Source organism: Mesorhizobium sp. GW821-FHT07A06 (assembly GCF_059419085.1).
The window spans coordinates 109542-163706 of the sequence record NZ_JBWKRC010000006.1 but is presented as its reverse complement, the minus strand read 5'-3'; the positions used below and the strand labels follow the sequence as shown (position 1 = coordinate 163706).

At 63.4% G+C, this 54165-nt stretch carries 58 protein-coding genes (2 of these 58 running past the window's edge); 31 read left to right on the top strand and 27 right to left on the bottom strand.

What is annotated here, in order from left to right:
* Window positions 1-1038, top strand: partial view of a DHA2 family efflux MFS transporter permease subunit gene (locus AC07SZ_RS20740; protein ID WP_494915658.1) — the 3' portion only. It extends 525 nt beyond the left edge of the window; 1038 of the gene's 1563 nt are visible here — the last part of the coding sequence; the start codon falls outside the window, past its left edge; the stop codon is at window positions 1036-1038.
* Between the two features lie 42 nt (window positions 1039-1080).
* Here AC07SZ_RS20740 and AC07SZ_RS20735 read toward each other — a convergent pair whose 3' ends face one another.
* Both AC07SZ_RS20735 and AC07SZ_RS20730 read right to left on the bottom strand, forming a co-directional pair.
* Window positions 1081-2322 carry an RNA polymerase sigma factor gene (locus tag AC07SZ_RS20735; RefSeq protein ID WP_172372387.1) on the bottom strand — a complete coding sequence of 414 codons (1242 nt, stop codon included), beginning with the start codon at window positions 2320-2322 and terminating at the stop codon, window positions 1081-1083.
* On the bottom strand, window positions 2319-2723 hold the full coding sequence (locus AC07SZ_RS20730; RefSeq protein WP_056578799.1) for a YciI family protein: 405 nt from the start codon (window positions 2721-2723) through the stop codon (window positions 2319-2321). Before AC07SZ_RS20730 ends, AC07SZ_RS20735 begins: the two co-directional genes overlap by 4 nt.
* A 236-nt stretch (window positions 2724-2959) precedes the next feature.
* Between AC07SZ_RS20730 and AC07SZ_RS20725 the strand changes: the two genes are divergently transcribed.
* Window positions 2960-3838 carry a DMT family transporter gene (locus AC07SZ_RS20725; protein ID WP_056578797.1) on the top strand — a complete coding sequence of 293 codons (879 nt, stop codon included), beginning with the start codon at window positions 2960-2962 and terminating at the stop codon, window positions 3836-3838.
* Between the two features lie 26 nt (window positions 3839-3864).
* Here the strand turns inward: AC07SZ_RS20725 and AC07SZ_RS20720 are convergent, their stop codons facing one another.
* From AC07SZ_RS20720 to AC07SZ_RS20700, 5 genes are all read right to left on the bottom strand, one after another.
* A complete protein-coding gene (locus AC07SZ_RS20720) occupies window positions 3865-5175 on the bottom strand; it encodes a hemolysin family protein (RefSeq protein WP_494915657.1) in 1311 nt (436 codons plus the stop codon).
* 159 nt (window positions 5176-5334) lie between these two features.
* Window positions 5335-6042 (bottom strand): LssY C-terminal domain-containing protein, encoded by a 708-nt coding sequence (locus AC07SZ_RS20715; RefSeq protein ID WP_172372391.1) that lies wholly within the window; start codon window positions 6040-6042, stop codon window positions 5335-5337.
* A 303-nt stretch (window positions 6043-6345) separates the two neighbouring features.
* Window positions 6346-7152: an extensin-like domain-containing protein gene (locus tag AC07SZ_RS20710; RefSeq protein WP_172372397.1), complete on the bottom strand. Its 807-nt coding sequence runs from the start codon at window positions 7150-7152 to the stop codon at window positions 6346-6348.
* 109 nt (window positions 7153-7261) lie between these two features.
* Window positions 7262-8218: an extensin-like domain-containing protein gene (locus AC07SZ_RS20705; protein ID WP_494915656.1), complete on the bottom strand. Its 957-nt coding sequence runs from the start codon at window positions 8216-8218 to the stop codon at window positions 7262-7264.
* A 393-nt stretch (window positions 8219-8611) separates the two neighbouring features.
* A complete protein-coding gene (locus AC07SZ_RS20700; RefSeq protein ID WP_056578781.1) occupies window positions 8612-9037 on the bottom strand; it encodes a DUF3775 domain-containing protein in 426 nt (141 codons plus the stop codon).
* A gap of 143 nt (window positions 9038-9180) precedes the next feature.
* On the opposite strand from AC07SZ_RS20700, the gene AC07SZ_RS20695 reads away from it, so the two are divergent.
* Window positions 9181-9720: a tetratricopeptide repeat protein gene (locus tag AC07SZ_RS20695; protein ID WP_056578777.1), complete on the top strand. Its 540-nt coding sequence runs from the start codon at window positions 9181-9183 to the stop codon at window positions 9718-9720.
* A gap of 273 nt (window positions 9721-9993) precedes the next feature.
* On the top strand, window positions 9994-10467 hold the full coding sequence (gene greA / locus AC07SZ_RS20690; RefSeq protein WP_008877613.1) for a transcription elongation factor GreA: 474 nt from the start codon (window positions 9994-9996) through the stop codon (window positions 10465-10467).
* Between the two features lie 244 nt (window positions 10468-10711).
* On the opposite strand, the gene waaC is transcribed toward greA, so the two are convergent.
* The 3 genes from waaC to rfaD are packed head-to-tail and all read right to left on the bottom strand — an operon-like array spanning window position 10712 to window position 13616.
* A complete protein-coding gene (waaC, locus tag AC07SZ_RS20685) occupies window positions 10712-11689 on the bottom strand; it encodes a lipopolysaccharide heptosyltransferase I (RefSeq protein ID WP_494915655.1) in 978 nt (325 codons plus the stop codon).
* Window positions 11686-12693 (bottom strand): lipopolysaccharide heptosyltransferase II, encoded by a 1008-nt coding sequence (waaF, locus tag AC07SZ_RS20680; RefSeq protein ID WP_494915653.1) that lies wholly within the window; start codon window positions 12691-12693, stop codon window positions 11686-11688. The genes waaC and waaF overlap by 4 nt, the downstream gene beginning before the upstream one ends.
* The gene (gene rfaD / locus AC07SZ_RS20675; protein ID WP_494915652.1) at window positions 12666-13616 is read right to left on the bottom strand and encodes an ADP-glyceromanno-heptose 6-epimerase; all 951 of its coding nucleotides are present in this window, start codon (window positions 13614-13616) and stop codon (window positions 12666-12668) included. The genes waaF and rfaD overlap by 28 nt, the downstream gene beginning before the upstream one ends.
* Window positions 13617-13735: 119 nt before the next feature.
* On the opposite strand from rfaD, the gene AC07SZ_RS20670 reads away from it, so the two are divergent.
* The 5 genes from AC07SZ_RS20670 (at window position 13736) to gmhB (ending at window position 17876) form a co-directional block, all read left to right on the top strand.
* The gene (locus AC07SZ_RS20670; RefSeq protein WP_056578769.1) at window positions 13736-13972 is read left to right on the top strand and encodes a type II toxin-antitoxin system Phd/YefM family antitoxin; all 237 of its coding nucleotides are present in this window, start codon (window positions 13736-13738) and stop codon (window positions 13970-13972) included.
* A 448-nt stretch (window positions 13973-14420) separates the two neighbouring features.
* Window positions 14421-15053: a LysE family translocator gene (locus AC07SZ_RS20665; RefSeq protein WP_056578764.1), complete on the top strand. Its 633-nt coding sequence runs from the start codon at window positions 14421-14423 to the stop codon at window positions 15051-15053.
* 109 nt (window positions 15054-15162) lie between these two features.
* On the top strand, window positions 15163-16656 hold the full coding sequence (gene rfaE1 / locus AC07SZ_RS20660; protein ID WP_056578762.1) for a D-glycero-beta-D-manno-heptose-7-phosphate kinase: 1494 nt from the start codon (window positions 15163-15165) through the stop codon (window positions 16654-16656).
* A 7-nt stretch (window positions 16657-16663) separates the two neighbouring features.
* Window positions 16664-17236 carry a D-sedoheptulose-7-phosphate isomerase gene (locus AC07SZ_RS20655; RefSeq protein ID WP_056578759.1) on the top strand — a complete coding sequence of 191 codons (573 nt, stop codon included), beginning with the start codon at window positions 16664-16666 and terminating at the stop codon, window positions 17234-17236.
* Complete coding sequence (gene gmhB, locus AC07SZ_RS20650; protein WP_056578757.1) at window positions 17229-17876, top strand: D-glycero-beta-D-manno-heptose 1,7-bisphosphate 7-phosphatase; 648 nt, start codon at window positions 17229-17231, stop codon at window positions 17874-17876. Before AC07SZ_RS20655 ends, gmhB begins: the two co-directional genes overlap by 8 nt.
* A gap of 15 nt (window positions 17877-17891) precedes the next feature.
* Here gmhB and AC07SZ_RS20645 read toward each other — a convergent pair whose 3' ends face one another.
* On the bottom strand, window positions 17892-18686 hold the full coding sequence (locus AC07SZ_RS20645; RefSeq protein ID WP_056578754.1) for a glycosyltransferase family 2 protein: 795 nt from the start codon (window positions 18684-18686) through the stop codon (window positions 17892-17894).
* 246 nt (window positions 18687-18932) lie between these two features.
* Window positions 18933-19412 (bottom strand): Lrp/AsnC family transcriptional regulator, encoded by a 480-nt coding sequence (locus AC07SZ_RS20640; RefSeq protein WP_019860544.1) that lies wholly within the window; start codon window positions 19410-19412, stop codon window positions 18933-18935.
* Window positions 19413-19666: 254 nt separating this feature from the next.
* Here AC07SZ_RS20640 and trxB point away from each other — a divergent pair, with 254 nt between their 5' ends.
* Together trxB and AC07SZ_RS20630 are read left to right on the top strand one after the other, a co-directional pair.
* Window positions 19667-20641, top strand: a complete 975-nt coding sequence (gene trxB / locus AC07SZ_RS20635) for a thioredoxin-disulfide reductase (protein WP_056578751.1) — start codon at window positions 19667-19669, stop codon at window positions 20639-20641.
* A gap of 91 nt (window positions 20642-20732) precedes the next feature.
* The gene (locus tag AC07SZ_RS20630) at window positions 20733-21629 is read left to right on the top strand and encodes a LysR family transcriptional regulator (RefSeq protein WP_027044146.1); all 897 of its coding nucleotides are present in this window, start codon (window positions 20733-20735) and stop codon (window positions 21627-21629) included.
* 57 nt (window positions 21630-21686) lie between these two features.
* On the opposite strand, the gene AC07SZ_RS20625 is transcribed toward AC07SZ_RS20630, so the two are convergent.
* The gene (locus AC07SZ_RS20625; RefSeq protein ID WP_494915649.1) at window positions 21687-22082 is read right to left on the bottom strand and encodes a methyltransferase family protein; all 396 of its coding nucleotides are present in this window, start codon (window positions 22080-22082) and stop codon (window positions 21687-21689) included.
* Here AC07SZ_RS20625 and AC07SZ_RS20620 point away from each other — a divergent pair.
* Window positions 22069-22311 (top strand): hypothetical protein, encoded by a 243-nt coding sequence (locus AC07SZ_RS20620; RefSeq protein ID WP_494915648.1) that lies wholly within the window; start codon window positions 22069-22071, stop codon window positions 22309-22311. The genes AC07SZ_RS20625 and AC07SZ_RS20620 overlap by 14 nt on opposite strands.
* Window positions 22312-22962: 651 nt before the next feature.
* Here AC07SZ_RS20620 and AC07SZ_RS20615 read toward each other — a convergent pair.
* Both AC07SZ_RS20615 and AC07SZ_RS20610 read right to left on the bottom strand, forming a co-directional pair.
* Entirely contained in the window at window positions 22963-25014 is a 2052-nt protein-coding gene (locus AC07SZ_RS20615) for an elongation factor G (protein ID WP_056578746.1), read from the bottom strand.
* A 199-nt stretch (window positions 25015-25213) separates the two neighbouring features.
* A complete protein-coding gene (locus AC07SZ_RS20610; protein ID WP_056578743.1) occupies window positions 25214-26746 on the bottom strand; it encodes a putative bifunctional diguanylate cyclase/phosphodiesterase in 1533 nt (510 codons plus the stop codon).
* Between the two features lie 234 nt (window positions 26747-26980).
* Here AC07SZ_RS20610 and AC07SZ_RS20605 point away from each other — a divergent pair, with 234 nt between their 5' ends.
* On the top strand, window positions 26981-27376 hold the full coding sequence (locus tag AC07SZ_RS20605; RefSeq protein ID WP_172372409.1) for a (R)-mandelonitrile lyase: 396 nt from the start codon (window positions 26981-26983) through the stop codon (window positions 27374-27376).
* A gap of 68 nt (window positions 27377-27444) precedes the next feature.
* Here AC07SZ_RS20605 and AC07SZ_RS20600 read toward each other — a convergent pair whose 3' ends face one another.
* A complete protein-coding gene (locus tag AC07SZ_RS20600; protein WP_056578737.1) occupies window positions 27445-28647 on the bottom strand; it encodes a pyridoxal phosphate-dependent aminotransferase in 1203 nt (400 codons plus the stop codon).
* A 216-nt stretch (window positions 28648-28863) separates the two neighbouring features.
* Between AC07SZ_RS20600 and AC07SZ_RS20595 the strand changes: the two genes are divergently transcribed.
* The 3 genes from AC07SZ_RS20595 to AC07SZ_RS20585 all read left to right on the top strand — a co-directional run bounded on the left by AC07SZ_RS20595 (window position 28864) and on the right by AC07SZ_RS20585 (window position 31398).
* Window positions 28864-29760, top strand: coding sequence for an EAL domain-containing protein (locus AC07SZ_RS20595; protein ID WP_056578734.1), 897 nt, complete (start codon window positions 28864-28866; stop codon window positions 29758-29760).
* On the top strand, window positions 29757-30605 hold the full coding sequence (locus AC07SZ_RS20590) for an EAL domain-containing protein (RefSeq protein ID WP_494915646.1): 849 nt from the start codon (window positions 29757-29759) through the stop codon (window positions 30603-30605). The genes AC07SZ_RS20595 and AC07SZ_RS20590 overlap by 4 nt, the downstream gene beginning before the upstream one ends.
* A gap of 184 nt (window positions 30606-30789) precedes the next feature.
* Window positions 30790-31398 carry a glutathione S-transferase family protein gene (locus tag AC07SZ_RS20585; RefSeq protein WP_494915645.1) on the top strand — a complete coding sequence of 203 codons (609 nt, stop codon included), beginning with the start codon at window positions 30790-30792 and terminating at the stop codon, window positions 31396-31398.
* A 114-nt stretch (window positions 31399-31512) separates the two neighbouring features.
* Here the strand turns inward: AC07SZ_RS20585 and AC07SZ_RS20580 are convergent, their stop codons facing one another.
* From AC07SZ_RS20580 to AC07SZ_RS20570, 3 genes are all read right to left on the bottom strand, one after another.
* On the bottom strand, window positions 31513-31722 hold the full coding sequence (locus AC07SZ_RS20580) for a ParE family toxin-like protein (RefSeq protein ID WP_056578725.1): 210 nt from the start codon (window positions 31720-31722) through the stop codon (window positions 31513-31515).
* Between the two features lie 41 nt (window positions 31723-31763).
* Entirely contained in the window at window positions 31764-31964 is a 201-nt protein-coding gene (locus tag AC07SZ_RS20575; RefSeq protein WP_494915644.1) for a hypothetical protein, read from the bottom strand.
* 273 nt (window positions 31965-32237) lie between these two features.
* Window positions 32238-32450 (bottom strand): cold-shock protein, encoded by a 213-nt coding sequence (locus AC07SZ_RS20570; protein WP_010910991.1) that lies wholly within the window; start codon window positions 32448-32450, stop codon window positions 32238-32240.
* 274 nt (window positions 32451-32724) lie between these two features.
* Here AC07SZ_RS20570 and AC07SZ_RS20565 point away from each other — a divergent pair, with 274 nt between their 5' ends.
* Entirely contained in the window at window positions 32725-33051 is a 327-nt protein-coding gene (locus AC07SZ_RS20565) for a hypothetical protein (RefSeq protein ID WP_056578719.1), read from the top strand.
* Between the two features lie 110 nt (window positions 33052-33161).
* Here the strand turns inward: AC07SZ_RS20565 and AC07SZ_RS20560 are convergent, their stop codons facing one another.
* Entirely contained in the window at window positions 33162-33731 is a 570-nt protein-coding gene (locus AC07SZ_RS20560) for a methylated-DNA--[protein]-cysteine S-methyltransferase (protein WP_140774672.1), read from the bottom strand.
* Between the two features lie 181 nt (window positions 33732-33912).
* Between AC07SZ_RS20560 and AC07SZ_RS20555 the strand changes: the two genes are divergently transcribed.
* Window positions 33913-34890 (top strand): transglycosylase SLT domain-containing protein, encoded by a 978-nt coding sequence (locus tag AC07SZ_RS20555; protein WP_081295146.1) that lies wholly within the window; start codon window positions 33913-33915, stop codon window positions 34888-34890.
* 5 nt (window positions 34891-34895) lie between these two features.
* A complete protein-coding gene (locus AC07SZ_RS20550; protein WP_172372428.1) occupies window positions 34896-35384 on the top strand; it encodes a GNAT family N-acetyltransferase in 489 nt (162 codons plus the stop codon).
* 353 nt (window positions 35385-35737) lie between these two features.
* Here AC07SZ_RS20550 and AC07SZ_RS20545 read toward each other — a convergent pair whose 3' ends face one another.
* On the bottom strand, window positions 35738-36079 hold the full coding sequence (locus AC07SZ_RS20545) for a hypothetical protein (protein WP_494915643.1): 342 nt from the start codon (window positions 36077-36079) through the stop codon (window positions 35738-35740).
* 163 nt (window positions 36080-36242) lie between these two features.
* On the opposite strand from AC07SZ_RS20545, the gene AC07SZ_RS20540 reads away from it, so the two are divergent.
* From AC07SZ_RS20540 to AC07SZ_RS20500, 9 genes are all read left to right on the top strand, one after another.
* A complete protein-coding gene (locus tag AC07SZ_RS20540; protein ID WP_081295147.1) occupies window positions 36243-36665 on the top strand; it encodes a lysozyme inhibitor LprI family protein in 423 nt (140 codons plus the stop codon).
* A gap of 138 nt (window positions 36666-36803) precedes the next feature.
* Entirely contained in the window at window positions 36804-37547 is a 744-nt protein-coding gene (locus AC07SZ_RS20535) for a DUF899 family protein (protein WP_494915642.1), read from the top strand.
* A gap of 219 nt (window positions 37548-37766) precedes the next feature.
* On the top strand, window positions 37767-38732 hold the full coding sequence (locus AC07SZ_RS20530) for a YihY/virulence factor BrkB family protein (protein WP_494915641.1): 966 nt from the start codon (window positions 37767-37769) through the stop codon (window positions 38730-38732).
* A 158-nt stretch (window positions 38733-38890) separates the two neighbouring features.
* A complete protein-coding gene (locus AC07SZ_RS20525) occupies window positions 38891-39313 on the top strand; it encodes a pyridoxamine 5'-phosphate oxidase family protein (RefSeq protein WP_494915640.1) in 423 nt (140 codons plus the stop codon).
* 173 nt (window positions 39314-39486) lie between these two features.
* The gene (locus AC07SZ_RS20520) at window positions 39487-39951 is read left to right on the top strand and encodes a cupin domain-containing protein (RefSeq protein WP_494915639.1); all 465 of its coding nucleotides are present in this window, start codon (window positions 39487-39489) and stop codon (window positions 39949-39951) included.
* 274 nt (window positions 39952-40225) lie between these two features.
* Window positions 40226-40618 carry a RidA family protein gene (locus AC07SZ_RS20515; RefSeq protein ID WP_056578692.1) on the top strand — a complete coding sequence of 131 codons (393 nt, stop codon included), beginning with the start codon at window positions 40226-40228 and terminating at the stop codon, window positions 40616-40618.
* Window positions 40619-40690: 72 nt separating this feature from the next.
* The gene (locus AC07SZ_RS20510; protein ID WP_494915637.1) at window positions 40691-41083 is read left to right on the top strand and encodes a RidA family protein; all 393 of its coding nucleotides are present in this window, start codon (window positions 40691-40693) and stop codon (window positions 41081-41083) included.
* A gap of 163 nt (window positions 41084-41246) precedes the next feature.
* Window positions 41247-42035: a hypothetical protein gene (locus AC07SZ_RS20505; protein WP_494915636.1), complete on the top strand. Its 789-nt coding sequence runs from the start codon at window positions 41247-41249 to the stop codon at window positions 42033-42035.
* Window positions 42036-42137: 102 nt separating this feature from the next.
* Complete coding sequence (locus tag AC07SZ_RS20500) at window positions 42138-43541, top strand: RNA-directed DNA polymerase (RefSeq protein ID WP_494915635.1); 1404 nt, start codon at window positions 42138-42140, stop codon at window positions 43539-43541.
* A 59-nt stretch (window positions 43542-43600) separates the two neighbouring features.
* Here AC07SZ_RS20500 and carB read toward each other — a convergent pair whose 3' ends face one another.
* The 3 genes from carB to AC07SZ_RS20485 all read right to left on the bottom strand — a co-directional run bounded on the left by carB (window position 43601) and on the right by AC07SZ_RS20485 (window position 49320).
* Window positions 43601-47092, bottom strand: a complete 3492-nt coding sequence (gene carB, locus AC07SZ_RS20495; protein ID WP_494915633.1) for a carbamoyl-phosphate synthase large subunit — start codon at window positions 47090-47092, stop codon at window positions 43601-43603.
* A gap of 214 nt (window positions 47093-47306) precedes the next feature.
* A complete protein-coding gene (locus AC07SZ_RS20490) occupies window positions 47307-48350 on the bottom strand; it encodes an SH3 domain-containing protein (protein WP_494915632.1) in 1044 nt (347 codons plus the stop codon).
* A gap of 214 nt (window positions 48351-48564) precedes the next feature.
* Complete coding sequence (locus AC07SZ_RS20485) at window positions 48565-49320, bottom strand: metallophosphoesterase family protein (RefSeq protein ID WP_494915631.1); 756 nt, start codon at window positions 49318-49320, stop codon at window positions 48565-48567.
* Window positions 49321-49534: 214 nt separating this feature from the next.
* On the opposite strand from AC07SZ_RS20485, the gene AC07SZ_RS20480 reads away from it, so the two are divergent.
* Complete coding sequence (locus tag AC07SZ_RS20480; protein ID WP_494915630.1) at window positions 49535-50005, top strand: nucleoside deaminase; 471 nt, start codon at window positions 49535-49537, stop codon at window positions 50003-50005.
* A gap of 324 nt (window positions 50006-50329) precedes the next feature.
* On the opposite strand, the gene AC07SZ_RS20475 is transcribed toward AC07SZ_RS20480, so the two are convergent.
* Window positions 50330-50686: an ArsR/SmtB family transcription factor gene (locus AC07SZ_RS20475; protein WP_056578673.1), complete on the bottom strand. Its 357-nt coding sequence runs from the start codon at window positions 50684-50686 to the stop codon at window positions 50330-50332.
* A 196-nt stretch (window positions 50687-50882) separates the two neighbouring features.
* On the opposite strand from AC07SZ_RS20475, the gene AC07SZ_RS20470 reads away from it, so the two are divergent.
* Window positions 50883-52061, top strand: a complete 1179-nt coding sequence (locus AC07SZ_RS20470; RefSeq protein ID WP_056578670.1) for an MFS transporter — start codon at window positions 50883-50885, stop codon at window positions 52059-52061.
* A 26-nt stretch (window positions 52062-52087) separates the two neighbouring features.
* Here AC07SZ_RS20470 and AC07SZ_RS20465 read toward each other — a convergent pair whose 3' ends face one another.
* Window positions 52088-52543, bottom strand: a complete 456-nt coding sequence (locus AC07SZ_RS20465; RefSeq protein WP_494915628.1) for a MarR family winged helix-turn-helix transcriptional regulator — start codon at window positions 52541-52543, stop codon at window positions 52088-52090.
* A 216-nt stretch (window positions 52544-52759) separates the two neighbouring features.
* On the opposite strand from AC07SZ_RS20465, the gene AC07SZ_RS20460 reads away from it, so the two are divergent.
* Window positions 52760-53554, top strand: a complete 795-nt coding sequence (locus AC07SZ_RS20460) for an SDR family NAD(P)-dependent oxidoreductase (protein ID WP_056578664.1) — start codon at window positions 52760-52762, stop codon at window positions 53552-53554.
* 219 nt (window positions 53555-53773) lie between these two features.
* Here AC07SZ_RS20460 and AC07SZ_RS20455 read toward each other — a convergent pair whose 3' ends face one another.
* On the bottom strand, window positions 53774-54165 hold the 3' portion of the coding sequence (locus AC07SZ_RS20455) for a LysE family translocator (protein WP_172372452.1). It continues 208 nt past the right edge of the window; 392 of the gene's 600 nt are visible here — the last part of the coding sequence; its start codon lies off the right edge, out of view — the gene reads right to left on this strand; its stop codon occupies window positions 53774-53776.

Sequence of the window (54165 nt, the reverse complement as noted above, 5' to 3'; positions counted from 1 at the left end):
GTGATTCCCGGCACCATCATCACAGTGCTCGTCGCGTGGCTGGTCAAGATCGACAAGGCCGACCCGTCGCTGCTGAAGGGCGCCGACTATATCGGCATGGTTCTGATGGCCGTCAGTCTCGGCACGGCGGAATACGTTCTGGAGGAGGGCACGCGCTGGAACTGGTTCGACGATGCGACGATCCGCAACGGCGCCATCGTCGCCAGCGCAACCATGGTTCTTTTTGTCATCCGCAGCCTGACCTACTCCCAGCCGGTGGTCGACTTCCGTGCCTTCGGCAACCGCAATTTCGCCATTGGCTGCTTCCTGTCCTTCGTCACCGGCATCGGCATCTTCGCCACGATCTACCTGACACCGCTGTTCCTCGGCTATGTCCGCGGCTACGACGCGTTCCAGACCGGGGTGGCGGTGTTTTCCACCGGCGTCGCTTCGATGATCGGCGTTCCGGTCTACATCTTTCTCGCCAAGCGCTTCGACACGCGCTGGCTGATGATGTTCGGCCTGGCCTCCTTCGGCGCGTCGATGTGGAGCTTCAGCGCCATCACCAGCCAGTGGGGTGCGGCCGAACTGCTGATCCCGCAACTGTTCCGCGGCTTCCCACAGGTCTTCGCGGTGGCGCCGAGCGTCAATCTCGGCCTCGGCAGCCTGCCGCCCGAACGGCTGAAATATGCCAGCGGCCTGTTCAACACGATGCGCAATCTCGGCGGCGCCGTCGGTATCGCCATTTGCGGCGCGATCCTGAACGACCGCACCAACTTCCACTTCCTGACGATCGCCTCGCATCTGACGCCACAGAACGAGGCCGCGATGCGGCTCGTCGACAATGTCGCGCAGCGCTACGGACAGTTGCCAGGCGCCGTCGCCGACGGTCACACCGCCTCGCTGAAGCAACTCTGGGCGCTGGCCTACCGCGAGGCCTCGACCATGGCTTACGCGGATGCGTTCCTGGTGATCATGGTCGCCTTCGTCATCGCGACAGCGCTGGTTCCGTTCCTGCGCAATGTCGCGCCGAAGGCGCCGCCGCCGGACGCCCATTGAGATCAAACTCGCCACCGCGCCGGCAGAGTGCGGGCATTTGGGCTAGTCGCCCGCGCGGGTAAGCAGCAGCGCGCGTTCCCTGTCGTTGCCGGTCAATTCCGCGGCCTGGCGGAACGCGGCGCGGGCTTCCGCCTGATATCCCAGTTTCTCCAGGAGATCGCCGCGCACCGTCGGCAGGAGATGCGAGTCCTTCAATCGCGGCTCGTCCTTCAGCGCCTCGACGATAGCGAGCCCCTGCGCGGGTCCGAACGCCATGCCGACGGCCACCGCGCGGTTGATTTCGACGATGGGCGAAGGGGCCGCCAAGGCCAGGGCCTGATAATAGGCTGATATTGCAATCCAGTCGGTGTCGGCGGCCGTTGCCGCGCGGCTATGGCAGGCGGCGATCATCGCCTGCAGGAGATAAGGGCCGGGCGTGGTCGTCAGGGTCATGGCGCGGTTCAGGCCGTCGAGGCCGCGTTGGATGAGCGACCAGTTCCATCGGGTGCGGTCCTGGTCGAGCAGCAGGATCGGCTCGCCCGCCTTGCCGGTGCGGGCGGGGAAGCGCGAGGCATTGAGGTCCATCAGCGACACCAGCCCCTGCACCTCAGGCTCATCAGGCATCAGTGCCGCCAGCGAACGGCCGAGTCGCTGGGCTTCGCCGCAGAGATCGGCGCGCAGCCAGGCCGGCCCGGCGGTCGCCACATAGCCCTCGTTGAAGGTGAGATAGACCACCTCCAGCACGGCGGCGAGGCGTTCGCGACGCTCATCGCCGCGCGGCGTCTCGAACGGGATGGCGGCATCACGAAGCGTCCGCTTGGCGCGCACGATGCGCTGGGCGATTGTGGCTTCGGGCACCAGGAAAGCGCGGGCGATCTCCGGCGTCGACAACCCGCCCAGCAGCCGCAAGGCGAGTGAGGCGCGCTGCTCGGCCGGCAACAGGGGATGGCAAGCGGTGAAGATCAGCCGCAAAAGGTCATCATCGATATCCTCGTCGAGCGCTGCCTCGATGTCGGGCATCTCGCGCTCCAGTTGAGCGAGGTTGATGGCGAGTTCACGATGTTTGCCGTCGATCATGGTGGTGCGGCGCAGCCGGTCGAGCGCCCGATTCCCAGCGACTTTGGTCAACCAGGCGGCCGGGTTGCGTGGAATGCCGTCCCGGGGCCAGCGCTCCAACGCCAGCAGAAAGGCATCCCCCGCGATCTCCTCGGCCAGTCCGATATCCCTGAGATAGCGGGCAAGCCTGGCGGTGAGCTTCGGCTGCTCGATCCGCCAGACCGCTTCAATGGTGCTGTTGGGCGTCAACTCTTCAGCTCGCCAAAACCTTCAGCTACCTTCTGGACGTCCTCGGGGAAATCGCTCATCTCGAAGACGCGTCGAACCTCGATCAGGTCATTCGCGCCGGCGGGGCAGCGGCGGGCCCATTCTATGGCCTCTTCACGCGAGCGCACGTCGATCACCCAATAGCCGCCCAGCACTTCCTTGACCTCCGCGAAGGGGCCATCGGTGACAACAGGCTTTCCGCCCTTGAAGCTGACCCGCGCTCCCTCGGACGGCGGATGCAGTCCGTCGAGCGCTAGCAGCACGCCGGCCTTCTTGAGCTCCTCGTTGTATCGCATCATCCCTTCCACCGCCTCGGCGCCAGGCCTGACATCGGGCGCCGCCTCCGCGTAGCCGCCGGGGATCATCAGCATCATGAACCGCATGGTCTTTCTCCTTCGTGGGGTTGGTTCGATGATACGACGAACGGGGGATGGCGAAATCGACAGGAATGGCAAAAAAGTTCAAATCCCCGGTCGCGCCAAGGACCGACAGCGTTGGACCGCCACATGGGCGAGGCTGCCATCTGGCCCTGCCAGTTTGCCCTGATATGTCAGCTTGCATCCATCACCTTGAGTAAACCCGCGTGAAATCACCCAACCTGGCCGGCACCGCTTCCCCCATGATCCCGGTGCTCGTCTGCGCGCTTGGCATCTTTCTCCTGTCCGGCATGGACGCGGCGATGAAGGTGCTGGTCATCGCGGTCGGGGTCTACAACACAGTGCTGTGGCGTAGCATGCTGGCGACCTTGGTCGCCGGCGCGGCCTGGCTGGCGGGGCCGCGCTCGCTTCCAACTCCCTCGGTGCTGAGGCTGCATGCGCTGCGTGCGGTGGTCGTCAGCTTTGTCCTGCTGTGCTTCTTCTGGGGGCTCGCGAGGCTGCCGCTGGCGGAGGCGATCGGGCTCAGTTTCGTGGCGCCGCTGTTCGCGCTGCTGCTGGCCGCACTGCTTCTGGGCGAAAGGATACAGCGCAAGGCGATCTGGGCCTCGCTTGCCGGCATTGCCGGTGTCGTGATCATCGTGGCCGGCCAGTTCGGGCAGAAAACCTATGCCGGGGATGCGCTGCTCGGCACCGCTGCGGTGCTCGCGTCGACGGTGTTCTATGCCTACAATCTGATCCTCGCCCGGCAACAGGCGCAGTTGGCCAAGCCGGTCGAGATCATGCTGTTCCAGAACCTTGGCGTTGCGGTCACCCTTGGTCTTGCAGCACCCTGGCTCGCCATTGCGCTGCCCGGCAATCTCTGGCTTCCGCTCGCCGGGGTGACGGCACTGTCGCTCGCCGGCCAGTTCCTGATGAGCTGGGCCTATGCGCGTGCCGAGGCGCAATATCTGATCCCGACCGAATATTCAGCCTTCATCTGGGCGATCGCGCTTGGGTGGTTCTTCTTCGACGAGGCGGTGACCTGGACCACGCTGGCCGGAGCCGGCCTCATCGTGGCAAGCTGCCTGATCGCCGCGCGCTCGAACCCCAGGCTGGCCGAGCCGATCGAAGCCGCGGTTTGATCAAGCCGAATGCATACTCGTGATCGTCACCGCACCGCCTCGCGGTGGGTGCCGGGCAGGCGGGTGGCGATGAGCTTGTCGATGCGGCGGCCGTCGAGGTCGACCACCTCGAAGCGCCAGCCTTGGGCGTCGACGCATTCGCCGGTCGCCGGCAGATGATGCATGTGCGACAGCACATAACCGGCGACGGTCTCGTAGTCGCGGTTTTCGGGAAGGTCGAAGCCCAGAAGCTCGGCCATCTCGTCGGCCTGCATATAGCCGGCGAGCAGCCATGAGCCGTCCTCGCGCTTGACGGCGTTTTCCTCGTCGCCGGCATCGAGGTCGGCACGGAACACGCCGGTGATGGCTTCGAGAATATCGGCGGGCGTGACGATGCCTTCGAAATGGCCGTACTCGTCATGCACCAGCGCCATCGGCACATCGGATTCCTTGAGTTTATGCAGCACGTCCAGCGCGTCGGCCTGGTCGTAGACGATGGGGGCGGCGCGCACATGCTTGCGCGGGTCGAGCGTACGGCCGGCAAGGATCGCGGCCAGCACGTCGCGCGTCTGGACGACGCCGACCATCACATCGACGCCGCCATCGCCCGCCGGCAGGCGCGAATGCTGGGTTTCCATCAGCAGCTTGCGGATCGTCGTGTCGTCGGACTGCAGATTGATCCAGTCGACCTCGGTGCGCGGCGTCATGACCGCGCGCACCGCACGGTCGCCAAGCCGCATGACACCGGCGATCATGCGCCGTTCGTCGGATTCGATGGTGCCGTGATGCTCGGCTTCGGCGACCAGCATCTTGATCTCCTCGTCGGTGACCTTTTCCTCGCTTTCGCCGCGCTGGCCAAGCAGCCACAATATGGCGCGGCCGGAAATGTCAAGCAGGAAGACCAGCGGTGCCGAGATGGTGGCAAGGATGGTCATGGCCGGTGCCGCGCGGGCGGCAACCCGCTCCGGGTCGCGCAGCGCGATCTGCTTGGGCACCAGTTCGCCGACGATCAGCGAGAAATAGGTGATGATGGCAACGACGATGCCGACGCCGAGCGGATCGGCGACGCTTTCGCGCATGCCCGCCGAGGCCAGGAAGACGGACAAACGGTCGCCGAGCGTGGCGCCGGAGAAGGCGCCGGAAAGCACGCCGACCAGCGTGATGCCGATCTGCACCGAGGACAGGAACTTGCCGGGGTTAGAGCCAAGGTCCAGCGCCCGCCCGGCGCCGTTGACGCCGCGGTCGATCATCGCCTTGAGCCGTGCCGGGCGCGATGAAACGATGGCGAGCTCGGACATCGACAAAAGGCCGTTCACACAGATGAGGACGACCACGATAGCAATTTCAACGTATAGCATGAGGGCTCAATAGCATTGCGGCGCGGCCTTCGAAAATAGTCCGCCAGCATTTTTGGAAAATGACAGTGCTGGCTGATAAGGCGACACGACCATGCGGCGCGCAGACGCTGGCTCTTTCGACTGTTTGCGATCGCGGCCGTGTCGCAAGGCCCATTCCATTCACTTCAGGTCCTTCAGCACGCCGATGATTGCCTTGCCGTCGGTGAAATAGGGGTCGCCGCCGCCGTTGCGGCCGGTCCTGGTGGCGCCGATGCCCGCCATATCGCTGGTCGATGCCAGCAGGCCTGCCGCGTTCAGGTCGCCGATCAGGAAGTCGCGCTCGGCATCGATGTCGGGACTGATGTGATGGGTGATCGCGCCAGTGTCGTGGCTGAGACCGACGCCGCGATCGAAGCTGGCGGCTCCCAACCAGAGCGGACGGCCGTCGTCGCCGACCGTTTCCGTCTGCCAGAAACGGACGTGGTGGCGTCGGTCCGCACTGTCGCCGGCCGGCTTTTCGAAAGCGAGGTCCTGGGCGCGGCCTTCGAACAGCAGGCGGCTCATCGGCGCATCGGGATAGGGACGCGAAAACAGGACGCTTTCGCCGATATCGATGGCGGTTCTCAGGGTGACGGCATCGGCGGTGTCCCAACCGGCGACGGCGAGGGCATGAACCACCTCCTTCTCGGTGCCGACAAGGCCGACATTGATCGGGTCGCCGGGAATGCCTTGCTGCGTGTGCGTCACCATCTCGAAGCGCTGGTCGCGAAAGCCGCGCTCCCGGAACGTCCAGAACTCCGGCGCAGCGAAATAGGCAAGCGCGAGCCAGGCGGCCAAAAAGGCCGCCACCCAGATTGCTATGCGTCGCCGAATACTCCGCTGGCTCATCTACTCATTGTCTCGTGTTGCGGCCACCATGCGTTCGTCATCCTAGGCCGGAGCAAGGAGCGAAGCGACGCGGCGCAGACCCTAGGATCCATGCCGCGGCATCGGCCAAAGAATACAGCAGTTCAGAATGGGCGGAACTGCCGGAGAGATGGCACGCGTTCTTCCGACAGCATCTCACCGTCGCACCCGCCCACAGGTCACGGCATGGATCCTAGGGTCTCCGCGACGTCGCTTCGCGACTGCTTCGCCCTAGGATGACGAAGTGAGGGTTCCGGCCAAACTCCGTCGTCTTTGATTGCTGTGCTAGCGGCAGGCGCGATAGCCGTTCTTGCGGTTCTTGATGTCGAAGTGGAAATGGTTGCGGTGATCGTAATTGTAGCCGGGGCCGAGCACCGTGGTGAAATACTGGCAGCCGTCGGCGCGTACATTGTTGAGGAAGCCGCGGGTGCGGAAGGCGAAGAGGCCGGGCTTGCGCACGTCGATGTCGTCGCCATTGTTGAGCTCGATGCTCATGACGTCGAGCGCGTTGCCCTTGCCGTGCTCGGACAGCACGCCTTCGCCGGCGATGTTGCGGCAGGAATAGCTGGAGCCCTGGTGGATGGTCCTGACGCCGGAGAAATAACGCCAGCGGGCGGAGGGAACGAGTTCGTTCTTCGTCCAGGCGGCGAAGGTAGCGGCCATGTCGCAGGTCAGCGTCGCGGCGGGTTTCATCTGGATGCTGCCGATAGCCGTGACTTTTACGGGATAGTCGATGCCGCACTGGCCTTCGTGGATCGGCGCCAGGTCGGTATAGGCGACGTCGAGGCGCTTGAGCTGCTGGCGGCAATCGGTTTCGCTGGCCGGTATCTGCTCGACCGGCGACATCGGCTCATCCATGCGCGGATAGGCGGCCTGGGTCATGTAGGGGTTGGAGGGGACAAGCCGTTGCATGCCCGTATATTGCGGTACCGCCGACGTTTGCGCGCCGACATCGACCGCCGGCTGCAATGACAGCACACTACCGGTGTTGCAGGCCGAAACGGCCGCAAGCGTGAGGCCGGCGGCCAGTAGCATTGCAGGTTTCGAGTGACGCGCAGTGGCGAGAAACACGGCGCGAGTTTTGCCGGTCATTGGCGGAATCCCAATAGTGGATATCCGGCATTTTAACGATCAAGGGTAAAGGAAAACTCAGCGCCCGCGTTCATTCCTGAGGCTGAATTGCGGCGGGCTGCTGATGCGCCTATTGGCAGAACGTGCCGCCGTGCCTGCGTGGCTCGAGATCGAGATGGAAGTGCAAGGCGTGATCGGCATCGGCGCCCGGCCCGAGCACCGTCTTGAACGGACCGCAGGCGGCCTTGCGCACGGCGTTGAGGAATTTGGCGTCCTTCTCCGGCGGTGACGGGCTGATGTCGATTTTCCTGCCGTCCGACAAGGTAAAGCCGGCGATGTCGAGCGCGTTGCCGAAGGCATGCTCCGACAGTTTCCGGGTGCCGTGGCGCGGCCGGCAGACGAAGGCCGAGGCCTGGCTGATCGACTTCACCTCCGTGCCGAACTCCGCCTTGGCTGCCGGCTGAACAACATCGGCGGTGAAGCGGGCGGCCGCCTCGGCCATCGAGCAATTCAACTCGGTGCCGGGACCGATGGCGACCGACTTGTTGAGTGTCTTGATGACGATCGGATAGGGGATCGAGCAACCGATCTCGGGATCGCTTTCAGCCTTGTGCTCCTCGAATTCGACGCCAAGCGCCTTCAGCCGCTCGCGGCAAGCGACTTCCTCGGCAGGCATCTCTTCGCCGGGCCGATCGGCCGAGCGCGGGTCGGGAAGCATCTTCCTGTCGCCGGTTTCAGCCGGTTTTTCAGGCGGTTGCGGCTCTACATCAGGCGGCTCAGCCTGAGGTTCAGCGGTGTTGTCGGGCCTGTGTGTCGGGATCGGCACCTCGGGTGGCGGCTCCGGCTCGCTTTCCGTTTCGGCTGATGGCTCCCGGGCTGAAGGTTCGGGCCGCGCCTGCTTCTTCCGACGTGATTCTTCTTCATTGAACTGGTCGGACGTTGTGCCTGTCTTGGGGCCGTCCGCCTTGGGGCCGTCCGCCTTGGGGCCGTCCGCCTTGGGGCCGTCTGCCTTGGGGCCGTCTGTCTTGGGAGGGTCGGTCTTCTGCTCTTCCGTCTTTGGAGCGGCGGCGGGACGTGGTTCAGGCACCGGCGCATTGGCAGGCGATGGTAGCATTGGGGATGATGTTGGAGGCGGCGGCGTCAGAGACGATGGCAGGGGATTTCGCGGCGGGGGATTTTGCTTTTTCTGCGGAGCCGGTTTCGGCGTGGACTGCTGCTCCACTCGCAATTTCGCCTTATGGCGGCCACGCGGCTTCAACGGCTGGTCGACCCGCGGTGTTAACGGCTGCTCCACCCTCGGTGTCAGCGGCCTGTGATGCTTGTGACGATGTTTGGCATCGGCAGGCATCACGAGCAAGGCGGTGACGGCCGTAGCCAGTGCGATCCTGTATATTCGGGAAAAGACAGACGACCCCATCGCCGTCAACGGCGCGCGCGCCCGGAGGTTGCCTTCAGCCCATCACGAACGGTAACCACGCCGTTACGCGCCGATCGCTTCGAGGCCTTCCTCCAGCCAATCGGCGAGCAGCGGCATGCCAAGCAGGTATTTTGCCGTGCGCCTGTTGGCGCGTTCGCGCGCCGCGGTCACCGCGTCGGACCATTCCGAGGCGTCGTAGTCGCCGCGCCCGACCCAGGCCAGTGCAATCAGCTCGGCGGCTTCGTCGACGTTGAGGTCGTTGATCAGTTCGCGCAACTCCTCCTCGGTCAGGTTTTCCGAACTTTCCTCGGCAAGGCCGTCATGATGATGGTTGTCGCGCGTGTCGCCATCGAACTCGATCTCGTGTTCGGCGCCATCGACATAATCCTCGTTGACCGCGGCACTCAGCGCCTTGGCCTTGAGGATGAACAGGCGCACGGTATCGGGGCCGATCGAGAGTTCCCAGTCCTTTTCAAGCCGCCGCTGCACGGGCCGCCTCCGTCAGTCGTTTGCCGGATGATAACGGATTTGCGGCATCCGTCACCTGATGTTCTCCACTCGAATTTTTTTCCGGGATGAAACGCGGGGCGCTTGGCGTTAGTGTTACATTCTCACCCCTCAAGGAGGCTTCGATGCACAAAAGAATGCTGATCCAGGCCGCGACTGCCCTTGTCGCGCTGCAGTTCTTCGCTGTCCCGGTGTTCGCGGCGGGCAGCAGCAGTGGTGGCAGCGACCAGACCGTCACCCAGTGCAAGAAGGGAGAGGTGTGGGACAAGAAGAAGAAAAAATGCGTCGCCCCCCAGGAAGGCATGCTGGACGACGACAGCATCTATGATGCAGGCCATGCGCTGGCGATGGCCGGGCGCTATGACGAGGCGATCTCGGTGCTCACCCTTGCCGCCAACAAGCAGGATCCGCGCATTCTCAACTATCTCGGCTATTCGCACCGCCATTCCGGACGTGTCACCGTGGGCCTCGGCTATTACGAGGAAGCGTTGCGCATCGACCCGAACTACACGCTGGTGCGTGAATATCTCGGCGAGGCGCACCTGCAGATCGGCGATCTCGCCGGCGCACAGCAGCAGCTGATGGAAATCGAGAAGCGCACCGGCAAGGGATCGCGCGAATACGGCATGCTGTCCGAGCAGATCGAGCATTTCATGCGGAGCTGATCAGGCTCCCAGGGCTTGTCGAAGCGGCCGCGAGCGATCGCGGCCGTTTTTTGTTTGTCTCCAGCCCCATTGTCTGCCTCCTCTTGGTGAAAGCGGGGATGATTTTTGCAAAACCGATTTTTGGGCGTGAAAAACCCGCTGACATTGCTATATTGGGGGAAATTGTGGTGAAACGGTTCCGTTAGCCCGAGGCTGCCGGACCGTTTTCTTTTTGTACCCATCGACAAGGCTTTCCCCGAAACGCGGGGGTGGCGGCAGGAAAGGTCAGGCATCATGAACAAGGTCCCGATGACAGGCGAGGGGTTCGCGTCATTGAAGGAAGAACTGCGTTGGCGCCAGCAGGAAGAGCGGCCGCGCATCATCGAGGCGATCTCGGAAGCGCGCTCGCACGGCGACCTGTCCGAAAATGCCGAATATCATGCCGCGAAAGAGGCGCAGAGCCTCAATGAGGGCCGCGTCAACGAACTCGAGGACCTGATCGCGCGCGCCGAAGTCATCGACGTCACCAAGCTCAGCGGCGACAAGGTCAAGTTCGGCGCCACGGTGGTGCTGGTCGACGAGGACACCGAGGAAAAGAAGACCTACCAGATCGTCGGCGACCAGGAAGCCGACGTGAAGTCCGGCCGTATCTCGATCTCCTCGCCGATCGCGCGTGCGCTGATCGGCAAGGAAGTCGGCGACGCCATCGAGGTCAATGCGCCTGGCGGTGCCAGGGGCTATGAAATCGTCCAGGTGCAGTTCATCTAAGGAATTGGGGGCAGGCGCCTATTCAAGCGAAGTTGCGCTGCCCCTCATTGCCCTGCCGGGCATTTCTCCCCGTATAGTGACGGGGAGAAAGACGATGTCACGGATGGTTTCGCCAAACCTTAGCGGTGCAAGAGGACGCTGACGCAACGCGCAGTTCCCTTCTCCCCGTCACTATACGGGGACAAGGTGCCGGCAGGCGGATGAGGGGCGGCGCTGACCTTTGCGATTGAATTGATTGAGTAAATCAACCTCTACTGGTGGCCTGGCCAAGCTCCAGTAGCCTGTCCGCCTCAGCCACCACTTCCGCCGGCGTCACACGCCCTCCTGCAGCGGCCAGCAGCGTCGACGCACAGGGCCCACGTGGACCCGTCAAACCCGGTTCCGTCGCCAAAAAAACGGCAACCGTCGGCAGGCCGAAGGCGCTGGCCAGGTGGGTCAGGCCGGTGTCGGCGCCGATGACCAGCGTCGAGTGGCCGAGGATGCCGGCGATGTCGGCCAGCGGCGATTTCGGCACCACGACGGTGGACGGCACGGCCCTGGCGATCGCTTCAGCCACGGACTTCTCACGTTCGTTCGACCAGGTGGTGACCGGAATCATGCCGCGCTCGACCAGCAGGCGGGCCGTTCCGATCCAGTCCTCGACGGGCCATTTCTTGTCCTCGCGGCTGGTGCCGTGCAGCAGGAAGGCGGTTTTTCCGATGGTGCCGGGTAGAGTGCCGAGTGGTGGCACGATGCCGGAGTCGAGCGTCGACAGATCGGGCTGATAGCCGAGCGCCAGCCCAAACAGCCGCCTTGTCCGCTCGATGGCGTGCAGCTCGCGCGGCACGGCGTAGGTGACGTCATAAAACAGCGTCGCCGAGGGTTCGCGCGCGCTCGAACGGTCGAAGCCGGCGATCGGCGCGCCGGCCTGCCGTGCCACCAGGGCCGATTTCAGCAGGCCCTGCGCGTCGATGACCAGATCGTAGCGGCATTCGCGCAACGTGCGGCGCAACGCGGCTGCCTCGCGCCAGGTGCCGCCACTGAACAGCGCCTTGCGCCAGCGCCGGATGGCGACCGTGTGAATCCGCGCGATCGCCGGGTGCAGCCCCACGATGCCGGCGAACGCCTCCTCGACGCACCAGTCGAAGGACACGTCCGGCCGGTTCAGGCTGGCATCCTCGACGGCCGGAAAGGTGTGGATGACATCGCCCATCGACGATGTCTTGACGATCAGGACCTTCATGCCGCTGTCGGAAGTTCCAGCAGCCGGTCCGCCGCCGCAGCGACCTGGCCGACTCCCAATGTCTTCAGGCAGTTGAGATGACCGAGCGGACAGACCTTCTGGTGGCAGGGCGAACAGGAGAGGTGAAGCCAGACCAGTTCGCGGCGTTCCGCCAGCGGTGGCGTATTGTCGGGCGAGGTCGAGCCGTAGACGGCGACGATCGGCGTGCCGACGCCCGCCGCGACATGCATCAGCCCGCTGTCGTTGGAGACGGCGAGCCTTGCCGCCGCGATCAGGTCGATGGCGTCCTCCAGCCGCGTCTGGCCGGCGAGGTCGACGGCGCCGGGAGCCAGGGCCGCGATCTCCGCCGTGACGGCGCGGTCGTTCTTCGAGCCGAACAGGGCGACCTTCAAGCCCTTGCCCATGAACTCGCGGGCCAGGCCGGCATAGTTTTCGCTCGGCCAACGCTTGGCCGGGCCGAATTCGGCGCCAGGCATCAGGGCCACAAATCCCTGTCGGGTCAGCCCGAAACGGTGGAGCAAAGTGGCCTGGTTGCCCGCATCCACTGTCAGATGAGGCGCGCGAAAACTGCCGCCCCTGGCGAGGCTGAAATAGGCCTGCGCGGTGCGCCGTTTCAGGGCCTCCGGCAGCGGCACGACGTCGGTCAAAAGGCCGTAGCGCATTTCGCGCAGATGGCCGAAACGGCGCGGGATGCGGGCAAAGAATGGGATCAGCGCCGACTTCCAGCTGCCGGGCAGGACATAGGCCATGTCGTAGCGGCCGCGCAGCAGGCGGCCGAAGCGGCGGCGATGGGTGAATTCGAGCGCGCCGGGCTTCAGCGGAAAGTCGATCTGCTGGCGGATCTCAGGCATGCGCTTGACCAGCGGCGCGGCCCAGGCCGGCGCCAGCACGTCGATCGCGGCGTTGGGATGGAGTTCCTTCAGCGCCGAGAACAGGCACTGCGCCATCACCATGTCGCCAACCCAGCGTGGGCCGATCACGAGGATCGTTGGGCTTTCAGCCATTCGACATAGTCTCTGACACCGGTTTCCACTGTCCGGAACTGGCCATTATAACCGGCCGCGCGCAAACGGGACATATCAGCTTGCGTAAAGCTCTGGTAGCTGCCCTTGAGGTGGTCGGGGAAGGGGATGAACTCGATCTCGCCGTTGCCCAGCGTGTCGATGACCGTCTCCGCGATGGCACGGAAAGGCTGGGCTCGGCCGGTTCCGCAATTGAAAATGCCACTCGAACCGCGTTTCCAAAGCCACAGATTCACGTCCGCGACATCGCCGACATGGATGAAGTCGCGGCTTTGCTCGCCGGGTCCGAAGCCATCATAGGCGCCGAACAGTTTCGGGTTCTGGCCTTGCTCGACCTGGTTGAACAGATGGAAGGCAACCGATGCCATCGCGCCCTTGTGCGCCTCGCGCGGTCCGTAGACGTTGAAGTAGCGCAAGCCGGCCACAGGCGAATGATCCGTGTCGAAGACGGTGCGCCTGACATAGTCGTCGAACAGTTTCTTGGAATAGGCGTAGACATTGAGCGGCCGCTCAAGCTCGGCTTCCTCGCGAAACTCGGACCCGCCACCGTAGACGGATGCGGAAGAGGCGTAGAGGAAGGGCACGCGCAGCGCGAGACACTGATGCAGCAGCCGCTTCGAGTAGGCGTAGTTCACCTCCATCATGAATTTGCCGTTCCACTCCGTGGTGGTCGAACAGGCACCCTGATGGAAGACGGCCTCGATGCGGCCGAGCCCGCCGGACTCCAGGCGTGGCAGGAAGTCATCCTTGTCGAGGTAGTCGGCTATGCTGAGATCGGCGAGGTTGGCGATCTTGTGGCCGTCGGTGAGATCGTCGACGACGAGGATGTCGTCATGGCCCTCGGCGTTGAGCGCGGCGACGATGTTGGAGCCGATCATGCCGGCGCCGCCCGTGACGATGATCATGAAGGCCTCTGGTTGCTTGCGATTCCGGTCCTTATAAGGGAGGCCAGCCGGGCTGTCGACAAAGCAGGTGGTTGTCTGTTTTGTCCATTTTGTCTATTATGGGCAAAACGGAGTGTCCAATGAAACACTATCCATCGACCGATCTGAAACAGAATCTCGGCGACGTGCTTGCGGCCGCCAGCCAGCAGCCCGTCTCCATCACTCGTCACAACAAGCCGAGATACGTCCTGATGAGCATCGAGGCTTACGAAGCTCGATTCGCCAACGACAGCCGGCGCGCTTATGCGTCGGAGGATGCACCATCCGAACATGTCGAGATACTCGAAGAGTACGCCGCGGAACTGGACCGTGATTAAACCTGTTGCCGCGGATGTGTGGCGATATCCATATCTATGGCATCGCCAACACGGAGATGGCGAGACCGAAGGCCGCAAGACGAGGCCTGTCGCATTCGTCGCCGTTCTCCCGGGGAAGGCCGGAGGCACGAACCTTTTCATCCTTGCAATCACCTCCGCGCAGCCGGGCCGTGATCGCTCAGCCGTTGGGGTTCCGGAAATTGAACGCCACCGTGCCGGCCTTGACCCTATCCCCCTTTGGGTCATAGTCGACGAGTACAACCACGATATCCTGGAATCGTCGGCCTATTTCGAACCGGGTGCGCGCATCGGCGCCTTCAGTCCGTCATTCCACAAAAAAGTCATGTCGGCTTTCATTGCGGCTGTTCGCGCAGGCCGATCCAAAGCCATCCCACGGGCTGACTGAACGGTCTGCAACGGGGGCAGGTCAAGATCACAAGGGACAAAAATGCCGTCGACCGAATTGCTCATCGCATTTTTCGCCACGACGGCGATCTTCGCCTATATCCCAGGTCCGGCCATGCTTTATGCCGCGGCGCAGACGATGGCGCGTGGGCGCTGGTCAGGCCTGACGGCCGCACTCGGCATTCATCTTGGCGGCTACGTGCATGTCTTTGCCGCCGCCGCCGGCCTGTCGGTGCTGTTCCACGCCGTGCCGCCGCTCTACATGGCGGTCAAGCTCGTCGGCGCGCTCTATCTGATCTGGCTCGGTGTCTCGCTATTCCGCAAGCGCGTCGAGGGCGACGTGGCACTGCCCGCCATCGAGCGCAAATCGGCGCGCCGGGCTTTTTTCGAAAGCATCACCGTCGAGGTGCTCAATCCGAAGACCGCGATCTTCTTCATGGCGTTCCTGCCGCAGTTCATCGACGCCTCGTCGGCCTTCCCGGTCTGGCTGCAATTCGTCATACTGGGTACTATCGTCAACCTGATGTTCTCGTCGGCCGACATTGTCTGCGTGTTCCTGGCCGGCCTCGTGATCGGCCGGCTGCGGCGTTCGAGCCGGGCGCAGCGCCTGATGCAGCGGGCCGGTGGTGCGGTGCTGGTCGGGCTCGGCGTCCACGTCGCCCTGCAGAAGAGCTGACGGGCATCGCCGTTGCGCCGGCTCGAATTGCGGTATATCGGCAGGCATGAACGGCCGCCAGCCGCCCCCTATATTCCAGAGACGGTTTTCCCAGCGCGTTGCCAGTGACATGATCAAGCACAATCCGCCTTCACCCGAACCCCTGCACCGCGCCATTGCGCGCTTTGGCGACGTCGCCGTGCTGGTGGTCGGCGACATCATCCTCGACCGCTTCGTCAACGGCGTCATCGAGCGCATTTCTCCGGAAGCGCCGATCCCGGTGCTGCACGGGCGCGGCGAGACCTCGGCGATGGGCGGCGCCGGCAATGTCGTGGCCAACATCATCTCGCTCGGCGCGCGCGCCATTCCGGTTTCGGTGATGGGCACCGACACGGCCGGCGACAGCCTGTTGCGGATGCTTGGCGAGCTTGGCGCCGACACGGCGGGCCTGGCGCAGCAGGGTGGCCGCATGACCTCGTCGAAAAGCCGTTTCAGCGCACTCAACCAGCAGGTGCTGCGTTTCGACGAAGAAGAGATCAAGCCGCTCGGCGAAACGGAGCGGGCCGGTTTGATCCGGCATTTTCGCGCCGCGCTCGCGGCGGCCGACATCGTCATCCTGTCCGATTACGGCAAGGGCATCCTGCTTGATGGCGTCGCCGCCGAACTGATCGCCATCTGCCGCGAGGCGGGCAAACCGGTACTGGTCGACCCGAAGGGCAGGGACTATGCGCGCTATGCGGGCGCGACCGCCATCACCCCCAATCGCAAGGAGCTTGGCGAGGCCGTCGGCCATCCGGTGTTCGCCGATGACGAGATCGTCGCGGCGGCCCGTGAGCTGATCTCGGCGCACGGCTTCGACTTTGTCGTCGCCACACGCAGCGAAAAAGGCATGAGCGTCGTCGGCCCGGATGAGGCCAGCCACATCGCCACCCAGGCGCGCGAAGTGTTCGACGTCTCGGGCGCGGGCGATACGGTCATTGCAACGTTCGCGCTGGCGCTCGCTTCGGGTGCCGATCCCGTCGCGGCGGCCTCGATCGCCAATGCCGCCGGCGGGGTTGTTGTGGGAAAACGCGGCACCGCGCGGCTGACGGTCGAGGAGCTCACCGGCGCGCTGTTGCGCTCGCATGGACCGACCGCCCACAAGGACGCCATCCTCGATGCCGCGTCGGCCGCGCGCATGGTGGCGGCCTGGAAGGAAGAGGGCCTGAGCGTCGGCTTCACCAATGGCTGTTTCGACATCCTGCATGCCGGCCATGTCAGCCTCTTGCACGCGGCGCGCAGCCAGTGCGACCGGCTGGTGCTTGGCTTGAACAGCGATGCCTCGGTGCGGCGGCTGAAGGGGCCGGGCCGTCCGGTCAACGACCAGCATGACCGCGCCTGCGTGCTCGCGGCCCTGGCTTCGGTCGATGCTGTCGTGGTGTTCGAGGAGGATACGCCGCTGGCGCTGATCGAGGCGCTCTTGCCCGACATACTGGTCAAGGGCGCGGACTACACGATCGAGACGGTGGTGGGCGCCGATGTGGTGCAGAAGGCCGGCGGACGCGTCGTGCTGGTCGATCTCGTCGCCGGCAAGAGCACGACCGGCACCATCGGAAAACTGCGCGCGGGCGGCAGCACCAACTGAGGGTTTCATGTCTGAACTGAATGACTATCTGGTCCGCTCGGCGGCCGCGATCACGGCGATGGTCGAGCGTGACCTGACAGGCGAGATGGAACGCGCGGCGAGCGCCGTGGTGACGGCGCTTTCGTCGGGCAAGGCCTTCCTGATCGCCGGCAATGGCGGGTCGGCCAGCGATGCCATCCACATAGCCGGCGAACTCGTCGGCCGTTTCCTGAAGGAGCGCAAGGCCTACAATGTCATAGCACTGCCGGCCAACGCGGCGGTGCTGACCGCATGGGGCAATGATTACGGCTTCGACACGGTGTTTTCGCGCCAGGTCGAGGCGCATGGCTCGGCCGGTGGCGTGCTTCTGGCGATCTCGACCAGCGGCAATTCTCCGAGCATTCTCGCCGCCGCCGAACAGGCGCGGATGATGGACATGACGGTGATCGGCCTGACCGGCGACACCGGCGGCAAGCTCAAGCCGCTGTGCGATATACTGCTCAACGTGCCCTCGACCTCGACGCCGATCATCCAGCAGGGGCATCTGTGCCTCTACCACCATCTGTGCGAGGTGGTCGAAACGCGCCTGCACAATGGCTGACGGGGTATCGCACCCGCTGGTCGAGCCGGGTGTGTGGATCGAGCGGATCGGCGACCGGTTTTTTCCGCGGCACGTGCCGGCGCTGTTCCTCGACCGCGATGGCACCATCAACATCGATACCGACTATCCCAGCGATCCGGGCGAGATCGAGCTCAGGCGGCAGATGCTGCCGGCGATCGCAGCCGCGAACGAGGCCGGGATTCCAGTTGTCGTGGTCACCAACCAGTCCGGCATAGCGCGCGGCTATTTCGGCTGGAGCGTCTTTGCCGCGGTGAACGGCCGCGTCCTCGATCTGCTGCACGACCGGGGCGTGTTCGTCGACATGGTGCTTGCCTGCGCCTACCACGAGGCGGGTGTCGGGCCATTGGGCGTATCGGATCATCCGATGCGCAAGCCCAATCCGGGCATGCTGGTCGAGGCTGCCAAGCGCCTCGGCATTGATCTTGAGCGGTCCCTGATCGTCGGCGACAAGCTGGCCGACATGCAGGCGGGAAAGCGTGCTGGCCTGTCGCAAGGCTGGCTGGTCGACGGCGAGGCGGCGGCTCAGGCCGGTTTCGCCATCAGGCCCCTGCGCGACGGCAGCGACCTCGGTGGCCTGCTCGCAGCCATCGAAATGCTCGGCCGGGACAACAGGTCCTGATCCAGGACAGGCAGTTCATACAGGATCGTTGCGTTCCGAGGCTTCGTAAAGCTTGGCTTCGGTGGCGAAGGAATAGATCATCACCGACATCGAGTAGACGAAACCGTGCCGACCGCACAGGAAGTAGCGCTTGGCCAGGTAGAATTTCAGGAAGTTGCCGAACGGCGACAGCACCAGCCGCACCAGGCCGGGCTTCTTGCCCTTCTCGACCAGCGTGACGGCCTTGAGGCCGGAATAGGCGTTGGCCCGGGCGAGATCCTCCTCGACCGATATTTCGCGGCGATGCAGCAGGACACCCTTTTCGATCGTGCCGGTCTCGCCCGGCACGTGGAAGGCTTCATGCACCCGCGCGGTGAGATCCATGGTGGCGCCTTCCCGGCGGAAAAGCCGCATCAGCCTGTTGTGCAGTACCCAGCGGTGCGCATAGCCGTAGCCCTTCAGCCAATCGCGGCGGCGGATGTACCAGCCGCTGACCTTGTTGTCGGCCGCCTGCGTGATGGCCACGATCGACTGTCGCAGCTGGTCATCGACGCGCTCGTCCGGGTCGATCGAAAGACACCAGGGCTGCGTAGCATGGTCGAGCGAGAATTGCCGCTGACGGGGAAAGCCCGGCCAGTCATTGTGCAGCAGCTTTATCGGGTAGCCCTTGGCGATATAGCCTTTCACGCATTCGACAGTGCCGTCGGTCGAGCCGGAATCGACGACGATGATCTCGGCGCAGAAATCGATGCTTTCCAGACACGGGCCGATCATGTCGGCTTCGTCCACGCAAATGATAAGCGCCGAGACCGGGCTTGCAAATCGAGTCATGGTCCCCTTCCCATGGCGGGCCGTCCCCGGAGCAAACGCTGCTTGTGCCATCTGTTCTTACGCAATCCCGGGCGGAAAACCGTTACACATTTTTCCAGCAATTGCTTGAGAAACCAATCAGGCGGTCAGTTCGGCGGCGAAGTCCGGCGGAGCCGTCCAGCCTTGTACATCAGCCTCTGTCGAATACCAACGCGGCACCGGTGTGGCGGAGACCAGGAATTCGCGGGCGCGAAGGCGGTTGCCGGTTCAGGGGCGCTCGAAGGAGACCAGGCCTTCATCCTTGACACGGCGGATGGTGAGCGCGGTGCGCACCGTGTCGACATTCGGCGTCGAGGTCAGTTCCTCGATGACGAACGTCTGGAAGGCACCGAGGTCGCTTGCCACGCAGTGCAGCAGGAAATCGGATTCGCCCGAAACCATCCAGGCATCGCGCACGATCGGCCAGCCGCGCGTGCGCTCGGCGAAGGTGCGCAGTTCGGCATCGGCCTGATGATGCAGTCCGACTAGGCAGAAGGCGACGACGTCGAGGCCGAGCGCCGGGGCGTTGAGCAGCGCGCGGTAGCCGCGGATGATGCCAGCTTCCTCCAGCCGCTTGACCCGGCGCAGGCAGGGCGGGGCGGAAATGCCAACGCGGTTCGACAACTCGACATTGGTCATGCGTCCGTCGGCCTGCAATTCGCGCAGGATCTTCCAGTCGATGGCGTCGAGGTCGGCTTTCAGGGGCATGGTTGTCTCTGCTCGGCGCAAGAATCTTTCGCGATTTTGTAATTAAACGACTTTTGTGATGGCGCCAGCCCTCATCAACGCGATTTTTGAAGCGTAACGAAAGCGGCGATCGTGCGAATAACCGCGTGGGCCGAACCTTTCCGGGGACGACGGCCCGTTCGTCTTGCTGGCGTGGTTGGCAACCCTTACATTAAGCGCGAATTCCACGTCTTTTTCCAAGGCACCCCCGATTGTCCGCCCCGCTGAGGCTTTAAATGACCACCAAGCACGCGCCTGTTCTCATCATCGGTTCCGGCCCTGCCGGCTATACCGCGGCTGTCTACGCCGCGCGCGCCATGCTGAAGCCGATGCTCGTCGCCGGCCTGCAGCAGGGCGGCCAGCTGATGATCACCACCGATGTCGAGAACTATCCCGGTTTCGCCGACCCGATCCAGGGCCCGTGGCTGATGGAACAGATGCTCAAGCAGGCCGAGCATGTCGGCACCGACATCATCAACGACATCATCACCGAGGTCGACCTCAACGTGCGGCCGTTCCGCGCCAAGGGCGATTCCGGCACGACCTACACCGCCGACGCGCTGATCATCGCCACCGGCGCGCAGGCCAAGTGGCTGGGCATTCCGACCGAGCAGGATTTCATGGGCTTCGGCGTCTCGGCCTGTGCCACCTGCGATGGCTTCTTCTATCGCGGCAAGGATGTCGCTGTGGTCGGTGGCGGCAATTCGGCGGTGGAGGAAGCGCTCTATCTGTCGAACCTCGCCAAGAGCGTGACGGTCATCCATCGGCGCAGCGACTTCCGCGCCGAGCGCATCCTGCGCGAGCGGCTGTTGCAGAAGGAGAATGTCCGCGTCATCTGGGACACGATCGTCGACGAGATCACCGGCCGTCCCGGCAAGGCGCCGCTGCCGCCTTCGGTCGAGGGGCTGAAGCTCAAGCATGCGGTGACAGGCGCCGAAAGCCACCTCAAGGTGGATGGTGTGTTCGTGGCGATCGGCCACGCACCGGCCGTCGAACTGTTCGTCGGCAAGCTGAAGCAGAAGCCGAACGGCTACCTCTGGACGGCACCGGATTCGACCCGCACCGACGTGCCCGGCGTGTTCGCCGCCGGCGACGTGACCGACGATGTCTATCGCCAGGCGGTGACGGCGGCGGGGCTTGGCTGCATGGCCGCGCTCGAGGCGGAAAAGTATCTGGCCGGCATCGAGGTGCATCGCGAAGCAGCGGAATAAGAGCGGCTGTCGGACTGTTAAAAAAACGGCTTAGAGACGCCGTGTAAAAGCCTGATTTTTCATTCAGACGCCAAACAGAACGAGGGGAATCATGGCGTTGGACTGGGACAAGCTACGCGTGTTTCACGCTGCGGCGGAAGCGGGGTCGTTTACGCACGCGGCCGAGACATTGCACCTGTCGCAATCGGCGATATCGAGGCAGGTCAGTGCGCTCGAGCATGATGTCGGCGTGCCGCTGTTCAATCGCCATGCGCGCGGCCTGGTGCTGACCGAGCAGGGCGAGATGCTGTTCCGCACGGCGCATGACGTGCTGATGAAGCTTGAGACCATCAAGTCGCGCCTGACCGAGACCAAGGATCGGCCTTCCGGCGTGCTCCGCGTGACGACGACCGTCGGCCTTGGCGCGGGCTGGCTGACCGAGCGGGTGCAGGAGTTCATCGAGCTCTATCCCGAAATCAGCCTGCAGCTGATCCTGGCCAACGAGGAACTCGACCTCACCATGCGCCAGGCCGACTGCGCCATCCGGCTGCGCCAGCCGCAGCAGCCGGACCTGATCCAGCGCCGCCTGTTCACCGTGCATTTCCACTTGTACGCGGCGCCATCCTATGTCGCCAAGCATGGCAAGCCGGCCTCGGTCGCCGAACTCAGAAACCATCGCATCGTCACCTTCGGCCTGCCGGTTCCGTCGCATCTGTCGGAGTTGAACTGGCTGGAGACAGTCGGTGATTTCGAGGGCGGCCAGCGCGTGCCGTCGCTGCAGATCAACGACATATTGTCGATCAAGCGCGCCGTGCAGGGCGGCGCCGGCATCGCCATGTTGCCGGACTATGTGATCAGCAAGGACTCCGGCCTGGTGCAGTTGCTGCCGGAAACCGAGGTGCCGTCCTTCGACACCTATTTCGCCTATCCCGACGCGATGAAGAACCAGGCCAAGCTGCACGTGTTCCGCGACTTCATCATTGCCAAGGCGCGCAGCTGGTCCTTCTGAGGGCATTCGGCCTGACCTGAACCTCGACATGCCTTGGGCGGCGCTGCTCGCTGCTCGTCAATCCCGCCAGGGTGTCAGGCGCGGCAGCCAGCCAGGGACGTTGCGGCGGTAGGTTTCATAGTCGGCGCCGTAGCGGCTTGCGAGCGTCGGCTCCTCGTAGAACCTGACGAAGGAGCCCATGACAATGGCGCCGATGGCGGCATAGGCGAGAAGCGTCCAGCTGGAGAACAGCAGTGCCTGGCCAAGGATGATCGACAGCACGGCGACATACATGGGATTGCGGACATGGCGATAGACGCCGCCGATCACCAGCTTTTCGGTCGGCGCGATGGGGGCCGGCGTGCCCAACCCCTCCAGCGCGAAGCGGGAGAAGGCATGCAGCAGCACGGCGGCCGCGGCAACGATGAGGATGCCGCCGGCAAGAACAAAGCCCGGTACGGTGGACCACGGCAAGCCCCAAGGAAAACGCCGCTGCCGGCAATGGCTGAAAAAGGACGCATTGGCTGCTTTCCGCCTGGTTGCCTCAGAATTGAACGGCCACTGCCTGATTCCAGGTCATCAGGAGTTTTCGGCATTTTGGAGCAAGATCGGCCTGGATTGGCGTTTTCACAACGACAAATGGCCCGCGGCGCGCTCCGTTTTGGGGATTCTGCTGGTCCTATTGGCTTTCGGAATGGGTTAGACCACAGCCTGCGTCTTTTTGCATGCGTGTGTTGCAAAATAGATGCTTGTTTCTTGGGCATGATGAGCAGATATATAGATCATCTCCTGGGCGCGTTCTCCTCCCATTAGCGCCCTCGAGTGTTCCCCTCTGGAGGTTAGCCTTAACAGGCACTTCCAATCAAACTCAGCCGGATCTTCGTTGATCCGGCTTTTTTGTTGCCCGGACCTTACCGGGGCGGACCAGGAATTCACCAGAATTGCCGCGTAACAGTGTCATGTAACCTCTGGTAACATGACAACGATGCCTTCCGATGCTATGTACATGCTAGGACGCGGTGTGGTTCGGACGAGAGATGGGGGCATCACTCGTACGGCCCGGGCTCAGGCGGCTACCGCGTCCGAACCTTTTTTCGCCGAAACCCGGCGACGGCACATGCGGCGGACCTACCGTTTCTCCTCCCAAGAAAACGGTCCGCAAACAAAACGGCGTCCGGCCCCCCGGGCGTCGTTTTTGGTTTCATGCATGTTGCTGTCGCGAGGCGGCGGGGCTCGCATCTGGAGGCCATGCGCCGGTCCCGCTGGTCATGAACCTCCCAAACGTTGATGCCGCCCTCTGTCCTGCCAGCCACCTCTCACCGCTAACGGCGAGAAGTGGTGGATTGCGGCGAAATCAGGCGGCCTTGCCGTTGGTGTTCATCGCTTCGTCGGCGAGACGGCCGGTGAGTTCGGCCATGTGGTCGAAGGCGGCGCGATAGCTGGCGACGCCCGCCGTTGCCGAGCGCAGCTCAATGATCAGGTCGCCGATCTCGGCTTGCGGCATGGTCGCCTCGACGACATCCCACCCCGGCCAGCCGGGCCGGGCGTCATAGCCGAGGATCTGGCCGCGCCGCTGCGGGATGAGCGCGATGATCTTCGAGGTCGCGTCCGAGGGCGTGACGATCTCGACTTTCATCACCGGCTCCAGAAGCACCGGTGAGCAGGCGGCCATGCCTTCCTTCATGGCGAGCTTCGCGGCCATCTGGAAGGCCATGTCGGAGGAATCGACCGCATGATAGGAGCCGTCCGACAGGTTGACGGCGACGTCGACCACGGGGAAGCCGAGCGGGCCGCTCTTCAGGTAATCGCGTATGCCTGTTTCGACCGACTGGATGTAGGTCTTGGGCACGACGCCGCCGGTGATGGTGTCGGTGAACTGGAAGCCGGAGCCGCGCGGCAACGGCTTGATCTCGATCACCACGTCGCCGAACTGGCCATGGCCGCCCGACTGCTTCTTGTGGCGGCCACGCTGCTGCGCCGATTTGCGGATCGTCTCGCGATAGGGCACGGCCGGGGCATGGCCTTCGACCGGGATCTGGTTCTTGCCCTCCAGCCGCTCGCGCACGACGCGCAGATGCATCTCGCCATGGCCAGACAGCACCGTCTCGGCCGAGTCCTGGTTGTGACGCAGGCTGAGCGAGGGATCTTCCTCCGCCAGCCGCTGGATGGCGGCCGACATCTTGACCTCGTCCTTGCGCTCCTTCGGCCGCAGCGCGAAAGCGAATACCGGCTGCGGTGGCTCGAATGCGAACAGCTGTTTGGTGCCGCCCCTGGCCGAAGTCAGCGTCTGGCCGGTCTTGACCTCGTCCAGCTTGCCCAGCGCCACGGTGTCGCCAAGCTTGGCGGCGGTGAGCTTGAACTGGTCCTTGCCGAGCATCTTGTAGATGCCGGAAACCTTCGCCGTCTCACCGCCGGGCAGCCAGAGTTCGGAACCGTCGGCGACCTGGCCGGACAGGATGCGCGACACCGACAGCTTGCCGCCATGCGGTGTGTGGATCGTCTTCATCACCTGGACCACGGTGGCGCCGCCGTCGGGGGCGCCAAGCCGCTTGCGGGTCGCCTCGATGTCGGGTGCGTCGTGGCGGATCGTCTTCAAGAGGCGCAGCACGCCATTGCCCTTCTCGGCGGTACCGATCAGCACCGGCGTCACCACGCCATCGCGCAGATCGGCGGCAAGGTCGTCGAAGATGGCGTCCTTCGGCGGCTCGATCTCCTCGAGCAGCTGTTCCATCAGCTGGTCGTCATGGTCGGCCAGAGTCTCCAGCATGGAGAAGCGTGCTTCCAGTTCGCGCGCCTTGTCGTCGCCGGGTATCTGGGCCACCTCGCTTTCGGCGTACTCGCGGTAGATGTAGGCACGCTCCAGCGCCAGATCGATCGAACCGATGACGACGCCGTCCTTGCGAAGTGGAATCTGGCGCAGCAGAAGCGGCACAGAGCTTGCCGGCTGCAGCATCTTCAGCGTGTCGCGAACGCCTGCTATCGCCTTGTCGACCTTGTTGAGGAACAGGATGCGCGGCACGCCGAGATCATCGAGCTTGCGCATGATGAGCTGCAGGGCGGGAATCTTCTTTTCGTCGGCCTCGGCCACGACCACCGCGAGGTCGCAGGCGGCCAGCACCGGCTCGGCCTCGAAGGAGAATTCGATCGAGCCGGGACAATCGACGAAGGTGATCTGCTCGCCCATGAAATCGGTGGTTGCGACGGTCGCCTCGACGCTCATGGCGTGGGCGCGTGCTTCCGGCGAATGATCTGAGACAGTACTGCCCGAGGAAACCGGGTTCTGGCGGGGAATGGCGCCCGTACGGGCCAATATGGCTTCGAGAAGTGTCGTCTTACCGCTTGCAAAGGGACCGACTATGGCAATGCATTTCGGTCCCGTGCGTCGTCCTCCGGCGCGAGTACCCATGGCTGACCTCCACTCAGGCGTTTCCCTAGGGACCGACTGGCATGCATGGTTCAGGCGTGGTCAATCGGTCCTGAGCGGCGGCCGGCCTGTTCGACCGTCGCGGGCGGGGTTCTTTTCTTGTCGCCACCTGCCCTGACGCATCGTCCCACTTGTTTGCCGGCAGGGCAAGGGAAATAGAAATCGGTGCCCGTGCGTGACCTCAGGCGCTCAGCGCCATGGGTTCGGCATCATCGATGGCGAGCAAGGGCCCCACCTTGTCGCGTGGCGCCGGCCTGCCGAAGAAATAGCCTTGGAAACGATTGCAGCCGGCGGCCTTGGCCAGCTTGAACTCTTCTTGTGTCTCGACACCCTCCGCCACGATGGTGACGTCCTGGATGCGCGCGATCTGCGCCAGCGCCGAAACGAAGATCTGCGCCACCTGGTCATGGGCAAGGCTGCGGATGTAGGAGCGATCGATCTTGATGCTGTCGATGGGCAAGGTCTTCAGATAGTTGAAGCCGCAATGGCCGGTGCCGAAATCGTCGAGCGCGATGTGGAAGCCGAGACCGCGCAAGGCTTCGAGGCGCCGCAGGGTCTCGGGCGTGGCGGCGGTTGCCACCGTCTCGGTGATCTCGATGATGAATTGTGTCGCCGAACGTCCGGTTTCCTTCAGCACGCGGTCGCACATGGTGACGATCTCGTCGCGCTTCAGCTGCTCGCCAGAGACATTGATCGAGATGCGGCGTCCGGGGAAATGGCCGATATCGGCGCAAGCTCGCTTGAACACCCATTCGCCAAGCATGTCGACCAGGGTCGAGCGTTCGGCGATCGGGATGAACTCGGCCGGGGAGATCAGGCCGCGAACCGGATGGCGCCAGCGGATCAGGCCCTCGAACGCACAGGTGGATCCGTCCGGGTTGACGATCGGCTGGTAGTGCAGCTCGAGCTCGCCGAGATAGACCGCGGCGCGCAATTCCCGCTCGACCAGGCGGCGGTAGCGCTTGTCGGACAGCATCTCCTCGTCGAACACGGTGACGCGGCCACGGCCCGCCGCCTTGCTCTCATAGAGCGCCAGGTCGGCAACCAGCATCAGTTCTGTCGTGTTCGAGGCATGGGCCGGCGCCAGTGCCACGCCAATCGAGATGGAGAGCGGAATGGTCTTGCCTTCGTGCGATTTGCCGGCCCGCATGGCATCCAGCAATTGCCTGATGTCCTTGTTGATGGCGGTGAGATCGCCGTGCGGGATGATGACGCCGAATTCGTCGCCGCCGAGCCGACCGACCATGCAGCCGGAAAAGATGCGCTCGGTGGTCTTGACGAGATGCGACAGGGTGCGGTCGCCGAACTGATGACCGAATGTGTCGTTGAGCTGCTTGAAATGGTCGAGGTCGATCAAAAGCAAGGCCGCATCGCGCCGGTCGCGCATTGTGCCCAGGCTGTTGCCCAGCGCTTCCAGGAAATAGCGGCGGGTCATCGCCCCGGTCATCGCGTCCCTGGTCAGGAAATGATGCTTTTCCGCCTCGGCGGCGGCGGCGGATCTCAGGCTGTGAACGACGCTGCTGCGCATGTACATCAGCGCCAGCAGGGCCAACCCCGTGGCGAGGATCGAGACCGCATAGGCGCTGTTGGAGGGCAGGTTTTCCGACATCTCGAGGGTGCCAAGCAACGCGGCGCCGATGCTGATCAAAAGCAGCGCCTGGATGGCACGGTAGATCCGGCCGCTATGGTCCTTGATCGTCGCCAGTATGCTCATCTCATCGCCCCCTGCAATGCAGGCTCACGGCTAGTGCGCAGCTGTTAAGAAGACATTGAATTCGCCCCTGTTTCGCCCTGTTGCGCCATGCGGGGAAGGTTCATGGTTAAGGAGAGAAAACCGCGTCTTCGCGATGGCGGGCCGAACGGCCGGTTGCGCCCTGGATGATATCGGCCGAGAATGCGTTTTGCCCCGATAAGCGGGTCGTTTCACCACCAGTTTCAGGATCATACGATGAAGATCATTGCTTGCGGCAGCGTGCCGACCATCATAGCGCCGGACAGATACTTCACCGGCCGGGTTCTGCAGACGCCGATCATCGAGACGGAGACCCCGGCGCGGCTGAGGGCGACGCTGGTGAGCTTCGAGCCGGGCGCGCGCACCCACTGGCACACGCATCCGTTCGGCCAGACGCTCCACGTCACCTCTGGCGCCGGCCTTGCCCAGACATGGGGTGGCCCGATGCTGGAGATCAGGGCCGGCGACACCATCTGGTTCGCCCCTGGTGAGAAGCACTGGCATGGTGCGGCGCCGAAATCGGCGATGACGCATATCGCCATGCAGGAAGCGCTCGACGGCGTCGCCGTGGACTGGCTGGAGGCGGTTTCGGGCGAGCAGTACGGCAGCTGAGCGCCGAGGCCGAGCTTGCGGAAACCCGGCGTCATCGCCGGGTTTCCGTTGTGTTCAGGTGGGGTTGATCAGGTCAGCGATGCCGTAAAACGCTGGATGCGCGTGCAGGCTTCCTCCAGCAGCGCGTCGGAGGTAGCGTAGGAGATGCGGAAGTTGGGTCCGAGGCCGAAGGCCGAGCCGAACACCACCGCCACACCCTCGGCCTCGAGCAATTCCGAGCAGAAGGCTTCGTCGGTGTCGATCACCTTGCCGGCCTTGGTCTTCTTGCCGATCAGCTGGGCGCAGGACGGATAGACATAGAAGGCGCCTTCCGGCGATGGGCACGTGATGCCGCGCGCCTGGTTGAGCATCGACACGACCAGATCGCGCCGGCCCTGGAAGATCGCCTTGTTCCTGGCGATGAAGTCCTGCGGGCCGTTGAGCGCCTCGACCGAAGCCCATTGCGCGATGGTGCAGGCGCCCGACGTCTGCTGGCCCTGGATCATGTCCATCGCCTTAATCAACTGAACGGGACCAGCCGCATAGCCGATGCGCCAGCCGGTCATGGCATAGGCTTTCGACACGCCGTTCATGGTCAGCGTACGCTCGTAGAGCTTCGGTTCGACCTCGGCGATGGTCTTGAAGACGAAGTCGCCATAGGTCAGGTGCTCGTACATGTCGTCGGTCAGCGTCCAGACATGCGGATGCCTGAGCAACACGTCGGCCAGCGCGCGCAGTTCGGCCTCGGTGTAGGCGGCGCCCGAGGGGTTGGACGGCGAGTTCATCAGCAGCCATTTGGTCTTCGGCGTGATCGCCTTCTCCAGCACCTCGGCCGTCAATTTGAAACCGTTGTCGATCGAAGTGTCGGCGAACACTGACGTACCGCCGCAGATCGCCACCATTTCAGGGTAGCTGACCCAGTAGGGGCGGGGGATGATGACCTCGTCGCCAGGGTTCAGCGTCGCCATGAAAGCGTTGAACAGGATCTGCTTGCCGCCGGTGCCGACAATGGTCTGCTCGGGCTTGTAATCGAGATTGTTCTCGCGCTTGAACTTCTTCGCGATCGCCTCGCGCAGTGGCACGATACCCGACACGGGCGGGTACTTGGTCTCGCCACGCCGGATTGCCTCGATCGCCGCGTTCTTGATGTTGTCGGGCGTGTCGAAATCCGGTTCGCCGGCGCCAAGGCCGATAATGTCACGGCCGGCATTTTTCAGCTCGCGCGCTTTCTGCGTCACCGCGATGGTGGCGGAAGGCTTTACGCGGGAAAGGGTGTCGGCAAGAAAGGCCATGACCTTTTATCTCTCCTGAGAAGATCGGCGCGGCCAGGAGCGGCCGCGGCGCTTCTCATGTCGCATCATTCCCGCCAGTGCAAGCCTTCTCGGCTGGGCCAGGTGCGACGGCGAGGTCAATGAGGCGTGATCGGCAACACTAAATTCATTAACGGGCGGTAGAGGCTTGCATGGCAGGATCGCAATCCATTCCGCCAATCCGCGGAGCGAGGAACCGTGTCGCGCAGCATCGGGCTTGCCCACATCATCCGTCATGATGACGGCACCACGTCAGGTGTCTGGGGTCTCTACACGCTGCAAAGTGCCTTCCAGCCGATCTTCGCCTTCAAGGAGGGCAAGCTGTCGGTTGCCGCCTTCGAAGGACTGATCCGGCCGTTCCGTGATGGCGAGGCGCAATCGCCGATGACCTTCTTTTCGACCTGTCCGGCCGCCGACCGTTTGCATATCGAGGCGCTGACCAGGACGCTGCATCTTCTTAATGCCGGCGCCTGCCTGCCGCGGGAGGCATCGATCTTCGTCAATTTCGACCCGTCGGTGTTCACCGAGCGGGCGGTCGCCGACAATGCCTTGCGTGAAATGCGGCTGGTGCTGCACGAGGCCGGCATCGATCCGGGCCGCGTCGTGTGCGAGGTGACCGAGCAGAGATCGGCATCGCAGGAGACGCTGCACGGTTTCGTCGCGGCGCTGCGGGGCAACGGTTTTCGCATCGCCGTCGACGACTATGGCGCCGACGATTCCGACATCAACCGCATCAAGGAGTTGAGGCCCGACATCGTCAAGTTCGATGCCCTCTGGATCACGCAGCTGATGGAATCCGGCGCCGGTTTCGCCCTGCTGACCTCCATGGTGAAGAGCTTCGAGGAGCAAGGCATCCGCACGGTGTTCGAGGGTATCGAGGAGGGGTGGCAACTGGAACTCGCCGAGAAGTCCGGCGCCTCGATGGTGCAGGGCTTCGTGCTGGCGCGGCCCGAACTGGCGCCGACGAGTTTCCGTGTTTTCGCAAAAAGCAATCCAGACCCGGTTGCCGCCGCGAGTGATGCGCCCACTGCCCGCACCGTCGCCCCACGTACGGCGCGATCGACGAAAACCTTCGGGCGCCGGGTAACGCCATGAGGCTCGAGCGGCGGCGCAATGTCGGCGATGCGATCTTCGTCGACGAGGTCGGCATCGAATACGGCGTCCATGGCGATTTCCGCCTGCGCAGCGCCTACCAGCCGATTTTCGCGCCGCTCGGCGGCATGCTGCACGCGGTGGCGGTCGAAGGGCTGATCGAGCCGCACCGTGGCGGCCGGGTAGGGTCGCCGCGGGCGTTCTTCGAGAGCATTGCGGTCTCGGACCGGCTGTTTGTCGAGACCATGTGCCGGGTTCTGCATCTCAGGAATTTCCAAAACATCGGTGTCGACGGGCTCGACCTGTTCTTCAACTACAATCCGATGGTCAACGACCATCCCGGGCGGGCGCTGGCCGAGATCCGGTTGATGAGCCGGCATCTCGGCGAGCTCGGCCTCGCCCCCGGCATGCTGGTCTGCGAAATCACCGAACAGGCGGCGGACGACGCGCTTCTGATCCGGCTGGTGCGCGAAATGCGGCGCGACGGCATCCGCATCGCCATCGACGATTTCGGCACCGGCCACTCGACCGAGGAGCGGGTGAGCCTGCTCCAGCCCGATATCGTGAAGATCGATGGCGGCTGGTTTGGAGAGTTCTGTCGCCACGCCGCCGCCGAACGCTTTTTCAGGCCGCTGGTGTCCAGCCTGCACGATCGCGGCGCCAGGGTGTTGGTCGAAGGCATCGAGCAGCCCGCCCATCTGCGCGTCGCGCTCGACGGCGGCGTTGACCTGCTGCAGGGTTTCCTCCTGGCCCGGCCGGCGCTGGCCGGCACCATCTTCGACGAAAAGCCGATCGCCATCGATGCGCTGCTGGGCAAGGAGAACAATGTCGTGCCGCTGTTCGGCTAGGGCATGCCGAGTTCCGGTTCTCGAAGACCACCGTTCATGGCTCGGCCTGACCTGAATCTCGACAATGCCTAGAGAGAACGCTTTCACATATCAGCGCCGCTGATGGTCGCGCCAAAACAAATCATTGGTTGAAGGCACGGCGGCTGCGATAATCGCCTGGCCAAGGCAGCTCCGGGGATCGTCCATGATACTCTACAGCATGATCGACAGCGGCAATTGCTACAAGCCGCGCCTGCTGATGGCCAAGCTTGGCCTCGCCTTCACCACGATCGAGGTGAGTTCGCATACCGGCGACACGCGAAAAGCCGACTTCGTCGCCAAGAACCCCAACGCCATGGTGCCGCTGCTCGAACTCGACGATGGTCGCCGGCTGGCCGAATCCAACGCCATCCTGCTCTATCTCGCCGAAGGCACGCGCTTCCTGCCGGCGGACAGATATGAGCGCGGGCTCGCCTACCAATGGCTGTTCTTCGAGCAGTACAGCCACGAACCCTATATCGCCGTGCGCAAGGCGCTGCTGACCTTTCCCGAGCGCGCCAGGGATGCCACGCCCGAGCGGCTGGCCGTGACGCTGGAGCGCGGCAACAAGGCACTGGGCGTGATGAACAAGTATCTGGAGAACAACGCCTTCTTCGCCGGCAACGCCTTCAGCGTGGCCGACATCGCGCTCTATGCCTACACGCATACGGCTGAGCAGGGTGGCTTCCAGCTCGACGCCTATCCGGCTGTCATGGCCTGGCTTGGCCGCGTCGAGGCGGATCCGGGGCATGTGCCAATCGAGTGGGTTGGATAGGATATCCTTGTCCTCACGCTCGTAGCCGCTCCGCGGCTCGCTCCGGACGGGGCGCGCCAACAGGCGCGACGCCCGGTCGGGCTTGCGGCCTTCGGCCGAAAAGCAAAGCGGGGGCTATTTCAACAAATGGTCATAGCCCGCATGGCTGCCGATCCAGAACCAGATCACATCATCATTGTCACGGATGGCAACGGCTCGGTAACTATCGTCGACCCGCGCCGACCAATAACGTCCCACCTGTTTGAAATGCAGTGATGGATGAAAAGGATCAGCACGCAGTCTGGCAAAACGCCTGTCCGCTTTTGCTCTGATCGACGATCGCAGTTTTTCGTAAGCCTCTCAGAATGATGGAGAGGCGACGTGATTCACAGAGGCCGGGTCCGGCCAGCGCGATGATCAGCCAGTGCCTGTTCGGCAAGCTTGTCCAGCCGACCCGCCTTCGCGTCAGCCTCCATCTGCCGATCCCACATGTCTGATCGAAGCGCCTCGAACCAGGCGGCAAACGCCTTCAGTTCCTCGGGGCTCAATTCGGCGACGGATTTTTCGATTTGCTCGAGTTTGGTCATGGCCGAATGGTACCACTATTGGGCTAAAAATACCATCGGTGGGACCATCGCGCCGGTTGCGGCACCTAACCCCAGATAAACAAAAAGGCGGGATAAATCCCGCCTTCCCATGCTTGGTAGCCTGATCGGGAGCGTCCTGTCCGGGCTGGCAGCTATCTGCTGTTCCAGCGTATCGGGTCTTTCCGCTCCGGGCGCGCTTCTCGCGCGACCGTCAGTACATCCGTGACTTGCCGCGCGCCCCGAGCTATCGCCCGGCGCGCGCCATTCGCAAAATCAGGCTGCCTTGCTCAGAGATCCAGCGGACGACTTGCCAGTGCGGCGGTCCTGCTCGATCTCGAAGTTGATCTTCTGGCCTTCGACCAGGGTCGACAGTCCAGCGCGCTCGACAGCGGAGATGTGAACGAAAACGTCCGCGCCGCCCGCGTCAGGCTGGATGAAGCCGAAGCCCTTGGTGGCGTTGAACCACTTGACCGTTCCAGTTGCCATAAAAATAGTCCTTGCATTTGCTTTGGTTTGACCAGACCGAAGTCCAGCCGGTGTGCATCGAGATTTTGGAGATAGACGTCAGCAAACGCGAAGATCGCGAGGCCCGGATCGATCGGCCGAAATATCAATGGGGCTGATATAGGCTGCTTTCGCACCAAAAACAAGACTGTGTGAGAAAGCCGTGATCGCGGGACTGCCCAACGGCCGCCCCAATCTGGTGAAACCGTTGCCACGGATCGCGCTGTCCGTGGGTCGCGGATCAGGGGAGAGGACCATGAAAACCATTCTGCTTGCCGCCTGCCTGACGCTGGTGGCCGCCGAGGCGCGGGCGATCTCGCGCTACGACCCGACGCATATGAGCTGCGGCAAGGTGCAGTCGACTATCGCGCGCCAGGGCGCGGTCATCCTGCGCTACCAGTCGACACGCGTGCCGGGGCTGCCGCTTTACGACCGCTATGTGCAGAGCCAGCAGTTCTGCACCATGGGCGAGGTGAGGACGCGGGCCTATGTGCCGAGCGCCGACACCAAGTCCTGCCCGGTCTACAACTGCAAGCGTCCGGACAATGACCATTTCCGCCGCCGTTTCCCGCGCCGTCACTAGAGCTTTGTTTTTGACGCATTGCCGGACGGAAAGCCGCTCGCAGGTGATGCCGCCTGCGAACGATCCCGGCTCGGCCTGACCTGAATCTCGACGCGCCTCAAGACCAAGCCCTAGAACCCGAAGGACACCTGCGCCGGGGGCGGCGGGCCGACGCGCACGCCTTCCATGGCCAGCATCTTCTCCTTGGTGACCGAGCCGCCGGGCGCGGAGAAGCCGCCGATCTTGCCGCCGGCCGCAAGGATGCGGTGGCAAGGAATGACCAACGGCACCGGATTGGCACCAAGGGCGGCACCCGTTTCGCGCGGCAGGCCAGCATGTCCGGCGCGCTTGGCCAGTTCGCCATAGGTGGTGGTCTCGCCATAGCTGAGTTTGCGTGCCGCGTCGTAGATGGCGAGGCGGAACTCGTCGACACCGTCGAGATCGACCGGGACGCCGGAGAAATCGACGTCCTCGCCGGCGGCGTAAGCCTTGATCGAGGCGATCAGGTCGACCACCCATGACGGCTGGGCGGTGGAGGCGGAAACGCCGGCATGGCGCATCAGCCGCCGCTCCACTGCTTCGCGGCTGCGTTCGGGCAGGCAGAGCCGGATCAGGCCCTTTTCGCTCCAGGCAATGCCCATGAAACCGATCACTGTTTCTAACACTGCGTGGCCGGCTGTGATCGAAGATGTCGTTTCCATGATGCGCTCCTTTCCGCAAAGCGGCGAAATCCGGGATTCCATGCAGTACATATCAGGAACAATATGGCATCCGTGCCCGTGTCCCGCCACCCGAAAACCACCATATGGCCCCGATTGCCCCCCAGGAATCGCTGGTGTAAGGGAAATCTTAACGACCCGACAAACCGGACCAGAGCGCGGCTTGCCAGCAAAACATACCCTTATCGCGATCGGCGTGATCATGGCGGCGGCCAGCATGAGCGGCTGCACCTCGACCTCGCAGATGAAGGCCGCGCCGTCCCTGACCGAGACCGCGACTGTCGCCGGTGCCGATGCCGGCTTCACCATACCGCTGCCGGACACGGTTTCGGTGCTGCCGCAATCCTCGGGCATCGCCCCCATCCAGACCGCCGAACTCGCCCCTGGCGCCGTCATTTCGGAAGGTGAGGCCGCAGTCGCGCCAGCCAGCCAGCCGACCGCCGCGACCGCGGCCTTTGCCGGCGCGACGCCGACGGCTCCGGCCGTGCCCGCCATCATGATCGCCAGCCCCAGTGCCTGGCAGGCGCCGCCGCCCTCCAAGGCAGGCCAGCCGGTGAAGGCCGCGCAGCCCGTGATCAAGTCCGCCGAAACCTATACGACAGCCGGCCTCGTCGTGCCGGCGGTCGCTGGCGGCCAGAAAGCCATGCCCGGCGTGCAGCAGGTGGCCTATGTGGTGCCGCAGAACCCGGCTTCCCTCGTGCAGTTCCCGTCGGCGCCGCTCAGCCCCGCCGCCCCGGAAGAGCACACAGGCATGCGCGGCGATGTCGACCGGCTGATCGTCAAATACGCCGCGCTCTACCAGGTGCCGGTGGATCTGGTGCGCCATGTCGTCAACCGCGAAAGCACCTACAACCCCAAGGCCTACAACAACGGCCATTGGGGACTGATGCAGATCAAGCACGCTACGGCGCGCGGCATGGGCTATGACGGGCCGGCCAAGGGCCTGTTCGACGCCGAGACCAACCTCAAATACGCGGTCAAATATCTGCGTGGCGCCTGGCTGGTGGCGGATGGCAACGCCAAGAAGGCCGACTGGCTCTACCAGACCGGCTATTATTTCGACGCCAAGCGCAAGGGCCTGCTCGAGGCGACCGGCCTCGGTGTCGACCGCAAGCGGCGCCGCCTGCAGCCAGACGCCTGAGCGCGATGCCCGAGCCGCGCCCGCCGGCCCTCAACGACATCCGGTTGCGCAAGATCCTCGACGAGACCCTCGTTGCACCGCACTGGCCGGACGGTTTTGTGATGCGCAGCTTCGAGCCCGGCGACGCGCCGCCTCTCCATGCGCTGCTGAGCGAGGTGTTCGCCGACGGCACCGACGGCCCATTCGAGGAATGGTGGCCGCGCATCTCCGGCGACCCCGAATTCGATCCGGAATTGTGTTTCCTCGTCATCGACGCCAAAGGCCGGCTGGCGGCGGCGGCACTGTGCTGGACGTCGGCCTTCGTCAAGGACCTCGCGGTTCATCCCGAGGCGCGCGGCAGGGGCATCGGCGAAGCGCTGATGTGGCATGCCTTTGCCAGTTTTCGCGACCGGGGCGCTGACCGTGTCGACCTGAAGACCAATACGGTCGAGAACCCAGCCGCGGTACGGCTCTACGAGCGGCTGGGGATGACGCCGGTCGCCTGGGAAGGCTAGAACAGTTCACCGTTTCACGGAAACGGCGAACCTCTTCGTGACTCTTTTGTTTTGAGGCAATTCCATGGGGAAAGCGCGCGCTTTTCCCGGGAAAAACCGTTCACGCTTTCCTGGAATTGCCGCCGCCAATCGCTTCCTGCCGGCCGATTTTCCCGGAAAACCCAGCGCTCTGTGAACTGCTTCACAGAGGCGGCCGCCGGCCCATGCTAACGAAGCGTGATGACGCCTTCAGCTGATCCGGGATCGTCGATCAGCCGCGCACAGGAGGAAGGCCGCACCGGCATGTGCCGGCCCCTCCACGGCAGGTCCCGGGGCGGGGGTTCCGGGGCCTGCCGTCCTGCGCGATCTTCTCTCTAGATATCCGGCGCATTGCCGATCTTCTTCTTGGGCTCGAGCGCCCAGGCGCGGCCCTCATCGCCGCCCCACAGCAGCCAGGCGATGTGGGGCGGCGATGAGGGGTTGTCCTCATTGCCGAAGTTTTTCCCGCGCTTGTCGACCTCGTGGCGCGCGAAATAGCTGACCATGCGGCGGATGGTGGACGGGGCGAGCTTCTCGCGATTCTTCAGCTCGGTCGCCCGCGCGACACCGATCTCGGTGCCGCCACGGCCGAACCGCTCGCGCAGCCTGAGCCCCCTGGCGGCATTGTCGGCCACCACTTGCGGACAGCGCAGGTCGATCTCGTCGGCGTCGTGCATTCTTCTCCCCGGTCCCGCAAGCCGTAGCCGATGGAGGCAATGCGGGAAAGGCGGAGGGGTTCCAACACGCGAAAGAAACTATCCACCAAGGTGGCACGTCGCATCTTGCCCGAAGTGGCTTGACGGTTAAGCTCCGGTCTCGACTGAAACCGGAGGAAACATGATGCGGCTTCTGCTCTCCAGCCTTGCCACCCTGGTCCTTGCGGCCCCGCTCGTTGCCGGCGCCGCGCGGGCCGCCGACGACTGCGCCAATGCGCAGGACCAGGCGACGATGGACCAATGCGCCGGCAAGGATTTCGATGCGGCCGACAAGAAACTCAACGAGGCCTACAAGCAGATCATGGGTCGGCTGAAGGACAATGCGCCTTCGAAGAAATTGCTGGTCGACGCGCAACGCGCCTGGGTCGCCTTCCGCGATTCCGAATGTGCCTTCCAGGGCGGACCGCGCGAAACCGCCGGCAGCGTCTATCCCATGGTCGTCGCCAACTGCCAGGCGGGGCTCACCGAGAACCGGCTGAAGGAGCTCCAGAGCTATCTCCATTGCGAGGAAGGCGACCTGGACTGCCCGGTGCCGGCGGCACAGTAGCCATCATCCGCTCTTTCCGGGGTTGGCGATCATCTCATCGCCGCCGCGCAAAAATGTCGGAACCGATCGCGACCAGACGTCCTTGGGTCGCAGAGCAACCGCGCCGGGACGCCGGCGCGCGGACCCAAGGAGCCGATCATGATCACCTTTCCCAACGAATCCGCCAGATACCGCACCGCACGCGAAAAACTCTTGAAGAAGGAAATTGAGCTGCGCCGTGCCATGGAAGCCGTGGCCGAGGCTCGGCGTGCGCTGCCACCGGGCGGACTGATCCGCCAGGACTATGTCTTCGATGCGCTCGATGCCGACGGCAGGCCGGCGAAGGTGAAACTGTCGGAGCTGTTCGCGCCCGGCAGGGCTTCGCTCATCCTGTACAACATGATGTTTCCGCGCCACCCGCGGGAAACGCGCGATGTGGCGATATCGGGTGGCACGGCCAGGCTCGCCCGGCCGGACCAGCCATGCCCGTCCTGCACGGCGCTGCTCGACCAGTTCGACGGTGCGGTCGGCCATCTCGACGCGGCCGGCTTCAACTTCGCCGTGGTGGCCAAGACCACGCTGGAAAACCTCGTCACGCTCGGCCGCGATCGCGGCTGGCGCAACATGCGGCTGGTGTCGTCGGCCGCCAACAGTTTCAAGCGCGACTACAATGCCGAGGATGCCGACGGCGCGCAGATCCCGCTGCTGTCGGTGTTCCATCGGGAGGGTGACGGCATCCGCCATTTCTGGTCGTCGGAGCTCGGCTTCGCGCCGACGGAGCCCGGCCAGGACCCGCGCGCCATCGGCACCTGCGAGATCCTGTGGAACCTGATGGATTTCACGCCGCAGGGAAGGCCGGATTGGCACGAGCAGCTGCAGTATGGGGTGGAGTGTTGCCATTGAGGGTGGTGCAGCCTCCCTTCTCCCCTTGTGGGAGAAGGGGGTCCTTACCTGCTCGCCTTGCGCGCGGTTTCGGTACCATTGATCGTGCGCTTCACATCGCGGGTGAAGCTCCCGCTCAAGTCGGCCGGAACATCGGAGGGTGCGCCGCATTGATAGTGGACGGTTTGCGACCCTCTTCATGGATTCGAAGTGCGACTCACAACTGGAAACGCATGGGACTTGCTGCGCGAAAGCGTGGTCGGCTTTGTCAACGACAATGCCCTCAGTCACGGCGCGGCGATGGCCTTTTATGCCGCCACGTCGCTGGCCCCGGTCCTGATAATTGTCGTTGCGATAGCTGGCATCGCATTTGGTCATGACGCAGCGCAGTTGGCTTTGTCTGCCCAGATATCGGGGCTGATGGGTTCAGAAAGCGCGGCGCTCCTTCAGACAGCGCTCGAAGGAGCATCCAGCAAATCCTCGGGAACCCTGGCGGCCATCGTTGGCGTGGCCACCTTGCTCGTCACAGCCTCCGCGGTCTTTGGCGAGATGCAGCAGGCCCTGAATGCGATATGGAAGGTTGAAACGAAAGGGAGCTCGCTGTCGCGTCTCTTGCGTGCGCGTGCGGCAAGTCTCGGCCTGGTCGCCGCACTCGGCTTCATGTTGCTGGTATCCCTGGTGGCGAGCGCCGCGATCTCGGCCCTGGGCGGCATGATCAGCGCTCAACTGCCATTCGGCGAATTTGTTCTGAGCGCGATCAACACCTTGATTTCCTTTGCCCTGATCTCCGTGATGTTTGCCGCTATCTACAAAGTCCTGCCGGATCGTGCCTTGGAATGGCGGGATGTCGGGATCGGTGCTGTCGTGACCGCCGCACTGTTCACATTGGGGAAGTCGCTTATAGGCTGGTATATCGGCACAAGTGCGATCGCATCGTCATATGGCGCGGCCGGAGGGCTGCTCGTCATATTGCTCTGGGTCTACTATTCATCGGAAATCTTTCTGCTCGGCGCTGAGCTGACCCGCGCCTATTCCGTCCGACATGGCAGCAGGTCCGACCTGGACGGGCTGGTTCAAAACGCGCCCACTTCAGGAACTGTTTCAATTCGCCAAGAGGCCAGCCCGTCGGGCGCCGTTGCGTTGTTGGCGGTGGCATGCGTCAGTGCGATGATGACAACCTTTCTGCTGGGGCCTCGTCGCCCATAGCATCAAGAAGGCCATGCGTGAGAGGCGCGCTGCCTCCGCATGTCGCATCCCTGTGCCGATGATTGTCGGTGGATGAATGCTCGGCGCTCCAGATATTCCTGAGAACCAAAGGGGAGATCGCACGTTGCCCTAGCCAACCCCTTTGACAGGAGCCCACCATGCCCAACCGCAGCCTTGCCCAAATCGCCGAGAAGATGCGCGACATCGATGTCGCCATGCTGTCCACCCATTCCGAAGGCGGCGCCATCGCCGGCCGGCCGATGAGCAACAACCAGGACGTCGATTATGACGGCTCGTCCTACTACTTCACCTGGGAGAAATCGGAGGTGGTGGCCGAGATCGAGCGCGACGCCAATGTCTCGCTGGCCTTCAAGGGCGATGACGGCTTCTGGGTTGCCGTCGCGGGCAAGGCCGAGATCATCCGCGACAAGGCGGCGTTCGAGGAACACTGGAACGAGGACATCGACGAATGGTTCGAGCAGGGCACCGATACACCTGGGCTGGCCATGATCAAGATAGAGGCCACGCGCGCCCATTACTGGGACGGCGAGGATGAGGGCGAGGTGACGCTGCAGTCGTGAGGCTGTTTTTTCCTTTCTGGTCGCGGTGGATTGGATCTGGTGGCGGTGGATTAGAGAACGAGGTCGGCGCTCTACGGTAGATGTTTCTCCTTTGGCGAACAGAGCATCGCAAGGTGGCTCTGTGCTCACGCCCGCAGTGGAATACACTCCCCCACCAACCCATGGACGCACCCATGCCCAAGATCGACCTCTCATCCGTCCCCATCCGCAAGGGCTCAGGCTATCCCGCGCCCTTCGACGCCGCTTGTGCCACCCGCACGCGCCGGCGCCTGGGGGACGCCGGCGGCCTTACCGATTTCGGCGTCAACCTGATGGCACTCCCACCCGGCGGCTGGTCGAGCCAGCGCCACTGGCACAGCCATGAGGATGAGCTTGTCTATGTGCTGGAAGGCGAGTTGACGCTGGTCGAGGATGGCGGCGAGACGCTGCTCAGGGCGGGAGACTGCGCGACCTTTCCCAAGAACAGCGGCAACGGCCACCACATGATCAACCGGTCATCGGTTACAGCCCGCTACCTCGAAGTCGGCTCGCGCAACCCGGACGATGTCATCACGTGCTCCGACATCGACATGATGAGCCCGAGTTCGGACGGCCGCTTCCTGCACAAGGACGGCACGCCGTATCCGGGGCAGGGGTGAGCGCTGGACGGCGCTGGCTTTTCCTTCTCCCCTTGTGGGGTCCGAAGGACGGGGCGAGACCCGTGGCTCGCCCCAGGGCGGTGGCCTCGCGAAGCCAGGTCGGATGAGGGGTGTTCCAGGGAACACCAACGCCTCACTCCGCTGGAACACCCCTCATCCGTCTCGGCGCTATCGCGCCGATCCACCTTCTCCCGCAAGGGGAGAAGGGAGGAACTGCGCTGGCGTTCGGCCGGCATCGGGATAAGCTGCCCCGCAAACCAAGGGGAGGATTGCCATGAAGAAGGAAGTTGTCGAAGTGCCGGTGCTGTCGGCGGCCGTGCGTGCGCTCGGCGTGCCGCTGTCGCTGGTGACCAGGGGCGCGGGGCTGGTCTTCGTGTCCGGCACGCCGCCGCTCGATATCTCGACCGGCAGGCTGGTCAAGGGCGACATCGAGGTGCAGACCGAGGCCTCGCTCAAGGCGCTGAAGCATTGCCTGGAAGCCGCCGGTACCTCGCTCGACAATGTGTTGATGGTGCGCGTCTATGCCGTCAACTCCGGTTTCTACAACGCCATCAACCGCGTCTATGCCAAGTATTTTCCCGAAAACCCGCCGTCGCGGACCTTCGTGCCGGTGGCGTCATGGCCCATGGAGTTCGACATCGAGATCGAGTGCGTGGCGGTGGCTTGAGGCCTGGCCCATGCCTCGGCGCTGGCGTTCCGCCGGTAGCGCTATAAGCTCCCCGCAAACGGGGAGATTGCCATGAAGAAGGAAGTCATCGAAGTGCCGGTCATGTCGGCCAAGGTGCGGGCGCTCGGCCTGCCCTGTTCGACGGCGGTGAAAGCCAATGGCTTCGTGTTCATCTCGGCGACGCCGCCGGTGGACATGGTGACCGGCGAGATGGTGCGCGGCGACATCGAAACGCAGACCGAGGCATCGCTCAAGGCGCTGAAACATTGCCTGGAAGCGGCCGGCACCTCGATGGAGAATGTCGTGATGGTGCGCATCTACGCGGTCAATTCCGGGTTCTACAACGCCATCAACCGGGTCTATGCCCGGTATTTCAGCGTCAACCCGCCAGCGCGGAGTTTTGTGCCGGTGGCGTCTTGGCCGATGGAGTTTGATATTGAGATTGAGTGTGTGGCGGTGGCGTGAGGTCAGAGGCAGTGCGCGCAGCGGACGAAAAGCCAATTGCTTGGCTTTTCGAGCTTCGAACGCCCTGAGCCTGCGAAGGGCCGGTGGGTCCTAGCATAAGTTTTTGCTTGTCTTTCAAGTAAACTCGCTCTCAACTCTCTTCGGGGATAGGGAGGGCGAGTCTGTGAACAAATTACCGAAGAAATTCATCGAGCGAGTTGCGTCGAATCTCAAGAAGTATCAGCGGATCACGCTGGCTCAGCAAAAATCCGATGTCGCGGAGGCCGACACGGTTACCTTGGTTAAGGACATTCTGGCTGATGTCTTTGGCTACGATAAATATGACGAACTGACATCGGAACACCAGATTAAGGCGACATACTGCGATCTCGCGATCAAGATCGCGGGAAAACTTAGATTGCTCGTCGAAGTGAAATCAGCAGGTAGCAGCTTGGCCGATAATCACTTGAGGCAGGTGATTGACTATGGGGCTCACCAAGGCATTCACTGGGTGATCCTGACCAATGCAGTCGAATGGCGGCTGGTCCGCATCTATGTGGCAAATCAGATCAGCCACGAAGAAGTTTGCCGCATCGTACTTTCAGATATGAATCCCAAGAATGAGGATCATCTGCAGTGCCTCTTCCTGTTCGCCAAGGAAGGGCTGACAACCGATGCGATGGATGCCTTCCACCAACAGGCCCAGTTGTTCAACAAGTTTACGGTTTCCGCGATCATCCGATCCGAAGCGGTAATTTCGGTGGTGCGTCGCGAAATCCGGAGGCTCTTTCCAGACATTAAGGTCGGCAACGAGAACTTGTCGCAGTTGGTCGAAAATGAGGTGATCAAGCGAGACACGATCGAAGGCGATAAGGCAAAGGAAGCGGTCGCGAGGATGCGAAAAGCCGCGAGCAAATTGGAGAGGGCGAAGGCGAAGGCCGCGAAGCCAATTGCTGCTAATGTCGAAATGTGACGTTGCGGCTGGATTCTAACATCATTGCGGGCGTCTCAAGCCGCTCGACTGCGAACTTTGTCCGTACCGATGCCAAATGTCTTCCAATTACTCAGGATAAGTATGAGTGCCTTTGACACAATAATTACCGCCAAAAATGCGCGACCGATCTGGAAGAAACTTAGCGAGAGCATCGTTCCGATCATTGGTGCGAAGGAGCTGAAAGGAATTGTTTCGTCGATAGATCAGTTAAAGGCGGATATAAAGCAAAATAAGTACATCCCGTCGATCGGGCATGGCTATTTGGGATACCTGAAATCTGCGGGCTGCACCCGGTTTGTCCCGATTTTAACCGCTGAAGACATGACAGTATATTACCTGATTGTGCTTTCGATCCAAGAGTACTTAATTGAGGATTTCGAGGGTGTGTACGGCGCATACCGATCCGTTCCCAAATTAGCCAGAAAAGCGAAAGATCCACAGAAAGAAGATGATATAATCGACCCCTATTTCCGCGATACGTTTGCTAGGAAAGCGTGGTTTAAGGATTGGTCGCAATTTACCGATCTTCTCATTGAAACGTGCAATGATTCTACTGTCGGAAATTACGTGCTTGTGTCTGACGTTGCCAATTTTTATGATACGATCGACATAGGTCGTCTAATTAACAACATTAGAAGTAAGGTCCCCGGAAACGACGAAATTGTTTCTCTGCTTGGGTATTTTCTAAATTACTGGGATAGGCGCATAAAGGGATACAGTCCGTCGTCCAAGGGCATACCTCAAGAAATAATTTCAGACGCGTCTCGAATTGTCTCGAATTTCTATTTAAATGAATTCGATAGAAGATTTATTGAATATTGCAAAAAAGAAAAAGTATTATACTTAAGATGGGCTGATGATATAGTTTTATTTGGGAAATCGAGGATCCACCTTGAAAATACCATGCATCAGGCTTCTCGTCTGCTTCTGAATCTGGGTTTAAATTTTAATGCGTCCAAGACCAAACATTTCTCAAGGCGTGAGTTTCAAGAGTATCGCGCGCTCTCGTTACTCAGCGCCGTCTCAAAGAAAAATATAGCTGGGTTCGATAGGGATCTGAGGAGATTTGCAATGCGATACCCAGAAAAAGGCGGCAGAATTGACACGGTGGTCAAGGCATCTCTTAATTTTCTGTCGGCCGAACCAAAAGCTAGATCCCTATTCGTAATGAATTACTTACGCGAGAGGCTGCACCAATATGAATTTTTATCAACTCTTAACGAAAGTCAGCTGCTAAAAAAGTATCTCCTCTACGGGAACATTGGGATGGAGCTCAGAAAAGATATAGAAGTTATCCTTAGGCACCCGTACGCTGCGCCGCGTGCTACATTTTTATCCTTTATTGCAAAATACAAGGTCAGACTTCTGAAAGAGGGCGTTGCTATATCTACTCTGAAGAATCTTATTGATCGAATCGAAGCGGAATCGCAGGACAGTGATATTAACCTGTCAATATGTGTTCCCGCAGCTAAGGCGGCTATCTGATTCGACCGATGAACTCAGATACTCCGGCGACTCTCCTGTCGGACGGAAGCAGATGCCCCTCACGCAAAATACTCCTGCAGCGGCCTGACCTCCAGGCTCCCTGCCTTCAGCGCCGCGATCGCTTCCGCCACCGCCGCCGCGCCTGACAGCGTCGTGTAATACGGCACCTTCTGCATCAGCGTGGCGCGACGCAGCGATTTGGAGTCCGACACCGCCTTCTGGCCATCGGTCGTGTTGAACACGATCTGCACCTGGCGGTTGCGGATGGCGTCCTCGATGTGAGGGCGGCCTTCCAGCACCTTGTTGATCTTTTGCGCGTCGACGCCGTTTTCGGCGAGGAAGCGGGCGGTGCCCGAGGTGGCCAGCACCTTGAAGCCGAGGCCGGCCAGGCGCTTCACCGCCGGCAAGATGCCCTTCTTGTCCTCGTCGCGCACCGAGACGAACAGCGTGCCGGAGCGCGGCAGGTCGACGCCGGCGCCGAGCTGGCTCTTGGCGAAGGCGAGCGCGAAGTCGCGGTCGAGGCCCATGACCTCGCCGGTCGAGCGCATTTCCGGTCCGAGCAATATGTCGACGCCGGGGAAGCGGGCGAAGGGGAAGACAGCTTCCTTGACCGCGATGTGGCCAGGGTTCCTCGGATCGGGCATGGCGCCATAATGGGCAAAGGCGTCTTCCAGTGTCTCGCCGGCCATGATGCGGGCGGCGATCTTGGCAACGGGACGCCCGATGGTCTTGGCGACGAAGGGCACGGTGCGCGAGGCGCGCGGGTTGACCTCCAGCACATAGACCGTGCCGTCCTTGATCGCGTACTGCACGTTCATCAGGCCGCCGACATTGAGCGCGCGGGCCAGCGCCGCCGTCTGGCGCTCCAGTTCGTCGACGAGGTCCGAAGGCAGCGAGTGCACCGGCAGCGAGCAGGCCGAGTCGCCCGAATGGATGCCGGCCTCCTCGATGTGTTCGAGAATGCCGGAGACGAAGGTCGCCTTGCCGTCGCAGAGGCAGTCGACATCGACCTCGATGGCGCCACTGAGATAGGTGTCGAACAAAAGCGGGTTCTTGCCGAGCAGCGTGTTGATCTGGCCGGTCTTGTCGTTGGGGTATTTCTGCTTGATGTCCTCCGGCACCAGGCCGGGCACGGTGTCGAGCAGGTAGGATTGCAGCATGCCCTCGTCATGGATGATCTGCATGGCGCGGCCGCCGAGCACATAGGACGGGCGCACCACCAGCGGGAAGCCGAGCTCGCCGGCGACCAGGCGGGCCTGCTCGACCGAATAGGCGATGCCGTTCTTGGGCTGGCTGAGGTTGAGCTTGTGCAACAGCTTCTGGAAGCGGTCGCGGTCCTCCGCCAGATCGATCATGTCGGGCGAGGTGCCGAGGATCGGGATGCCGGCCTTCTCCAGGGCGTCGGCGAGCTTCAGCGGCGTCTGGCCGCCGAACTGGACGATGACGCCGACCAGTTCGCCCGAGGCCTGCTCGGCGCGCAGGATCTCCAGCACGTCTTCCGCCGTCAGCGGATCGAAATAGAGCCGGTCCGACGTGTCGTAGTCGGTCGAAACCGTCTCCGGGTTGCAGTTGATCATGATCGCCTCATAGCCGGCGTCGCGCAGGGCAAAGGCGGCATGGCAGCAGCAATAGTCGAACTCGATGCCCTGGCCGATGCGGTTCGGGCCGCCGCCGAGGATGACGACCTTCTTGCGCGACGAGACCTGCGCCTCGTTGGCGAGCGCGCCGGCGAAGGGCACTTCATAGGTCGAGTACATGTAGGCGGTGGGCGAGGCGAACTCGGCCGCGCAGGTGTCGATGCGTTTATAAACTGGATGAACGTCGAGCTTTTCGCGAATCTTCTGAATCACTTCCGCGTCGGTCTTCGTCAGCGAGGCGAGGCGCGCATCGGAGAAGCCCATGGCCTTCAGCATGCGCAGGTTGACCGCATCCTGCGGGATGCCGTGCTCGCGGATGCGGGCTTCCATGGCCAGGATGCCCGATATCTGCTCGAGGAACCACGGGTCGATCTTGCACATGGCGTGCACGTCTTCCAGCGAGGTGCCCATGCGGATCGCCTGCGCCACCATGCGCAGCCGGTCGGGTGTCGGCGTGCCAAGGGCGGCGCGGATGGCGTTGCGGTCGTCGGCATGGTTGGCGGAACCGAGACCGGGGATCTCGATCTCGTCGAGACCGGTGAGACCGGTTTCGAGGCCGCGCAGCGCCTTCTGCAGCGATTCCTGGAAGGTGCGGCCGATGGCCATGACTTCGCCGACCGACTTCATGGCGGTCGTCAGCACCGGCTCGGCGCCGGGGAATTTCTCGAAGGCAAAGCGCGGGATCTTGGTGACGACGTAATCGATCGACGGCTCGAAGGAGGCGGGCGTGGCGCCGCCGGTGATGTCGTTCTCAAGCTCGTCCAGCGTGTAGCCGACGGCGAGCTTGGCGGCGATCTTGGCGATGGGGAAGCCGGTCGCCTTCGAGGCCAGGGCGGAGCTGCGCGAGACGCGCGGGTTCATCTCGATGACGACGAGGCGGCCGTCGGCCGGGTTGACGGCGAACTGCACGTTGGAACCGCCGGTCTCGACGCCGATCTCGCGCAGCACCGCGATCGAGGCGTTGCGCATCATCTGGTATTCTTTGTCGGTGAGCGTCAGGGCAGGGGCGACGGTGATCGAGTCACCCGTATGCACGCCCATCGGGTCGATGTTCTCGATCGAGCAGACGATGATGCAATTGTCCGCTTTGTCGCGGACGACCTCCATCTCGTACTCCTTCCAGCCGAGCACGCTTTCCTCGATCAGCACTTCGGTGGTCGGCGAGGCGTCGAGGCCGGACTGGACGATCTCGTAGAATTCGGCCCTGTTGTAGGCGATGCCGCCGCCGGTGCCGCCCATGGTGAAGGAGGGGCGGATGATGGCGGGCAGGCCGACATGGTCGAGCGCCTGGGCGGCGATCGCCATGGCGTGGCTGATGTAGCGCTGCTTGCGGTCGCCTTCGCCGAGGTTCCAGCGGGTTTCCAGCGCGTCGAGCGCGGCGTCGAGATTGTCGGGCTTCTCGGCCTTGAGCGCGGCGCGCTCGGCCTCATGCGTCTTGCGGTCGGCGTTCTTGACGTCGGTGGCGTTGGCCAGCATCGACTTCGGCGTTTCCAGGCCGATCTTGCTCATCGCCTCGCGGAACAGCGCGCGGTCCTCGGCCTTGTCGATGGCCGTGGCGTCGGCGCCGATCATCTCGACATTGTAGCGCTCGAGCACGCCCATGCGGCGCAGCGACAGCGCGGTGTTGAGCGCGGTCTGGCCGCCCATGGTCGGCAGCAGCGCGTCGGGCCGCTCCTTGGCGATGATCTTGGCGACCACCTCGGGCGTGATCGGCTCGATATAGGTGGCGTCGGCCAGTTCCGGGTCGGTCATGATGGTGGCCGGGTTGGAATTGACCAGGATGACGCGGAAGCCCTCTTCCTTCAGCGCCTTGCAGGCCTGGGTGCCGGAATAGTCGAACTCGCAGGCCTGGCCGATGACGATGGGGCCGGCCCCGATGATCAGGATCGACTTGATGTCGGTGCGTCTTGGCATGTCATAGGTCCGTTCGGCGGGCGGCTTGCACAAAAAACCGGGACGGGAAGACCCGGCCGGTTGTGCTCGCGATTCTGGTATCAGGCTAGGTGGGCCTTATAGGGAAGAGTTTTGGGAGATGTAACCCCGAAAATGAGGGACCAGGGCAGTAGGGGAGGCTTGAGCGCCTTTTAACATATTGCCCTGCTGCCCTGCTGCCTTACTCCCCTGGCACCTAGTGCCCGAACGCCACCGTGTCGGTGATCTCGAAGCGTTCGGAGACGCCGATGCGGATCATGCTGAGGCTGCCCTCGCGGGTGAAGCGGAATTCGCTCTTGGCGTTCGAGCCGGCCGGCAGGCCGGCATAGAAGGAGATGACGCGGGTGCCGCCGTCGGGCCATGTCACGGTGACGTCGGCCTTGTCGGCGCCCTTGTGCACGACGGTTGCCGCGCAGGGCGTCATCGGCTGGCCGACATAGCGGGCGCAGGGAATCTCGAGAGTGCCGCCGGTGGCAAGGGCGGCGGGCGGTGGCGGCAGTTCGGCAACGGTCTGCGTGTCGACGGTGGGCGCGGCATCGGCGGATTCCGGCCGCGGCGTGGGAACGGGAAGGGATCCTCCCGCCGAGCCGCTGTCCGCGGCCGTGCCGGCTTCGCCGTCGGGCCCCGGGATTTCTCCGGTCGACGGCGTTTCGCTCGCCACCAGGGCCAGGCCGTAGGCATCCTGCATGGCGATGGTGGCGGCGGATTTCACCGGAGCTTCGGGAGCAACAGGTTGGGCCGCACCGCCCAGCCTTGCCGTCAGGTCGGGCGGCGGCGTGGCGCTGCTCGATGCCTGGGCGGCGGGAGGTGCCACCGCCGCTGGGTCCCCGTCGGCGGGCATGGCCGGATCGGCTGCGGCGCTCGCGGCGGTTGGCGCATCCGCCGCCTGGTCGGGGTCGGGCACGGTTGCCGGATTGACGGGAACGAGGTAGCGCGCCGGCGCCCAGCCGGTGGCCTTGGGATTGTCTGATACAACCTTGCACCATGGGTGCCCGTCAATGTCGTTGCAGCCAAGGTTCCTGACGCTTGCACCTGCAGCCAGGCGGGTTTCGGTCTTGCCGATCGCCGATGGCTTGGCGCGGATATTGAGCAAATCGTCGGGGGCGAGGCCGGTGACGATGGAGATGAACGGCGCCTCTTCGGCCAGTGCAGGCACGACAGCCGGCCACGCCGCCATCAGCAACGGAGCCGCAATCAGCGCATGCAAACTTTTTCGGAGCGTAACTGTGCGCCTCTTCATTTGGCCGTGCGCCGATACTCAAATCACCATGCCGTGGCGGTTCCGCCGCGTGCCCGGCCGGTTTTATAAGGGACGAAGCGCCGCCATGTAAGTCCGAAAATTCAAGCGGGCCATGGTGCCGGTCGGGCGGGAGGCGCCCTGCCGTTGCCTCCAAAGCCCCGGCGGCGGTGCAGATTCAGGGGTCGGGATCGCGGATCTGGCCGTGCGGGGATGCCTACGGCATGAAGCCTGTCCTGAGCGCGTGGGCCCATTCCGGGCGCCCCGCCTGTTCGGCCTGTCGCGCCGCCGCCGCGTGGTCGTAGTCGACGGCGATGGCTTCGAAACGGTCGGGCCGGCCTTCGCCGCCCAATGTGACGATGCCGTAGCGCGCATGCGGCGAGCCCTGTTCGGAAACATGCGCCGGCGGGATGGAATCATCATAGGCGGGGCAGCCTATGCTGCCCGGATTGAAGATGACGGGACCGCCGGGGACGCGGATCAGCTCCGGGCGGTGGCTGTGGCCGCAGAGTGCGATGCGGCAGGCGGGGTCGAGTGTCTTCAGCCGCCGCCGGATCGCCGCCAGCGGCGCCCGCACCAGTTGGCCATCGACGATGGCGTCGAGCAGATATTTCTCGTCATGGTCGGGCCGGGCGTGGAAGGCGACAATGCCTGGCGCGATCTCCAGCGTCAGCGGCTGGGCGAAGAGGGCCTGGCGCTGCGCCTCGGTCAGCCGCTCCTTTGCGTAGACGTCGGACGCCCACATGGTCTCGTCCGCGGGATCGGCGGCGACGCGGCGGTCGTGGTTGCCGCGCACCGTCGGCAGGTTCAGCGCCTCAAGCCGGGCAAACGTCTCGCGCGGCCAGAGCGGGCCGGAAACGCTGTCGCCGAGATTGACGGTGAGATCAGCACCGCCACGCCGGCGCAGATCCTCGAGCACGGCGTCCAGCGCCAGGACGTTGCCATGGATATCGGCGAGGACGGCAATGCGCATGCGGCGGGCTCCTTGGTGCAGCCCCATTGGCGGCTCCGGCCCATCTTCGTTATCAAGCCCCCGCCTTCGTTATCAACCCTTGAGATTGTTCGGGCCAGTTGGGAAGCACCGCGCGCCCGTGGCTATCGCGGAAGCCCTCCATCTGCTAGCGTCCACGCCATCCCGAAGTCCATATGGGAATATCCGCTTAGACAGCCTCGAAAGGCACCAGGCGATGACCCGCGACCAGATGTTCGCCCACCTCCGCGCCGCCAATGACGTGGCGCGCGAGGCTGCCGCGCATGGGCACCATCCTTTCGGCTGTGTGCTCGTCGGCCCCGACGATCGCATCCTCATGCGGCAAGGCAACATCAACACCGTGCGCCACGCCGAAACCGAGCTTAGCCGGCGTGCCGCGGACGCCTATCCGCCGGAATTCCTGTGGTCCTGCACGCTGGTCTCGACCGGCGAGCCCTGTGCGATGTGCACCGGAACGCTCTACTGGGCCAATATCGGCCGGCTGGTCTACGGCTTCGAGGAGACCCAGCTTCTGGCGCTGACCGGCGACCACGCCGAGAATCCGACGATGAATCTCTCGTCGCGCACGGTTCTCGCCTCCGGGCAGAGGCCGGTCGAGGTCCACGGCCCCTTTCCCGAGATGGACGAGGACCTTCTCGCCCCGCATATCGGTTTCTGGCAGCGCTAGGGGCGAGAAGCGGTGAGTTCTCCAAAAGTATCCGACTGCGTCGCGGGTTGCGTTGGCGACTAGCTGTCCAATCGCCATTTGGCCAATTCTATCTGATGGACGCTTCGTGGGTGCCTTCTGCGTTGCCACATCTCAAGAGATACAATCAGCGCAACGTATCCAAATATTGCAATCAGGGTCCACAGGATGCCAAGGCCGCTCATACAAGCGGCTACAAGAAGCGCAGATGCCGCCACGGCCACAGTGTAATATAGGACCGACGCCCAGACGTATTTTTCCATTTGAAAGCTACGCATCGCTTACTCCTGGCTCGAAGGCGTGAGCCTAAGCCAGCACTTCGATGTCGTGGCCGCCGACCGCGGGCAGTGCGGGATCGTCGCCGGCGGCGGCAATGACACTGTCGAGCAGGCCGGGGAAGCGGGCGTCGAGGTCGGCGCGGCGCAGCGTGATCATGCGGTTGGTACCGACCACTTCGGCGCGGGTAACGCCGGCCTCGCGCAGCTTGGCGAGGTGGTAGCTGAGATTGGTCTTGGAGCCGAGATCAAGGAACTGGCTGCAGTTCAGCGGCACGCCTTCCTTGCTGGCGAGATAGCGCACGATGGCAAGCCGCGTCGGGTCGCCGAGCACGCCGAGCACGATGGGCAGGCTGATCTGGTCCGTATTGGGATGAGGTAACGTCATGGCTGGAACCTAAGCACAGTTCGGGCCGATTTCAACGCGTCCGTCCCGCCGTGGCCGTGCACACTGTTTCTCCGTTCCGGGATCCGTGCTGACACAGGGCTGTCAGGATGGTTCAGCTATTTTCCCCTGGCTTCATTGACATCATGGCCTGTTATGTCCAATTGTTCAATAACTTTTGAACTAAGGACACCCTGCCATGGATAAGCGGCTCTTCTGGCTCGCGCTCGGATCGTTCACGATCTCGACCGAAGGCTTCGTCATCTCCAGCCTTCTTCCCGACATCGCCAGGGATGCCGGCATTTCCATCCCGCTCGCCGGCTCGCTGATCACCGCTTTCGCGCTCGCCTACGCGGTCGGCACGCCGATCCTGGCGACGCTGACCGGCGAATGGGACCGACGCCGCGTCATCCTGTGGACGCTGGTGTTCTTCGTCATCGGCAACGTTGCCGCCGCCTTGAGCTCATCCTTCGAAGTGCTGTTGGCGGCGCGCATCATCATGGCGTTGTCTTCCGGCCTGTTCGCCGCGACAGCGCAGGGCACGGCGGTGGCGCTGGTCGATGACCATCACCGGGCGCGTGCCATCGCCGTCGTCGTCGGCGGCACCACCGTGGCCGTTGCCGTCGGGGCGCCGCTTGGCGCGCTGGTCGCGGCGGTCGCTGGCTGGCGCGGCACTTTCTATGCCATTGCCGGGCTTGGCGCGCTCGCCGGCGCGATCCTGTGGTACCGGCTGCCGCGCGGCATCGTCGGTACCAGGCTGCCGCTCAGGCGCCGTCTGGCGGCGGCGATGCGGCCCGGCGTGATGCCAATCCTTGTGACGACATTGCTGGCACTGACCGGCGCCTTCACCGTCTTTGCCTATGTCGCGCCGCTTGCCATCGAAGGCGCCGGGCTCAGCCAGATCGCGCTGCCCGGCATGCTGCTCGCCTTCGGCGTCGGCGCGGTCATCGGCAACATCGCCGGCGGCCAGGCGGCCGACCGCTTCGGCGCCACGCGCACCGTCGGCTGGTCGTTGACGCTGAGCGCGGCCATGCTGGTGATGCTGTCGGTCGTGCCGACCTTCCTGCCGCAGCATATTGCCGGCCCGGCGCTGATGGCGATGATGGTGCCGTGGGGCATCGTCGGCTGGGCTTTCCCGCCGGCGCAGGCCAGCCGCATCATCAAGCTGGCGCCCGATGCGGCCCCGATCGTGCTGTCGCTCAATGGTTCGGCGCTCTATCTCGGCGTGGCGCTGGGGGCGGTGGTTGGCGGTGGCGTGCTGCGCTACGGCGCGCCGGCCGACCTCGGCCTGGTCGCCGCCGCCTTCCCGCTGATCGGGCTGGGCATCGTGCTGGCCGGCCGCTGGGCGGCACGGCCGGTCGCGATGCCAGCTGAGTAGGACCTGTCTTGAACCCGCCGGCCAGCTCAGCTGGCCGGCGGAAGATCAAAATCCAGCGCGGAAATATCATCCAGCGCCGCGCGCAGCTTCGCCGCCTTCTCCTTGCCGACCATGTCTTCGAAACGCTGCTGGGCCACCTGCCACAGCTTCATCGCCTCATCGAGCTTGACCAACCCTCGAGGCGTCAGCCGCACCCGCTTGATGCGGCGGTCGACCGGATCGGCGAAGGTCTCGACATAGCCGTCGCGGATCAGCGGCTTCAGCGTGTGGCCGAGCGCCGACAGGTCCATGATCAGGGCAGACGCAATGGCGCCCATCGCCGGTTCGTTGGAGATGTGGATCTGGTAGAGCAGGCCCTGCTGCGTGGCTTTCAGGCCCGAGGGCGCCAGCACATCGTCGTAGTACTGACCAATCTTGCGCGTCGCGCGACGCAGCATGGCGTTGTTGCAGAGCGACAGTCCGGGCAGGGCCTCTTTCGACATGGCGATTCCCTCGGCGGCGCGGACATGATGCCCGGCTGCTGCCTGACAAATAATCCCGGATCCGCTCATTGACAAGATAGTGGCATATGCCTATTTCGACGATAGTGGCATATACCACTAAATCAATCAGGCGGCTTGCCGGCAAGGTGAGGGCTGACGTCCACGGTGCCGGTGGCCAGGTCGAAGCGGACAATTCGAGATAGAAGGAACAGGACAATGAGTGGACAGGCAAACAAGGGCACGGCGGTCGTCACCGGTGCATCATCGGGCATCGGAGCGGTCTATGCGGACCGGCTGGCCGGGCAGGGTTATGATCTCGTTCTGGTGGCGCGCCGCGCCGACCGGCTCGAGGAACTGGCTGAGAAGCTGCGCTACGCCTACGATCGCAAGGTCAGCTTCATTACAGCCGACCTGTCCGATGACGACGATTTGCGCCGCGTAGAGCGGCTGATATCGGCCGACGACAGCGTGACGCTGCTCGTCAACAATGCCGGCCTTGGCGGCCAGCAGGTGGTGGCGACCGCCGACGCCGACGCCGCCGAACGCATGATCAAGGTCAACGTCATCGCCTTGACCCGTTTGACCCGGGCCGTGCTGCCGGGTCTTCTGGCGCGCAACCGCGGCGCCATCGTCAACATCGCATCGGTGCTTGCCTATGAGACCTCGTTCGGCGGTATCTACAGCGGCACCAAGGCCTATGTCGTCAACTTCACCGAGGCCCTGCACCGCGAGGTCGCGGGCACCAATGTGAAGGTGCAGGTGGTGCTGCCTGGCGCGACCCGGACCGATTTCTGGGACCTTGCCGGCAGTGATATCGACCAGCTCCCGAAGGAAATCATCATGTCCGCCGACGATATGGTCGATGCGGCGCTCGTCGGCCTGGCCAGTGGCGAGGCCGTCACCGTGCCCGCTCTTGCCGACACCGGCAAGCTGGACACCTTCCTCGGTGCCCGGCAAGCCTTCTACGGCAGCCTGCACGCCGACAAGCCGGCGGCCCGCTACGGGGTTTGAAGAGCCAAGGGCTGGTTCGCCTTTGCGAACCAGCACCCCCACCCCGCTGCTTCGCAGCGACCCTCCCCACAAGGGGGAGGGTGAGGAAGCGCCTGTTCCGCCTACGCGATAATGGTCTCGTGGAGGTGCGAAGAAGTTGGACTCCCTACCTCCCCCTTGTGGGGAGGTCGGACCGAAGGTCCGGTTGGGGGTGCTGGTGCAGACCTGGCTTGAGCGTCTCTAAGCCGACCGCCACATCGGAATGATCGACGCCGCCAGCACCAGCGCCAGCACGATGTTGAGCGCGCGCCATTGCCATTCGGTCTTGAGCAGCCGGGCCAGCACCATGCCGGCGAGGCACCAGACGGACAGCGAGATGGCGGCGGTGAGGCCGAAGGTCGAGCCGAGCAGCAAGGCCAGATGTCCCGGTCCGTCGGCCAGGGCGGCGAACGAGGCCGCCGCGCCCAGCCCCATCGCCCAGCCCTTGGGGTTCATCCACTGGATACCGGCACCGCCGAGGAAGCTGTTCGGCCTGGCCATGGTCACGTCGAGATTGGGCGGCCCGGCGCGGCCGATCTTGACCGCCAGCCAAAGGAGATAGAGCGAGCCGGCGATCTTCATCGCCAGTTGCA

Excerpts from the sequence above, each read along its gene's own strand:
- AC07SZ_RS20730 (WP_056578799.1), bottom strand. The coding sequence starts at position 2,723 with ATGCGGTTCATGATGCTGATGATCCCCGGCGGCTACGCGGAGGCGGCG.
- AC07SZ_RS20725 (WP_056578797.1), top strand. The coding sequence starts at position 2,960 with ATGATCCCGGTGCTCGTCTGCGCGCTTGGCATCTTTCTCCTGTCCGGC.
- AC07SZ_RS20720 (WP_494915657.1), bottom strand. The coding sequence starts at position 5,175 with ATGCTATACGTTGAAATTGCTATCGTGGTCGTCCTCATCTGTGTGAAC.
- AC07SZ_RS20715 (WP_172372391.1), bottom strand. The coding sequence starts at position 6,042 with ATGAGCCAGCGGAGTATTCGGCGACGCATAGCAATCTGGGTGGCGGCC.
- AC07SZ_RS20710 (WP_172372397.1), bottom strand. The coding sequence starts at position 7,152 with ATGACCGGCAAAACTCGCGCCGTGTTTCTCGCCACTGCGCGTCACTCG.
- AC07SZ_RS20695 (WP_056578777.1), top strand. The coding sequence starts at position 9,181 with ATGCACAAAAGAATGCTGATCCAGGCCGCGACTGCCCTTGTCGCGCTG.
- greA (WP_008877613.1), top strand. The coding sequence starts at position 9,994 with ATGAACAAGGTCCCGATGACAGGCGAGGGGTTCGCGTCATTGAAGGAA.
- waaC (WP_494915655.1), bottom strand. The coding sequence starts at position 11,689 with ATGAAGGTCCTGATCGTCAAGACATCGTCGATGGGCGATGTCATCCAC.
- waaF (WP_494915653.1), bottom strand. The coding sequence starts at position 12,693 with ATGGCTGAAAGCCCAACGATCCTCGTGATCGGCCCACGCTGGGTTGGC.
- rfaD (WP_494915652.1), bottom strand. The coding sequence starts at position 13,616 with ATGATCATCGTCACGGGCGGCGCCGGCATGATCGGCTCCAACATCGTC.
- AC07SZ_RS20670 (WP_056578769.1), top strand. The coding sequence starts at position 13,736 with ATGAAACACTATCCATCGACCGATCTGAAACAGAATCTCGGCGACGTG.
- AC07SZ_RS20665 (WP_056578764.1), top strand. The coding sequence starts at position 14,421 with ATGCCGTCGACCGAATTGCTCATCGCATTTTTCGCCACGACGGCGATC.
- rfaE1 (WP_056578762.1), top strand. The coding sequence starts at position 15,163 with ATGATCAAGCACAATCCGCCTTCACCCGAACCCCTGCACCGCGCCATT.
- AC07SZ_RS20655 (WP_056578759.1), top strand. The coding sequence starts at position 16,664 with ATGTCTGAACTGAATGACTATCTGGTCCGCTCGGCGGCCGCGATCACG.
- gmhB (WP_056578757.1), top strand. The coding sequence starts at position 17,229 with ATGGCTGACGGGGTATCGCACCCGCTGGTCGAGCCGGGTGTGTGGATC.
- AC07SZ_RS20645 (WP_056578754.1), bottom strand. The coding sequence starts at position 18,686 with ATGACTCGATTTGCAAGCCCGGTCTCGGCGCTTATCATTTGCGTGGAC.
- AC07SZ_RS20640 (WP_019860544.1), bottom strand. The coding sequence starts at position 19,412 with ATGCCCCTGAAAGCCGACCTCGACGCCATCGACTGGAAGATCCTGCGC.
- trxB (WP_056578751.1), top strand. The coding sequence starts at position 19,667 with ATGACCACCAAGCACGCGCCTGTTCTCATCATCGGTTCCGGCCCTGCC.
- AC07SZ_RS20630 (WP_027044146.1), top strand. The coding sequence starts at position 20,733 with ATGGCGTTGGACTGGGACAAGCTACGCGTGTTTCACGCTGCGGCGGAA.
- AC07SZ_RS20615 (WP_056578746.1), bottom strand. The coding sequence starts at position 25,014 with ATGGGTACTCGCGCCGGAGGACGACGCACGGGACCGAAATGCATTGCC.
- AC07SZ_RS20610 (WP_056578743.1), bottom strand. The coding sequence starts at position 26,746 with ATGAGCATACTGGCGACGATCAAGGACCATAGCGGCCGGATCTACCGT.
- AC07SZ_RS20605 (WP_172372409.1), top strand. The coding sequence starts at position 26,981 with ATGAAGATCATTGCTTGCGGCAGCGTGCCGACCATCATAGCGCCGGAC.
- AC07SZ_RS20600 (WP_056578737.1), bottom strand. The coding sequence starts at position 28,647 with ATGGCCTTTCTTGCCGACACCCTTTCCCGCGTAAAGCCTTCCGCCACC.
- AC07SZ_RS20590 (WP_494915646.1), top strand. The coding sequence starts at position 29,757 with ATGAGGCTCGAGCGGCGGCGCAATGTCGGCGATGCGATCTTCGTCGAC.
- AC07SZ_RS20585 (WP_494915645.1), top strand. The coding sequence starts at position 30,790 with ATGATACTCTACAGCATGATCGACAGCGGCAATTGCTACAAGCCGCGC.
- AC07SZ_RS20575 (WP_494915644.1), bottom strand. The coding sequence starts at position 31,964 with ATGACCAAACTCGAGCAAATCGAAAAATCCGTCGCCGAATTGAGCCCC.
- AC07SZ_RS20570 (WP_010910991.1), bottom strand. The coding sequence starts at position 32,450 with ATGGCAACTGGAACGGTCAAGTGGTTCAACGCCACCAAGGGCTTCGGC.
- AC07SZ_RS20565 (WP_056578719.1), top strand. The coding sequence starts at position 32,725 with ATGAAAACCATTCTGCTTGCCGCCTGCCTGACGCTGGTGGCCGCCGAG.
- AC07SZ_RS20560 (WP_140774672.1), bottom strand. The coding sequence starts at position 33,731 with ATGGAAACGACATCTTCGATCACAGCCGGCCACGCAGTGTTAGAAACA.
- AC07SZ_RS20550 (WP_172372428.1), top strand. The coding sequence starts at position 34,896 with ATGCCCGAGCCGCGCCCGCCGGCCCTCAACGACATCCGGTTGCGCAAG.
- AC07SZ_RS20545 (WP_494915643.1), bottom strand. The coding sequence starts at position 36,079 with ATGCACGACGCCGACGAGATCGACCTGCGCTGTCCGCAAGTGGTGGCC.
- AC07SZ_RS20540 (WP_081295147.1), top strand. The coding sequence starts at position 36,243 with ATGCGGCTTCTGCTCTCCAGCCTTGCCACCCTGGTCCTTGCGGCCCCG.
- AC07SZ_RS20535 (WP_494915642.1), top strand. The coding sequence starts at position 36,804 with ATGATCACCTTTCCCAACGAATCCGCCAGATACCGCACCGCACGCGAA.
- AC07SZ_RS20525 (WP_494915640.1), top strand. The coding sequence starts at position 38,891 with ATGCCCAACCGCAGCCTTGCCCAAATCGCCGAGAAGATGCGCGACATC.
- AC07SZ_RS20520 (WP_494915639.1), top strand. The coding sequence starts at position 39,487 with ATGCCCAAGATCGACCTCTCATCCGTCCCCATCCGCAAGGGCTCAGGC.
- AC07SZ_RS20515 (WP_056578692.1), top strand. The coding sequence starts at position 40,226 with ATGAAGAAGGAAGTTGTCGAAGTGCCGGTGCTGTCGGCGGCCGTGCGT.
- AC07SZ_RS20510 (WP_494915637.1), top strand. The coding sequence starts at position 40,691 with ATGAAGAAGGAAGTCATCGAAGTGCCGGTCATGTCGGCCAAGGTGCGG.
- AC07SZ_RS20500 (WP_494915635.1), top strand. The coding sequence starts at position 42,138 with ATGAGTGCCTTTGACACAATAATTACCGCCAAAAATGCGCGACCGATC.
- carB (WP_494915633.1), bottom strand. The coding sequence starts at position 47,092 with ATGCCAAGACGCACCGACATCAAGTCGATCCTGATCATCGGGGCCGGC.
- AC07SZ_RS20490 (WP_494915632.1), bottom strand. The coding sequence starts at position 48,350 with ATGAAGAGGCGCACAGTTACGCTCCGAAAAAGTTTGCATGCGCTGATT.
- AC07SZ_RS20485 (WP_494915631.1), bottom strand. The coding sequence starts at position 49,320 with ATGCGCATTGCCGTCCTCGCCGATATCCATGGCAACGTCCTGGCGCTG.
- AC07SZ_RS20480 (WP_494915630.1), top strand. The coding sequence starts at position 49,535 with ATGACCCGCGACCAGATGTTCGCCCACCTCCGCGCCGCCAATGACGTG.
- AC07SZ_RS20475 (WP_056578673.1), bottom strand. The coding sequence starts at position 50,686 with ATGACGTTACCTCATCCCAATACGGACCAGATCAGCCTGCCCATCGTG.
- AC07SZ_RS20470 (WP_056578670.1), top strand. The coding sequence starts at position 50,883 with ATGGATAAGCGGCTCTTCTGGCTCGCGCTCGGATCGTTCACGATCTCG.
- AC07SZ_RS20465 (WP_494915628.1), bottom strand. The coding sequence starts at position 52,543 with ATGTCGAAAGAGGCCCTGCCCGGACTGTCGCTCTGCAACAACGCCATG.
- AC07SZ_RS20460 (WP_056578664.1), top strand. The coding sequence starts at position 52,760 with ATGAGTGGACAGGCAAACAAGGGCACGGCGGTCGTCACCGGTGCATCA.